The sequence below is a fragment of the Polaribacter marinivivus genome (genome assembly GCF_042651285.1).
GTDB classification, from domain to species: domain Bacteria; phylum Bacteroidota; class Bacteroidia; order Flavobacteriales; family Flavobacteriaceae; genus Polaribacter; species Polaribacter marinivivus.
Window position 1 is genome coordinate 1,552,259 of record NZ_JBHSCY010000001.1, and the last position, 57,671, is coordinate 1,609,929.

Here is a 57,671-nt window from a genome sequence, read left to right on the forward strand (position 1 = left end):
TTGCCCAGATTACTGTTATTTACATGCTAACTTATTTTGCCTTTTCAATTATAAAAGAAGGTAATGCATCTCAGATTAATTGGGACTATTTTATGCTATTTGCTGCTAATGGATTGCTTTCATTTTTATCGATTATTTTAATTTACATTTATGAAAAAGTTTTTGGGTTAGTTTCTGATGTAACATTATTAGAATTATCAAATACAAATACACCTTTATTAAGAGAACTTAATGAGAAAGCCCCAGGAACATTTCAGCATTCTATGCAAGTTGCAAATTTAGCAGAGGCTGCAGCTAATGAAATAGGAGCTAATTCTATGTTGGTAAGAACAGGAGCATTGTATCATGATATAGGTAAAATGGCTAATCCAATGTATTTTATAGAGAATCAAACCACTGGAGTTAATCCTCATAATGATTTGTCACCTTCAGATAGTGCAAAAATTATAATAGATCATGTAATTCTTGGTGTAGAAATAGCTAAAAAGAATAATTTACCAGATAGGATTATAGATTTTATTAGAACACATCATGGAACAAGTACCACTTATTATTTTTTAAGAAAAGAACAAGAGTTAAATCCAGATACAAAAGTAAAAGTAGAAAAATTTCAATATAAAGGTCCTATACCATTTTCAAAAGAAACGGCTATTTTAATGATGTGTGATGCTGCTGAAGCTGCTTCTAAAAGTTTAAAAAATCCAACAGCTCAAAGTATTAACGATTTAATAGACAAGATAGTAAGTAAGCAAGTTTCCGATAATCAATTTGTAAACTCAGATATTACTTTTAGAGAAATAAATATTATTAGAAAAGTGATTAAGAAAAAATTGATGAATATTTATCATTTAAGAGTAGAATATCCTGAATAAAAAATAAAAAAACCTTGCTAAATTGTAATTGTAATCTTACATTTGCACTCGCAATTTTTATTTCATCAATTATTTGTTGAAATTTAAGGAGAGGTGGCAGAGTGGTAATGCAGCAGATTGCTAATCTGTCGACCTTTTTGGTCGCCAGGGTTCGAGTCCCTGTCTCTCCGCAAATTGCTTTCGGGGTGTAGCGTAGCCCGGTTATCGCGCCGCGTTTGGGACGCGGAGGTCGCAGGTTCGAATCCTGCCACCCCGACATTTTAGAGTTACTGGTCGCGTAGCTCAGCTGGATAGAGCATCTGCCTTCTAAGCAGACGGTCACAGGTTCGAATCCTGTCGCGATCACATAAAGCCTTACTTTTTTAGTAAGGCTTTTTTGTTTTTTGTATCTAATAAATATTTGTATTTAACTTAGGATTAGTATTTTAAAAAATTATTTGTTTTTTTCAACAAATTCATCAGAAGCAAAATAAATTTCTTTATGAGTCCATCTTTTTTGAAGGTTTTTCAAAGAATATTTAAAATATTTAAAATCTTTTCTATCAATATTTGTCCAACCTATTTCTGCATAAGCAGCTATTCTTGGAAAGGTTTGATAATGCATATTACCATTAGTAGGAATCCATTCTCCCCACATTTGGCATCCTAAACCAATAATTTTATTATGGTATTTTTTATCTAAGTCTTTTGGGATAGGATTAAAAGAATAGGCTTTTGATAAAGGTAAATTTTTGTACTTATAATCTAAATACGTGTAGGAGTGGAGTGAGTTTACAATTTCATATCCATTACTAGCAGCTGTTGTTGCAAGGTTAACATCACCTTTCCAAAAATGAATAATTGTTTCTTTAGCTAATTTTTGAGAGGTTTCTGTGTCTTTCTTATCTTGATAATGATGTAAATTATGTCCCATAATTTCATTCCAGCCCATCATTCTTCTTCCCTTGCTTTGTAAATATTTAGAAATACTATTGGTAAAGTAAACTTGTAAATCTGCTGGGGTTTTTAATTTTTTTTCATTCATATATTTTAGAACTGAAGTAGATGCTTTCCAATGGTTATATTTTACTTCATCTCCACCAATATGAATTACTTTTGAAGGAAATAATGCCATAACTTCATCTAAAACATCAGTTAAAAATTGATACACTCTAGGGTTTGTTACATCGTAGACATCTTTTCCAACACCAAATTTAATAGGAACTTCGATTTCTTTTTTTGAGGTACCTAACCAAGAATAAGAAGCTATTGCAGCTGTAGAATGTCCTGGCATTTCAATTTCTGGAACTATTGAAATATGTCTATCAGCAGCATATTTTATAATTTCTTTAATTTGCTCTTGGGTATAAAAGCCTTCATGTGGTTCTGCTGATTGTATAGGGCTTTCCCATTGTAAAGGTCCTATTTGAGTACTTTTTCTTTTAGATCCAATTTCTGTAAGCTTTGGATATTTTTTTATTTCTATTCTCCATCCTTGATCGTCTACCAAATGCCAGTGAAATACATTCATTTTTAGATAAGCCATTTCATCTAAAAGCATTTTTACTTGTTCCATTCCTTTAAAATAACGAGCTTCATCTAGCATAAAAGCTCTCCATTTAAAACTTGGTTTATCTTCAATTTTTAAATTTTTGACTTCAATATATTTTTCATATTTAGAATAGTAAGCATTAAAGGAACAAAGTTGTTTTAAAGTTTGTAAACCATAAAACCATCCTTTTTTAGAATTTGCACAAATAATAATATTATTATCTGATATCGTTAAATCATAAGCTTCATCTGTAAAACTCTCATCAATTTGAAAAACTAAAAAATTATTTTTAAGATTTTGATATTCTGTTAGTTTAGTAGTTATATTAAATTCTTTAGAAAAGTAATTTTGTAAATCTTTTACAATTTTTTTACTTGAATCATTAAATACAATTTGTGTTTCATTATTAATTTTAAAAACCCCACTTTTTATAATTAGTTTTTGTGGACGAGGAGTTATATGTATTTCTTGTGAAGTTATATTAGTAATGTTTAAAACTGTTAAAAAGCATAGTAAAAAAAGAGACTTTATGGTCATGATTGTTTTTTATTTGTTTAGTTTTAAAATAGAAATATTATAAGAAATACCAAAATTCAAAAAGAAACTACTTAAACTTCCTCCTTTAGCTTTTGCATAACCTCCAGAGGTTCTTAGATTTAATTTATTGTTTAATTTATAATTGATACCAGCACTTGGTTTTATAATTAAACCTTCACCAGTACTAATTCCTCCACCACCAGCTGCACCTGCTAAAGCTTGAAAAAACAATGTTGATTTTTCATTAAACAATGGATTTGTTTTAATACCTAGCCCTACAATACCTTCTGCATAAGCACCTGCGTCTCCAAAATTAGCAAATGATGTTTGTCCAGCAATAAATACGTTTTTGTTTAAATCGAAATTTACTTGTAATGATATTTGATGCATATCTTCTTTTGTTTTAGTATCTCTATCTGCATCAAAATAAATGTCGTGTTTTGTTATTATTTCTAGACCTTTAAACTTACCTGAGGTAAAATTGTTATTAATTGATTTTGTACCATTTCTTTCTACATAATATTTTATACCAAATCCATAAGATTGGGTAAATACATCAGCATTTGGAGACATCACAAAACCTGTGTTAATAGCAAAAAATATATCATCAAATATTTTTTGCTCTATAGAAATATCAGGATAAATTAAAAACCCACCTTTAGTATCAATTCCACCTCCACCACCTGCACCAAGACCAAATTTAGCTAATAAATTTGTTCTATTTTTATTGAAAGAGTGTAAATAGCCTGCGCCTAAAAAAACATCCATATAGCCTGCTTTTATTCCATCAAAAGCACCATCTACTTTTACAAATCCAAACCAATTATTAGAAAAATAACTAGCTAATTCAAAACCTACAAGTCTTATTGTTTCTCCATTGTATTGAGCACCTCCAGATTGTTGAGTTCTACCTTTTATTTTTAAATTATTTTGATGAAACATTAAAGAAGTTCTTTTTGAAAAGATATCCCAACCAGAATTATTTAATGATTTAAAATCATAATTTTGTTCACGATTTTTATAATCTGAATAATCGAAATTTAAAGGAATTTCTAAAGCAATGTTAAATTGATTTCCTTTAATTTCTCCACCATCAAAAAAGTTAACATAGCTCCACCCAGTATTTATAGAGAAATTATCAAATTCATATCCTAGATTAAAATGAGGTAGTATAAATGCACCACCTCCATCTGGAGCAGCTCTTCCACCTCCACCACCAAAATGAAATCCAGTATCTACATAAAAATTATCTCCAAAAAATTTTTTTACACCTGTATTTACACCTAATGTAAAAAAACCACCTCTATCACCAGATACAGCTCCATAAATTCCTAGCCCTCCATACAACCAATCATTAACCATTAAGTTGTAATGAATACCTGTAAATCCCATATTTTTTTCATTAGGAACATTTGTAATAGGCATATCAATAGATAGGAAATCTAATTTTGCAAAACCTTTTTGAGTTTTCCTTTCTAAATTTTTTTTTTGTGAAAAAGAAAATTGATAAATAAATGATAGTAAGAGAATTAATACTATTCTTTTCATGCTTGTTTTTTTTGTTTTTTAACAGTAACAATGATTGTTTTTGAAGTTGGAGTATTACTTAAATCTGCAGTACTTTTTATAGGAACTAAAGCATTTGCTTCAGGAAAATAAGTTGCTGTACATTGTTTTGGAATATCGTAAGGTATTACTAAAAAACCATTTACAATTCTTACTTCATCTTTAAAATGACTTGTTATGTTAACTAAGTCTAATTTTTTCAGACCTTCTTTTTGCATATCATCTTTATTCATAAAGATTACTCTACGTTCATTTAAAACACCTCTGTATCTATCATTTAATCCATAAATAGTAGTGTTGTATTGATCGTGAGTTCTAATGGTCATCATTAGATACTGATTTTCATCTAATTTAATACCTGAAGGTTTATTGATAGAAAAATTGGCTTTACCAGTTAGTGTATTATCAAAATTATTTTCTCTTGCGTTATTTGGTAAATAGAAGCCTCCTTTTTCTCTAACCCTTGTGTTATAATTTTCAAAACCAGGAATTGTTGCTTCAATTTTATCTCTAATTAAATCATAATTAGAAGCTAACTCTACCCAATTTACTGAAGATTTTTTTAAGGTAATTTTTGCTAAACCTGCAACAATAGCAACTTCGCTCAATAAATATTCTCCACAAGGTTTTAAATGTCCTTTTGATGAATGTACAACTCCCATTGAATTTTCTACAGAAACAAATTGTTCTCCAGAAATTTGAAAATCTTTTTCAGATCTTCCTAAGCAAGGTAAAATCAATGCTTTTTTACCATGTATTAAATGACTTCTATTAAGTTTAGTAGAAACATGAACAGTTAAATCACAATTTTTTAAAGCTTTTGCTGTGTATTCTGTATCTGGAGTTGCAGAAATAAAATTACCTCCCAAACCAAAAAATACCTTAGCTTTTTTATGATACATGGCTTCAATAGCATTTACAACATCATATCCATGTTTTCTTGGAGATTTAAATTTAAATTCTTCTTCTAAAGCATCTAAGAACTCATGTTTTGGTTTTTCCCAAATACCCATTGTTCTATCTCCTTGAACATTAGAATGACCACGAACAGGGCAAGTACCTGCTCCTTTTTTGCCTATGCTCCCTTTTAATAATAATATGTTTACAAGTTCTCTAATATTATCTACAGCATTTTTATGCTGAGTTAAACCCATAGCCCAACATATTATTATCTTTTCATTATTTACAATTAAATCGACTGCTTTTTCAATTACAGCTAATTCTAAACCAGTTTGTGGTAACAAGTATTCTATTGTGTAAGTATCTAAATCTTCAAGAAATCTATCTAAACCTTTTGTTTTTTCTTGAATAAATTGATGATTAAAAACAGATCCAGGATTTTCTTCTTCTCTTTGCTTCATCAATTTTAAAATAATTTTTAATAAAGCTACATCACCATTTATTTTGACTTGTAAAAATAAATCTGTTAAATCTTGTCCTTTACCAAACCATTTTAAGGGTTTTTGAGGATCTATATAATTTATTAAACCCACTTCTGGTAATGGATTTATAGTAATTATTTTTCCACCATTTTTTTTCGTTTCTCCTAAAGCTGTAAGCATTCTAGGATGATTTGTTCCTGGGTTTTGACCAATAACCATAACTAAATCAGCATGGTTAAAATCGTCTAACGTTACAGAACCTTTACCAATACCTAAAGTTTCTGTTAAGGCAACACCACTAGATTCATGACACATATTAGAACAATCAGGTAAATTATTTGTACCAAATTGTCTTACAAAAAGTTGATATAAATATGCAGCTTCATTGCTAGTTCTTCCAGAAGTATAAAATATTGCTTCATCTGGTGAGTCTAATGAGTTTAACTCATCAGCAATGATTGAAAATGCTTCTTGCCAAGAAATTTCTTTATAATGATTTGCACCTTCAGGTAAATAAACAGGATTTGTAATTCTACCTTTTTTGCCAATTTCATAATCTGATAGTTTCGATAATTTTTCTACTGAGTATGTTGAGAAAAAAAGAGGGGTTACTAGATTTTTTGTTGCTTCTTCTGCTATTGCTTTTGCTCCATTTTCGCAATATTCTGCTAAAAAAGCTCTTTTTTCATCTGGATCTGGCCATGCACAACCAGGGCAATCAAACCCATCTTTTTGATTCATTTTTTTTAAAAGACTAATCCCTTTTAAAACACCAGTTTCTTTTGTAACATGGTTCAAAGCAGTTTTAATTGCTTTAACACCAACAGCAGATTTAGGAATTTCTGTTAATTCAATTCCAGTTAATTTTTCAGGGGGTTGTGCATCAGTTTTTTTAAACATATTGTATGTTTTTAAAATATTCTGGATTCGAGTATATGGTCATTTTATCATCTCTAGTAAAACCTACTAAACAGATTCCAAATTCTTTAGCAAAATCTACAGCTAATGAAGAACAAGCAGAAACTGCTATGATAACAGGAATTTTTGCAATAAAAGCTTTTGTAACAATTTCATAAGACACTCTACCACTTACAACTAAATATTTAGCTTCTTGTAAAGAGTCAGTTGTTAACAAATCTCCTATTACTTTATCAACAGCATTATGCCTGCCAATATCTTCTTTTACAGTTAAAAGTTCTTTTTGATGATTAAAAATAGAAGCTGCATGTAAGCCACCAGTTTTTTCAAAAACTTTTTGATTTTTATGCATAGCTTCCATCATTTTTGAAACTTCTAATAAATTAAATTGCTGTTTATTATTTAAATATTTGCCTTCTACCTTTAAATGATTTAATTCTTTTTTTCCACAGATACCACAAGAAGAAACAGAAAGTAATGTTCTTTTATTTAAGTATCCTTTGCCTAAATCATTTTTAGAAATGGTAACATTAATTATAGCATTAATATTATTTTCTTTTTTTACAATATCGAAAGAAATAGGAGTGTTTTTTTTATAAATATCTTCAGCAAATAAAAGCCCAGTTATTAATTGGAAATCATTACCTGGTGTTCTCATTACAACAGTGTAAGACTCTTGGTTTATATTTATTTGAAGTGGAGCTTCTACAACTAAATTATCTTCTAAAAGATGATTTGTCTCTGCTATAACCTTTAAACCTTGATATTGTAAAGTTTGCATATTTAATAGAGCGTTTTTTACTCTTCTTACAAACTTAATTAAAAAAACTTGTAGTATAAAAAAAGTCTCGATGTAAAACCGAGACTTGTCTTTAGTATCTTATACCCCTAAAAATAAAATACATAAAGCTAGGTCAAATATAGTAATTTTTTTTAATAATTATAATATATGTTATAAAAATGATATTTTTTTATTAACATTTTTGACATATTATCACTTTTAAGTTTTTGTTTGCAGTAGTTGTAAAGAATAAATAATCTGTACCCCCATCATTAATATTTATTTCTTTTCTAATTTGGGCTACTGTTTTTGGAAAATTTCTAGTGGTAATATTTGCTTTAGATTTTGAGAATCGTTTTTTTAATTTCTTTTTATCATAAGATAAAATATCAACTATTTTAAATGCTCTTCCAGGAAAATCTATAAAGTTTTCTGAAGTGTAAAGATGAGAGTGCTCTTCTAGTTTATAAACATTAAATTTATTTGAAATTTGATGAAACCCACCAGATTTTAATATAGCTGAATTTGGTTCATATAAATAGGAGAGTGGTTCTGAAAAATTTGAACTTTCTTTACTTTGATATTCAAAACTGAATTCATCAGTTTTAGATTTACCAATGTTTACTGCTATGATATTTGTACTTTCTGCATAATTTTTTTCTAATAAAAACAACAATTCTTTTACTTCATTATGCACAGCAACAATGTGTACAGATTTTACATTTTTTAATTCATTAATGGTATTTGTAATATCTAAAATTGGAGAAACTTTTATTAATATTTGATTTGCTTTAGTAAAAAAGAAATCAATTTTTGGAGGAATATATGGTAAACAATCTTTTAATAAAAAAACTTTTCCTTTTACATCACTTCTTCTTGATGGATCTACATATATACAATCAAAAGTATCATTAGTTTCTTTTAAAAAATCAAAACCGTTAATAGCATAGGTTTCAATATTTTTCGCATTTAGTTGTTGATAATTATGTTTTACAATTGTTGATAATTCTGAGTTTATCTCACAATGAATTACTTTTTTAAATTGTTTAGAAAAATAAAAACTATCTACACCAAAACCACCAGTAATATCTATTATTGATTTTCCTGTTACTAATTTAGATTTAAAAGCTGCAGTTATTTCTGATGAGGTTTGCTCTATAGAAATTTTATTTGGATAGTATATGTTTTTACTCGAGAACCAAGTAGGTAATTTTTTTTCTGATTTTTTTTTTGCTAGTATTTGATTCGCTAATTCCTTGCTCTCAATATCTTCGAAAGGACTGCCTTTTAAAATAATTTTAGTAATTTCTATCTTTAAATTTTTAGAAATAAATTCTTGTATTTCAGGCTTTAAAATAGCTAAATTCAAAAGATTAAATATTTTTAGTAAGAGATTTTACAATCTTATTATCAGATAAAAATTCTTTTAAAATTACTTTTAAAACGGTATAGCAAGGAACAGCTGTAATCATACCTGGAATTCCAAAAAGTAATCCTCCAATTATAATTACTAAAAATATTTCTAATGGATGAGATTTAGCAGTTTTAGAAAATATTAAAGGCTGACTCACAAAGTTGTCTAACAATTGAGCTAAAGAATAGAAAAATAAAATCCAAATAGATGTTGGTAATATTTGACTTTGAAAATCTAAACCAATATTACTTGTCATAGATAAAATAAACATAACACATGCTCCTATTAATGGACCTATGTAAGGTATAAGATTTAATAAGGCACATAAAAACGCTATTACAACAGGGTTAGAAATACCAAAGCTTAATAAAATAATAGTATAAATAAAAAATAGAATTGAGATTTGAAGAATTAACCCAATAAAATATCTAGATAATAAATCATTTATAGTTTCTAAAGATTTAGAAAATCTATTTTCGGTATTGCTAGGTATTATTGTTAATAAGCCATTCTTTAATAATCTACTATCTTTCATAAAGAAAAAAGTGATAAACAACACAGAAAATAAACCAATACTAAATGAACCAAGTGTTTCTAAAAGTGTATTTAGTAAGCTTGGTATTGTTTTAAATTGAGATGTAATGTCTAAATGTTTTAATTCGTCTATTAAATCTATTCCTTTGCTTGAAAAATAGATATAAATTTCATTAAAAATATCTTCTAAATCTTGTTCTAATTTGTCTATATGTAAAAGCGATAAACTTTTACCTTGTTCCATTATTAAAGGAATAAACAATGTTATGATACCTACTAATAAACCAAGCATAAGAATCATAGTAGTTATTACAGCAAAAACATTTGGCATTTTTAATCTTTTTCTTAGAAAAAGAATTAAAGGTCTACCAATTAGAGATAAAATTGCTGCGATTACTATATAAACAATTACAGATTGAATTTTATATAAAAAAAATAATAACAAAAGTACACCTAGCAAAATGCTAACCGCTCTTAAAATTCCGTTTGCAATTGCTTTTGAGTTCATTAATTATAAGCTTTTACTTCTCCCATACTCAATTGTCCTCCATTAGAAAAACTATGGTTTGTTGGCAGTAATGTGCCACTTTCTGTAGTTATCCAACCTTCCCAAGTTGCAGGTGTACCATTCATTCTGCCATTTTTTAAATACATTTTATAGCTTTTTGGTACATAAGTTGAATCTAAAATCCAAACATAAGCATCACCAGGAGTTGTGCCTCCACTTGTATAAGTTACTTTTAAAGCATCTTTACCTTCTACATCAACAATATTTCTTATAACTCCTTTATCATAAAGTTTATGAGGAGCAACAAGCCAAAAAGAATCGTTATTAAAAATGTCCCAAGCTCTTTTTACAATTTTTTCGTCTGTATCTTCTTGTTTTTCTCCTTCAAAATAAACTGTGCTTTTATCTATTTCTTGAGGATAAAGATTTACTCTAAAGTCTTCCCAAGAAACGTCTACAATATTTTCTTTTTTGTTCCACTTAAAACTTCTTCTTCCACCAAAACTCCATTCTATAAATTTTGTTTTTTGATAAGCTTCATGTTTTATAGCCGCTAAAATTTTATCTGCAAGTTTATTGGCTTCTTTATTGTAAGCTTTTACATCACCCATATCTAGCTCCAAACCAAACAAAGAAAGTTTATGTTTAGTTGGTAGTTTTAAACCAGCTTCTGTAGTTTTCCAATCAGACCAAGTTGCAGAAACACCTCCAATAGGTATAATACTTGTCCACATTTTATAAGCTACAGGAAAAAACTTATCATTTAAAATCCATAAATAAGAATCTCCAGGAGTTGAACCTCCAGAAGTGTATGTAACTAATAAAGCATCTTTGCCTTCGTATTTTACAATTGCTCTTTCTGTGCCTTTATCAAATATTTTATAAGGTGCTACTAACCAGAAAGAATCGTTATTAAAATTATCTATTGCTTTTTGAATTAATTTAGGTGATGAAGCTTTACTTTTTGAAGTATTTTTTAAGTTTAAAATGATTTTTTCTTCACCCAATACAACCTCTACTTTATTTTGTTGCTTATACCATTTATAATGATTTGTACCTCTAAAATCCCATTCAATTACTTCAGTATTTTCAAATACTTCATGGTTTAAGGCATTAAACATTTTAATGGCTAAAGCATCTGCTTCTTTTCCTTTGTTGCCTTCAGGTAATTTTTCGTTATTTAAAAAATAATAACCAACTCCAAATAGAAATACCAAGACCATTAATAAGCCTAATGCTTTTAAAAACTTCTTCATTTTAAACGATTAAATTCAAAAGCTAAAATATTAATTTTTAGAAGAAGAAACTATTGGTTTGCTTTATAATAATCTAAAATATGTTTTGGAACCTCCATTTTCTCTGGTTTACCTTTGTCTGCAATTGGGTATTCTGCAACTTGCTTTATAGGGATTACACCTGCCCAAACGTCTAAATTGTAATCTTCTGGTTCATCATTTACACCTTCTGCTCTAATTTTTGCTGAAGCTGTATCAATAGTAAATTCAACCACTAAAGTTCTATCTAATTCTTTTTGTAGCATAGGTCTTAAAGATTGCCAATGATTAGGCATCATTTGATTTACAATTAGCTTTAATATTTCTGTTTTATCAACATCATTTTTTATTTCTATAACAGTGCCAAAAAGTGTTGCAGATCTATAATTAACTGAATGATGTAACCCAGATCTTGCTAAAACTAATCCGTCTAAATGATTCACAGAAATAGATGTTTTATCACTTTGCAGAATGCCCTGTAACATTCTATTTCCTGTTGAGCCATGAATATACACTTTGTCTTCTTTTCTGGCATAAGCCATTGGAATAGATATTGGATAATTATCATAGATATACCCAACATTGCATAAAAACCCTGCATCTAAAATGTTATTAATGGTCTCTACATTGTAAGAAGCTCTATTTTGGCCTCTCTTTACTCTGTTTGTTTTTGATTGAGGGTAGGTTTTCATTCAATTAAATTTTTACACATGATATGGTTTTTATAGGATTTGCCAGCAACTACAAAGTCGTAAAACCCAATTTTTTTATATTGATTTGCTTGATAAAAAGAAATGGCATTGTAATTATAAATATAAGTTACCAACCATATACAATTGAATTTCATTTTTTTAACGTATTCTATAATTGTATCATGTAATTTTTTACCAAGTTTTTTACCAATAAAATCATTGAGAATATAAATTTTATCTAGTTTACAAACATTCTTTTCTTGAATACTATTTGTAGTTTTGTTGAGTTCTATTTTTGCAAATCCTACAGCTTGCTTTTTATAATAAATGATTAAAAACAGGATGTTTTTATCACTTAAATCTTGTTTTATTTTTTCTTCATTAAAAGCATTATTACAATAGTCTTCAACGTCTTTTTTATTTTTAATATATATACTGTGAGATTCTATAAATGTAGTTTTACCTAAATTTATAATGGTATGAACATGAGTTCTGTTAGCCTTAAGAATTTCAATCATGCCTATCTTTCTAAAGGGTTAATATTTTTGAATAATTTAGAAATTAAGTTATTTTTTACTAAATCTTTTGGTTCATAAATTCTTTTTTTAGATGCTGGATATTTCTTAATCATTTCTTTTGGTCTAATTGGTCTTTCTGTAAAATTTCCATTACAACTTGGGCAAACGTCATCAAATATTTCTAAAGCACAAGTTCTGCAGTATGTGCACTCAAAAGAACAGATCATTGCTTCAGTTGAGGTATTGGGTAAATCTTTATTACAGTGTTCGCAATTTGGTCTTAATTCTAACATTTGCATCATTTTAAATCAAAATTAGTATTTTTATGGACTATTGTAATCGTCCAGAATAAAAATAAATAATAGTCCAGTTTTTATGTTTCCATTTATATCTACCTTTAATATTGATAGGTCTCTACATCAAGCTTTGTATTTACAATTAGCAAATCAATTTATAGAGCTTATAAAAACAAGAAAATTATTACCTAATACAAAGTTACCAAGCAGCAGAAGTTTAGCAGCAGTTTTAAAAGTACATAGAAAAACAGTTGTAGCTTGTTATGAAGAGTTATTGTTACAAGGTTGGGTAGAAAGTATACCTAAAAAAGGAACATTTGTAAATGCAAATTTGCCAGAATTACAATTACAAGATTACAGAAATCAAAATCATTTTTTAAAAAAAGATTATGTAGGGTTTTCATTTTATAAAAATGATATTTTAGAAAGAAAAACCAATGCTTTACAACAAAATTTTATGTATTTAGATGATGGAGTTTCTGATGTAAGACTAACACCTATAAAAGATTTAGCAAGAATCTATAGAAGAATTTGCAATAGAAAATATATTTATAAAGGCATGTCTTATGGCACTACATTAGGTAATTTAAAACTTAGAAAAACATTAGTAAATTATTTAAATAATACTCGTGGTTTAAATGTAAATGTAGATCAACTATTAATTACTAGAGGTAGCCAAATGGGAATTCATTTATCTGCTAAATTATTATTAAAAGAAAATGATATCATTATAGTAGGTGACACAAATTATATTTCTGCTGATATAACTTTTTTAAATGAAAAAGCCAATTTAAAAAGAGTAACTGTAGATGAAAATGGATTACAAACTCACCAAATTGAAAATATTTGTAAAACAAATACTGTAAAAGCTGTATATGTAACTTCACATCATCATCACCCAACAACAGTTACCTTATCTGCAGAAAGAAGAATCCATTTATTAAATCTTGCTAAGACTTATAATTTCGCCATAATTGAAGATGATTACGATTTTGATTTTAATTACAATCATTCCCCAATTTTACCTTTAGCTAGCCATGATACAAATGGAAATGTTATTTATATTGGTTCTGTTTGTAAAACTGTGGCTCCTGTTTTTAGAATTGGTTACTTAATAGCTCCTAAATCTTTTGTTAATACAGCCGCAAACTTAAGAAGATATATAGATAGGCAAGGAGATGCATTATTAGAAATTACTTTTGAAGAGTTTATTAAATCTGGAGATTTAGATAGACATATTAAAAAGGTGATGAAGATTTATAAAGCAAGAAGAGATTTATTTTGTAGTCTTTTAAAAAAACATTTTCCTACTATTTTTTCTTTCGAAGTCCCTATTGGAGGAATGGCTGTTTGGCTTACACTCGATAAAAAGTATTCATGGAGTAGAATTGCAGAATTAGCAAAAAAACAAAAGTTAGAAATAGGTGAGTGGCAACGTTATGATTTAGCAAAGAATAAACATAACGCAATAAGAGTTGGTTTTGCTAAATTTAACGAAGAAGAAATTAAAGAACTTATTTTTAGATTAAAAAACACTATTAATCAATTAATAGTTAAATAAAAAATCCTGCTTTTGCAGGATTTTTTATTTAAAAGTTTATTTATCATTTTTATAACCTTTAGGTCTTTTAGAACGAATAGGGGCTTTAGGTTCTGGTTTTGGAAAAAATTCTTGTGTTTTAAGTAAACGCAAAGCCTCAGCTACTGCTTTTTCTAATTGTGGGTCTTTACCTTGTAAAACTTCTTTTGGTGTTTGATGCACTTCTATATCTGGAGCCACACCTTCACCTTCAACAGCCCATTTTCCATTAACATCATAGAAACCACCTCTTGGAGCAACCATTCTTCCACCATCTATAAATCTTGGAGTGTCCCAAGTACCAACTAATCCTCCCCAAGTTTTAGTACCTACTAAAGGGCCTAAATTCTTTTCTTTAAACATATAGGGTAATAAATCTCCACCTGAACCAGCTCTTTCATTAATAATCATCACTTTTGGCCCCCAAATACCAGCCATTGGTGTAGTCCAAGGTTTTTTACTTTCACTTTTACTATTAAAATAACCAATGACTTCTCTAGACATAATGTCTATCATATAATCTGCAGCAGAACCACCACCATTATTTCTTTCATCTATAACAACACCTTTTTTATCTTGTTGAGAAAAATAGTATCTATTAAAAGATGTAAAACCAGGATTACTTGTGTTTGGTACATATACATATGCTAATTTTCCATTAGATAATTCGTCTACTTTTCTACGATTACTTTCTACCCAATCTATACTTCGTAAACCTCTTTCACTAGAAGTAGGTGTTATTAGTATGGTTCTAGCTCCATTTTCTGATGGTTTATCATTAACTTTTATAAAAATCTCTCTACCAGCAGTTTGTTCTAATAATTGATACGGATTTATTTCCGAAGTTAATGTTACTCCATTAATTTCTAATAAGTAGTCTCCTTTATTTACATGAATTCCTGGTAAACCTAAAGGAGCAAAAATGTTAGGATTCCAACGTTCTCCTTTATATATTTTTGTGAAACGATAATACCCTTTATGTACCTCTAAATCTGCACCTAGTAGTCCAACACCAACTCTATTTAAATTAGGGAAATCACCTCCAGAAACATAAGAATGTCCAATAGCAACTTCTCCACTCATAATATCTACAACATAATTTAAATCTGTTCTATGCTTTACATCGTTTATCCAAGGAGAATACCACTCGTAAATATCATCCCAAGGAGCACCATGAACATTATCTACGTAAAGAAAGTCACGCATAAAACGCCATCCTTCTTTAAAAATTTGATGTGCTTCTGCTTTAGGGTCTACTTTAATTTTAAGATTTGTTTTTAATGTTACTTTTCCAGCTTTGGGTGCTTTTGTATTGTTTAAGCTCCAACTGCCTCCTTTAGAGATTAAAATAGATTTTCTATCATCTGATGCTGTCATAGATGAAACACCATTTGCAAATACATTTGCTTTTTCTTTAGTAACATCATAGCTGTGTAAGGTTAATCCTCTACTATTTGGAACAGATTCTGCAATAAAGACTTTGTTTTTTGGTCCTTTTAATAAACCAACATAATTTCTTGCAGGTAATTTTAAAGCTACAGCTCTATCAAACAAACCATTTTCATCAATTATAGTTTTATTTGATGCTTCTTTTTTGTGAGACTCTTTTTTATTTTTATCGGCTGTATTTTCTTTTGGTAAAGATTCTTCGTCTGTTTTAGGAAGATTTGGAGCTTTATCTTTAGAAGACAAAACCACTGTATATAAGGTTCTTGTTACACTTGGGTCGTAAGAACTCATGTCTAACCAACCTGTTTGTAAACCATAATCTGTACTTGCTAAAGTATAAATGTATTTTCCTGAAGCATCCCAAACAGGAGTTATAGCATCTGCTATATAATCTGTTATTTGAATAATTTTTTTAGTACTTATTTGATAGGCATAAACAGATTTATAACTATTATCATTTTGTTTTGCATAAGCTATCCAATCACTATCAGGAGAAAACTTAGGATTCATTGTTCTATTTGGATGAGCAAATGTATCTGCATCTACTTTTGTAATTTCTTTTGTCTCTAAATTAATCATCCAAATAACAAAATTAGTATCAGTATAGGCAATGTATTTACCATCTGAAGACCAATCTGGTTGAAAATAAAAAGTAGGATTTGGTAGTTTTATATATTGTTGATTATCTCCATTTTGATTTGCTAAAACCAATTCATACTCTCCATTTTTATCAGAAAACCAAGCAACTTGATCTCCTTTTGGAGACCAAATAGGAGAACGATCTGCAACTCCAGAAGAATTAGTTAAATTTCGCCAAGTTCCGTTTTCTTTTGGTACTGTAAAAATTTCTCCTCTATATTCAAAAATGGCTCTTTTGCCTTTAGGTGAAACATTAGGATTGGTTAAATTTCTACCAGAAACATTCATCCATCTTGTTCTAGAATAATTTAAATCGCCTTTTACATGAATAACAATTTGTTTGGTTTGTTTAGTTGCTGGATTTAACATGTGTAAAAAACCACCTTGCTCATAAACAATTCCATTTTTATTAGCATCTATGTTTTTTACATCAAACTTTTTGTGAAAAGTAATTTGCGTTTCTTTGTTTGTTTTTAAGTTATAAGACCAAATATTTGCAGTATAATCTCTTTCTGAAATATAATACACATCACCTTTATACCAAACAGGATTTACATGTCTTTCTCCATCTAATTGTGGAGTTTTAATTAATTCTTTAGTCTTTAAATTAACAATCCAAATAGGCATTGCTTGACCTCCTCTATAATTTCTCCATTCTGCATCCCAACTTGTAATAGGTGTATAGGCAATGTATTTATTATCATTAGAAATTTCACCAAAAGCAGCTCTTGGAATATCAAAAGCTTCTGGCATACCACCAGTTACAGAAACTGTATAAAATTTATTAGTTTGTGTAGGTTTACCTTCTCTATTAGAACGAAATAAGATTTTTCCATCTGGTGTCCAACCTTGTACAATATCTGTAGCTGAATGATAGGTTAGTCTTTTAGGTTCACCACCTTCAATACTTACCAAATACACATCTGTATTTCCATCATATTGAGCTGTAAATGCTATCCATTTTCCGTCTTTAGAAAAATGAGGGCTAGATTCGTAACCTTCATCACTAGTAAGTCTAACAGCATTACCACCTGTTAGTGGAGCTTTCCATAGATCTGCAGCATGTACAAAAACTACTTGATTATCTGATAAAGTTGGTTGTCTTAATAATCTTGTACCTTGAGAAAAACTGTTATAGGTTAAGATTAATGAAAATAATATGACTAATTTTTTCATGTAAAATAAGTTTGATTTATTCTTTAAAGGTAAAGAAAATCAACTTAAATGTAAAAGAAGATTTTACTTAGCAAATAATTGACTCATGTCTTTAAAAGCTTTAAACTCTAAAGCATTATTTTCTGGATCGTTAAAAAACATTGTGGCTTGTTCACCAACTTTCCCTTTAAAACGAATACAGGGTTCAATTATAAATTTTGTGTTTACAGCATTTAGTTTGTCTGCTAAAGTATGCCAATCTTCCCAAGTTAAAACAACGCCAAAATGTGGTACAGGAACATCATGACCATCTACAGGATTCGAAATTCTATCTGCTTTAAAATCTTCTTTTTGATGGATTACTAATTGATGACCAAAGAAATTAAAGTCTACCCAATGTGTATCACTTCTACCTTCTTCACATCCTAAAATATCTCTATAAAAGGTTCTACACTTTTCTAAGTTTTGAACTGGAATGGCTAAATGGAATGGCTGTATCATTGTTAGTTGTTAGTTGTTAGTTGTTAGTTGTTAGTTGTTAGTTGAAATTTATAAAAGAAATTATTAGTTAAATATATTTGTTCTTTAATTAAAATCCTACAGCAGTATCATCTCCTCTTGGGTCTGCACCACCTTCTAATTTTCCATCTGGTAATACTAAAATGGCATCAACTCTACCTATAATTAAAGAGTTTCTTTCTAAAATAGAATATCCTAAATGTTCTAATTCTTTTTTAGTAGCATCAGAAAAACTATGGGGTTCCATTCTAATTACATCTGGTAACCATTGATGATGAAAACGAGGCTGATTTACAGCTTCTTGCATGCCCATATTATAATCTACTACGTTTATAATATTTTGTAAGACTGATGTGATTATGGTAGAACCTCCAGGAGTACCAACTACCATAAATAATTTACCATCTTTTTCTACAATTGTGGGTGTCATAGAACTTAACATTCTTTTTTCTGGTACTATTGAATTGGCTTTAGAGCCAACTAAACCATAAACGTTTGGTGTGCCTGGTTTACTAGAAAAATCATCCATTTCATTATTTAAGAAAAAACCTGCACCTTTTACTAAAACCTTAGATCCATATCCTGTATTTAAAGTAGTGGTTACAGAAACTGCATTTCCAAATTGGTCTACAATAGAGTAGTGGGTAGTTTCATCACTTTCGTAACCTAAGATTTTACCATGTGAAATTTCTGATGATGGTGTAGCTTTATCCCAAGAAAAAGTTTCCATTCTTTTGTTGATGTAACTTGTAGCAGTTAAACTGTCAATAGGTACATTAATAAAATCAATATCACCTAAATAATGTGCTCTATCTGCATAAGAACGTTTTTCTGCTTCTGTAAGTAATTGGATGTATTTCGTAGAATTATGTTCGATTTTAGAGATATCAAAAGGTTCTATAGATTTTAAAATCTGAGCTAAACAAATTCCACCACTGGCAGGTAAAGTCATAGAAGTAATTTGATAATCTTTATATGAAAACTCAATGGGTTTTCTCCAAATTGCTACATATTTCTCTAAATCTTCATGAGTTATTATACCACCTAATTCTGAAATATAATTCACTAAAAAATCAGCAGTTTTTCCTTTGTAAAAACCATCTTTACCAAAATCTCTTATACGTTCTAAAGTTTTAGCTAATTCGTTTTGAATTAAAAGATCACCAGCTTTCCATTCTTTATCAAAAATGGTTTTATAATTATTTACTTTTCTAAATCTATCAGTAGCATTATTTAAATCATCTGCTTGTTTTCGGGTTATAGTAAATCCGTTTTTAGCTAAATCTATTGCTGGTTGAATCAATTCTTTAAAAGGTAGGCTTCCAAACTTTTTATACACCTCAAAAACACCTGCAACAGAACCAGGTATACCAACTGCATGAGCACCTAAAACACTTTTGTTTTTAATAACATTACCTAATGAGTCTAGATACATGTCTTTATAAGCAGTAATTGGTGCTTTTTCTCTAAAATCTAATGCTCCTTTTTTACCATTTTTATCTCTGTAAACCATAAAACCACCTCCACCAATATTACCAGCAACAGGATATACTACAGCCAAAGCAAAATGAGTTGCAATCATTGCATCATATGCATTACCGCCTTTTTGTAATATGTCTGATCCTACTTTTGAAGCTTCTTTTTTGGCTGAAACAACCATTGCTTTTTCAGTGATTAAGCCTTTTACTTTTGATTCTTTACAACCTATAAAAAGAATAGATGTGATTAGAATAATTATGAATTTTTTGAGCATTTTATTGATGAAGTAAATGGTTTAATTTTTCTTTTGCAAATAGTATTAAATCTTTAAAAAACAATGTAAAATCTTCTTCTAATTCTTTTTCTAAACTATTTAAATCTTCTAAGGCTAAATTCATTTGAGATTTCCCTTTTGTTCTATGGTTCATCCCATTTAAAACTTTTTGAATTCCTTCTTTAAATTGATAATTATATAAAATATTATAGTCTATCATGTATTTAATAAAGTTTTGAGATTTTACAGGTAATTCACTAGATTTTTTTTCAAATAATTGATTTATAGCATTTGCATAGATACTTAATGGAATAGCAGAGTAATTTGCCCAGTTTTTAGCTAAAAAATAATCGTAAAAAATATCAATAATAACACCATCATAATGTCTGTAACGTTCATGAAGTCTTCGTTTACTTTTTCTTACAATTTCATGAGTGTCTGTAAAGGTGTCAATTTCTCTATGAAGTATTATGCCTAGCTGAATTTCTTTTGGATAGTGCCCAAAATGATTTCCTCTTACATGATCTGCAATAAAATTACCAATCATAATATTGGTGTTATTTTGAGATAGATACAAATGTGCAAGAAAATTCATTGGCTAAAAGTAATAAAAAAGAAGCCAAGAATATTTTATTTTACTGTAAAAAAGTGTTCTTCAAAAATGGGTTGTCCGCTTTTTGTATACCCTTGAATTTCTACTTTAAATTTTCCAACGATATCAGAAGAATAAAAGAATATTTCTTTAGTACTCTTATTAATTTTTGGCAACCAAAGTAGTTGAGTTCTAAAGTCAGGAATATTTTTATTTTTTAAAACTTCATAATTTGGGTGATAATAATTTTTTTCTTGCTCTGGTTTTAGAAGTGAAAACTTTTGAGATTTTTTTGATTTGTTTTGGTAATTTTTATCAAATGTTTTGATATCTATAATTCCTTGATAAAGCTTATTTCCAAAAAAGTATTTTTCTTGAATTACTTTTATGGTTTTAATCTTTAAGGCATCAAAGCTAATAAAATCTGAATGATTATTTATTATAAAACCGTCAACAATAAGTAGCGTTTCTAAATTTTTTTCTGATACTAAATCTACATCTCTTAATCGAAAGCGTTGTTCGTTATTTTCATTTACAATCCAAACATCTTTTAAAATTTCTACAGCAACTTCTTTAATTGTTTTAAACCTTTTAAAATCATCTAAAACATAAGTGGTGGTATTAGAATTGTCGTAAAAAACAGGCTTATTTTTATTTTCTTTAGAATAGCTAGACTGTTTTACAGAGTTATATGCATTTTCTATTTGTATGTATTTGCTTTGTTCTTTTATGTAAATTCTTAATGCTTCAGTTAGTTCTAATTTATCAAAATTAGAGAAAGTTATATGTAAACCTTTATCTTCATTTAAAGAAATGGTATATTGGTTATTATCTAAAACCTCTACAACAACTTCATTAGCAGAGTAAGGTTTGTCAATAGAAAAGTAGAAAATACCATTTTTATTTGTTGTGACTATTTTTGTTAAAGAGTTTTCACCACCAAAAGATATAGCAATATTTTTGTTACCAACTTCTAAATTATTTGAAGAACTAATTTTACCCTGAATTAACTCCCCTCTAAATTCAGGAATATAAAATGTTTTAGAGATTTTATTGTTTTTTATTGAATTAGCCTCTAAAAAGCTAGTTTTTGGTGTTGTTGGTAGTTCTATTTCATTTGTCTTTTTTACTGAAATAGAAATGTTTTCAATGTTTTCTGTATTAAAAAATAGTTTTATTTTTTCTCTTTTAGAATATGTGTTTTTATCTGTTTTTGGCTTTAAAAATTGAGTGTTTTTAAAGGTGTAAGCTTTTTTAGTATTTATAGAATCTAAAGTTTTTACGTGTTCTAATTTATCAGCAAATGGATTTACAACATAAATATTTTCTTCAAAAAAGCGTTGCTCATTTCTCATCCATTGAGTGTATGAAATCAATTTATATGTGCCTGTTTTTATAGATGATGATAAAAATAAATCACTAAAACCTATTCCTTTTTTCAAGTTAATTTTTTGTTTAGAAATACTTTTTTGATCACTGTTTATTAACTCTACATAAGCAATTTTACTTAATAAAGAAGGTGTGTTTTTTTTAGCATCTAAACAATAAATAGTATAATAAAGAGATTCGCCTGTTAAAAATAAATTTCCATTAACATGTAAAAATAGATGTTCTTGAGGTAGTTTTTCTTTTTGATATTCAATGGTATTCTGACTAATAATAGTTGATGAATACAATAAAATAATACAGATATAAAATATTTTTTTACTCATAATAACTATTAATCTATCCAAAATGAGGGTTTTATGTTAGAGCCTAAAACTGTACAATCTCCACATATTTTAGGAACTAATAAATACCTGCCTTCTAAGTGGCTTTGTCCAGTATCGTTTTCTTTATAATAAGTGTGGGTATTGTCTTTTATTAAATCAATTAAAGGAGATTCACCTGAAAAAGGATCTGATAAAATTGGAGCTACAAAATCACAAGTAGATGGAAAATATGAAGTTTGATTTGGAAAAACATCTTCATAATTAAAAAACAATCTTTTTTCAGCTACAGAAACTACATCAAAAAAACCAATTACTTTTTCATTTACATCTGTATCTGAAGTAATATTACCATTTATAAAACCAGGTTGTACTTGTGCAAAAACATTATCTGAACCAGAAAGTTTTTTTAAAGTTTCGTAATAATTATAAGATGCTGCAGTAAGTACATGTTGTTTTACTAAAATGCTATATCTTTTAGAGATTATAAAATCTGAATTTAATATAAAACGAATAGGAAAGTTAACTCTATCTTCTGAAAGTGATTTTGTTTCGGTAATTAATATTTGGTTTGAAAAAAGTGTTTTATAGCAATTTTCATTGTCTACAGTTCTTTGTACAACTTCAACCTCATAAGGCCTTGTATCTGAAACAACTCTTAATTCACTATCAGACCAAAAAGGCGGAGATATTTTATAGGTTTCTTCAAAAGTATATCTATAATAATTAGAATTATTATTAGGATTAAAACTATGTACTATAATTGAAACTCCTTGATCTCCTTTTGTAGAAGTTTCTACTTTAGTGGTTAATTCTTCAATAGTTGAGTTTACTGTAAGTTGTTGTTTAGATGTATATACTTTACCTTTGTTTGTTGCAATTTTTAAAGTATATTCTAGATTTGGGATTGCTTTAAAATTTAAGTCAGATACATAAGTTCCTGGTAAGGTTTCAGAAAAAGAATACGTATTGTTTTGATTATCAGATACTATAATTTGTGCACCTGTTTCTGCATTAAAATCAGTTTTATCTATTTCAAAAGTTCTAGAAAGCTTTACAGTATGTTTTTTTAATTCATTTGTAATGGTAGCTTCTACTACTAAAAAGTTATCATAGCTAATAGTTTCTATAGCAATAGGTTCTACACAACCCAAAAAGGTAACTAAAAACAGAAATTTTATAAGATGTTTTTTTAGTAATTTCATCATTTTTAGAATTTAAAATTATAAGTAATTGTTGGTATAGGAGTAGAAAATATAGAGCTTTGATAAGCTTTTACAGTTCCGTTTTCAGTTGCAAAAAATACAGCAAAAGGATTATTTCTCCCCAAAATATTATACACTGAGATATTCCAGAAACTATGAGCAAATTTCTTAATTTTATGATTGCCTTCTATGTTTAACCCAATATCTAATCTAAAGTAATCTGGTATTCTAAATTGGTTTCTATCACTATATAAAACATACTCATTACCTTGATAAATATATTTACCTGTTGGGTAGGTAATGGGTCTTCCTGTTTGATAAGTAAAGTTACTAGACAAACTAAATCTTTTAGTTAATTTATAATTAGCGATTAAATTAAAATCGTGAGGTTTGTCAAAATTAGTAGGAAAAAACTCGCCATTATTTACACGTTCTTCATCAAAAGGACTATCTAATTTTATAAAAGATCTAGAGTAGCTATAACCTATCCAACCATTTAATCTACCAACATTTTTCTTAGCTAAAAACTCAATACCATAAGATTTTCCAGGTCCTTGTAAAACTTGAGTTTCTATTCTTTCATTCAATAAAAACTCGGCTCCAACTTTATAGTCTAAAACATTTTTATAATCTTTATAATAAGATTCAATACTTAACTCATATTCGTTAACATTAATATTTTTAAATATTCCTAATGAAACTTGTATCCCTTCTTGAGGTTTAATATTTACGTCAGATAGTTTCCATGCATCTGTAGGAGATGCAGTTGTATTGTTGCTTAATCTGTGAATAAATTGAAAGGATCTGTTTAAACTAGCTTTTAAAGACAACTCAGGATTTAAAAAATATCTACCCGAAAAACGATATTCTAATCCTTGATATGTCTGGTACACTTCATTATTTTTAAACTGTTCAGAATTTATAAGATTAGCATCTGTTGTTGGAGAATTATCTGCATAATAGCGTTGCGTAGATTCTCCTAGACCTAAATAAACAGAGTAGCGTAAACCTAAGTTAAATGATAATTTTTTGTTCACTGTAAAATTATCAGAGATAAAAACAGCGCTTTCTAATCCTTTTTCATCTTCTATTGTAATTGGTGTTATAATAGAGTTATTGTCTGATGGTGAAAGTCTTCCTGGAGAAACATTATATAATTTTGAAGAAATGCCATAATCAAAACTATGTTTTTTTGAATGAGAATAATGCATTTTTAGTTTTGCACCAATTTCATTTATAGTGTATTTTAAATCAAAATTGTTATTTCCAATACTATTGTAATTAATATTAAAAGCATAATTACTAGATGATAGTATTAAGTTTCCATGATTTTTATCATTAAACTTATGAGACCAATTTATAGAAGCTAATGTATTACCATATGTGTTTGTAGTGTCTGATGCAATTCTAAAATCATCATTGCTATGATAAGCCGTAATTTTTAACCTGTTTTTTTCATTAAATTGATGATTGTATTTTGCAATAACATCAAAAAAAGATGCACTACTATTATTTAAAGATTTATCGTTTAAAGATTTTAAGACCCAGTTAGAATATGTACTTCTAAAACCAACCAATAATCCAGATTTCTTTTTTACAATAGGTATTTCTAGGCTTACATTACTAGTAACTACACCTATTGAAGCTTCTCCTTTAAATTTTTCGGTATCTGCATCTTTTGTTTCGATATCAAAAACCGAAGAAATTCTACCACCAAATTCTGCAGGTATATTTCCTTTATAAACTTTTAAATCGCTGGTGGTAAAAGGATTTATTGCAGAAAATAAACCTAAAAAATGTGCAGGATTATACATAACACTTTCGTCTAGTAAAAATAAATTTTGGTCTACTTTACCACCTCTAACATTTACGCCTTCTGCACCTTCACCTGCAGACTTAATACCAGGTAAAGTGGTAGCAACTTTTAAAATATCTCTTTCACCTAAAACTTGAGGAATATTTTTTATTTCTTCAATGTTTATTTGTGTTATACCAGAAATTACTTCTTTTACATTACTTTCTTTTTTGGTTTTAATAACCAATTCATCTAACATTTCAGATTCTTCATTTAAAGTAATATTTATAGATCCATCACCAAACACAATTAAGTTTTTAGAACTTGGTGTAAAACCCAATAAAAGTGTTTCTATAGTGTTTTTTCCATAAGGTAATTCTAAAGAAAACACGCCTTTAGAATCTGTTGTAGATGATATTTTTTTATTTCTTTCTAAAACAACAACGCCTTCAATAGGATTTTTAGTTTGTTTATTTTTTACAATACCCTTTATGGTATAGCTTTTCTTTTTATTACCTACTGTTTGTTTACCAATAATTATAGTTTCATTATTTTCATCAACTACATTTTCTATATAAATAGGTCTTTCTAAATCTTCTTCAACAATTAGTTCATTTTTTTCTTCATAAAGTGTTTTATGAATTAAATTTCCTTTCGTTAAAATAATTTTTTTATCATCAATAATTGTAAAGTTTAAAGATGTTTTTCTTAGAATATCTTTTAAAATAAATTCGATGTTTTTGTTTTTAAATTCTTTGGTAAGCTTATCATCTTCTAACCAAGAATCTATATAGAAAAATTGAAAGGAAGTTTTGTTTTCTAATAAAGTAAAAACCTCTTTTAAAGTATTTTCTGTAAAAGAAATAGATATTAAATCTTCTTTATTTTGCGATTGAATTTGTAATGTAAAAACACACAAAACTAATAAGATACACTTTTTCATATCTTGTTTTTTATGTGTTTAGAAATTACATTTCCTAATAACTTATAAAATGAATCTGTATTAGTTCTATATAATTTCTTGTTTATTTTATAGGTATTGCTAATTAACTTTTTTAGTTCAGGAAAATGATTGATGACATCTTTTTTATTTTCAACTTCATAATAATTGACGTCAATTTTAAGATAGTAAGTGTTTTTGTCTAAAAATTTATAGTACACAAAAGACTCATTTAATTTTTTGCGTTTATTTTTTTTATTTTTTTTTAAAAAAATAAATTGTTCGCTTTTGTAAATGAGTTCTAAGAAACCAAGTGTTTCTGAGTTTATAAAATCTTTTTCATACAATTTAAAATTGCTAACTAAAGCATTCTCTAATGCAATTTGATTTTTGTTTTTTACAATTAAAAGATCTTCAGAGGTATTGTATTTTAAGTAGACATTGTAGAAGGTTTTATTTTGATAAGTAACATTACCTTTTACAAAATCATTTTTTACAAAATATTGATGATTGTTATCAAGCGTTCTATATTTTTCTGAGTAATATTTACCATAACTTAAAGCTGTGTTTTCAAGTCCTATAATTTCATCATATAAATTATAGGCAGCTTTGGTTTCATTAGAAACTTGCGAATATATTGACATTGAAAAAAACAATGTAATAGCAAAATGTATTTTCATTAAAGTGGTTAACTGATTAGAGTAAAAGTAAAAAAAAGATTGAATTGGCCTTGATAAAAATTCTTTTATTTTTAAATAGCCGAAATAAAAAAACCACAACTAAAAAGTTGTGGTTTTTACTATTTATATTGGTTATATAAAATTAATTATTCAACATAACTGGCATTACTAACATCGTTACTTTCTCTCCTTCATCTGTGCCATCAATTGGAGTTAAAATACCTGCTCTGTTTGGTAAACTCATTTCAATTAAAACTTCGTTAGAGTTTAAGTTGTTTAACATTTCACTTAAAAAACGTGAGTTAAAGCCAATTTGCATATCATCTCCTTGATAATCGCAACTTAAACGTTCATCAGCTTTATTTGCAAAATCTAAATCTTCAGCAGAAATATTTAATTCTGTTCCTGCCATTTTTAAACGAATTTGGTGTGTAGTTTTACTAGAGAAAATAGAAACACGTCTTACAGAGTTTAAAAAAGAAGCTCTGTCTACTGTTAATTTGTTTGGATTTTCTTTAGGAATTACAGCTTCGTAATTTGGATATTTACCATCAATTAATCTACATACTAAAACTATATTGTCAAAAGTAAACTTAGCATTAGCATCATTGTATTCAATAGTTACTTCACTTTCAGAACCACCTAAAATACCTTTTAATAAATTTAAAGGTTTTTTGGGCATAATAAATTCTGCTGTTTGGTCTGCAGTAACATCTGTTCTAGAGTATTTTACTAATTTATGTGCATCAGTAGCAACAAAAGTTAAGCTTTGAGAACTAAACTGAAAAAATACACCACTCATTACTGGGCGCAAATCATCATTACCTGCAGCAAAAATTGTTTTAGAAATTGCAGTACCTAAAATATGAGCTGGTACTACTGTTTTACTCGGACTTGGTAAACTTACAGCTTTTGGAAATTCATCACCTCCAAAATAAGCCATGTCGTATTTACCTTGGTCAGAACTTATTTCTATTGTGCTATCACCTTCTGTTTTAAACGTTAAAGGCTGGTCAGGAAAAGTTTTTAAAGTATCTAATAATAAACGTGCAGAAACTGCTATAGATCCAGAACTATCACTCTCTACATCTACTACAGAACTCATAGTAGTTTCTAAATCTGATGCAGAAACTTTTAATTGATTTTCAGATAGTTCAAACAAAAAGTTGTCTAAAATAGGTAGTGTGTTGTTGTTGTTTATTACGCCACCTAAAACTTGTAACTGTTTTAGCAATTGCGAACTAGATACAATAAATTTCATTGATTTTTATTTCTATAAATTAGTATTACAAATATAGGTTTAATAAGTGATTTTTAAAATTAATTTATTAACAGGTTATGAGCATTTTGTTGATGAAACAGAAACGTTATAATTATGTTAAAGCCACTATTTCGACTTTAAAAAAGTTACTTTTGTTACTACTTATTAAACCAATCAAATGAAAAAAATATATTTTTTTACCCTTTCATTTTTATTGATTTCTATATCAAGTTTGGCTCAAAAGCCTCAAAAGTTAGCCTCTAATCAGATTTACGAAAAAGTACAAAAACTAAATTTTTTAGGTACAGCTTTATATATAGCAGCTCATCCAGATGACGAGAATACAAGGCTTATAGCATATTTAGCAAATAATACAAAAGCAAGAACAGGTTATTTGTCTTTAACGAGAGGAGATGGAGGGCAAAATTTAATTGGCCCAGAAATAAGAGAATTATTAGGTGTTATAAGAACACAAGAATTATTAGCTGCAAGACGTGTAGATGGTGGAGAACAAATGTTTACTAGAGCAAATGATTTTGGGTATTCTAAACATCCAGATGAAACATTAAAAATTTGGGATAAACAAAAAGTATTAAGTGATGTTGTTTGGGCAATTAGAACTTTTAAGCCAGACGTTATTATAAATCGATTTAATCATAGAACTCCTGGTTCTACTCATGGTCATCATACAAGTTCTGCTATGTTAAGTGTAGAAGCTTTTGATAAAGTAGGAGACTCAACACAATTTAAAAGTCAATTAGCTTTCACCAAAACATGGCAACCAAAGCGTTTATTTTTTAATACTTCTTCTTGGTTTTTTAGAGATAGAGCTCAGTTTCTAGAAGCTTCTAAAAACTTTACAAAGTTAGACGTGGGTGTGTATTATCCTTTAAAAGGATTATCTAATAACGAGTTAGCTTCCATAGCAAGTAGTCAACATTTATGTCAAGGTTTTGGTAGATTATCTACAAGAGGTTCTCAAGACGAATACCTAGAGTTTTTAAAAGGTGATGCATTAAAAGATAAAAACGATATTTTTTCTGGAATTAATACTACTTGGAATCGTATTGAGGGTGGAGGAAAAATTGGAGACATTTTATATGATGTAGAAGAGAATTTCGATTTTGTAAATCCTTCTAAACATTTACCACAACTATTAGATGCTTATCAATTAATTAATGAATTAGATGATGATTATTGGAAAGCCATCAAAAAGAAGCAAATTTTAGAAATTATTGAAGCTTGTTCAGGTCTATATTTAGAGGTTTCTGCAGAAAGTTCATTTGCCATACCAAATTCTAAAATTAATGTGAATATTGAGGTTTTAAATAGAAATGTAACTCCAGTAAAATTAATTTCTATCACATCAAAAATTAATAATAAAAAGGTATTTAAAGGGTTAGACTTAGAGCCTAATAAAAGAGTTAATTTTAAAGAAAGTATACAGTTAGAAACAAATCAATTTTCTGACCCATATTGGTTAAAAGAAGAATGGTCTTTAGGAATGTATAAAGTCGATAATCAAAAACTAATTGGTAAGCCAGAAACTGAAAAACAAACTAAAGTAGATTTTGATTTAATCATAAATAATGTACCTGTAACCATTACTAAAAATATGGTTAGAAGATATGCAGAACGTGATAAAGGAGAAATTTATGAGCCTTTCGAAATTTTACCAAAAGTAACTACAAGATTAAAAAATAAAGTACTTATTTTTTCTGATAGTGTTGCTAAAAAAGTAGAGGTACAAGTTAGGGCAGGAGCTAATTATATTAATGGAGAAGTCCGTTTAAAAGCACCTAAAGGTTGGCAAGTATCACCTGAATTTATTCCTTTTAATATTGCACAAAGAAAAGATATTCAAAAAGTTATTTTTACTGTAACTCCTCCAAAAAATGAATCTGAAGGCACTTTAGAAGTTGTAGCTTCTGTTGGTGCAAAACAATACACAAAAGAATTAGTAGAAATTAATTACAATCATATTCCAAAACAGTCTGTTTTACTTAAATCTAAAGCCAAAATTGTTCGTTTAAATATTCAAAAAATTGGTAATTATATTGGCTATATTAAAGGTGCTGGAGATGTTGTGCCAGAAAGTTTAAGACAAATAGGATATACAGTTGTAGCTATAAATCCTTCAGAGATTAACGAAAGTAATTTAAAAAAATACGATGCTATTGTTGTGGGTATTCGTGCTTATAATGTGGTAAAAGAACTAAAATTTAAGCAGAAGTTTTTATTAGATTATGTAAAAGAAGGGGGTAATATGATTGTGCAGTACAATACCAATAGAAATGTAGATATACAAGCACCTTACACCTTAAAATTATCTAGAGATAGAGTTACAGATGAAAATGCAGAAATAACAGTTTTAGATCCAGATAATTCTTTGTTAAACTTTCCGAATAAAATAACAGAGACAGATTATAAAGGTTGGGTTCAAGAAAGAGGTTTGTATTTTCCAAATATTTGGAGTGAGCAATACACCCCTGTTTTTGCTATGAATGATAAAGGCGAAACTCCAAAGATGGGTAGTTTACTAATAGCTAAATATGGAAAAGGAAATTACATCTACACAGGCTTAAGTTTCTTTAGAGAATTACCTGCAGGTGTTTCAGGGGCTTATAAATTATTTGCGAACATGCTTTCTGTGGGTAAAGAAAAAATTGAAGTAAAACCAGAAATTAACAAATAATGAAACCAGAAAAATATACTTGGAAAAAAGAATATACCATTGTTTTGGTGGCTAATGTTATTTACTTAATTGTCTTTTACTTAATTACCAATCATTTTACGAATTAATCTATGGAAATAGCCAGTAAATTACACGAAATAGATTGGATAATATTATCGATAACTTTATTGTTTATCGTGGTTTATGGTACTTATGTAACACGTAAAAATTCTAATGTTACAGATTATATAAAAGGTGGTAATGATACAAAATGGTGGACCATTGGTTTGTCTGTTATGGCTACTCAAGCTAGTGCAATTACGTTCTTATCAACTCCAGGTCAAGCTTTTCATAGTGGTATGGGTTTTGTGCAATTCTATTTTGGATTGCCTATTGCAATGGTTATTATTTGTGTAGTTTTTATACCTATTTACCACAAGTTAAAAGTGTATACAGCCTACGAATTTCTAGAAGGTAGGTTTGATGCTAAAACCAGAACATTAACAGCTATTTTATTTTTAATTCAAAGAGGATTAGCAGCAGGTATAACCATTTTTGCACCAGCTATTATTTTAAGTGCAGTATTAGGTTGGGATTTATTATCACTAAATATCATCATTGGTTTTTTAGTAATTATTTATACAGTTTCTGGGGGTACAAAAGCCGTAAATGTTACTCAAAAACAACAAATGATTGTTATTTTTTTAGGAATGCTAATTGCATTTTTTATGATTTTGAGCCAGTTGCCAGAAGATATTACATTCTCTAAAGCCTTAACTATTGCTGGTGCTAGTGATAAGATGCAAGTGTTAGATTTTTCTTTCGATTTAAATAACAGATATACAGTTTGGACAGGTTTTATAGGGGGTACTTTTTTAATGCTATCTTATTTTGGTACAGATCAAAGTCAAGTGCAGCGTTATTTGTCTGGTAAATCTGTTAGAGAAAGTCAATTAGGTTTAATTTTTAATGGCTTGTTAAAAGTACCTATGCAATTCTTTATTTTGTTAGTAGGGGTTATGGTTTTTGTGTTTTATCAATTTAATACATCACCTTTAAATTTTAATCCAAAAGTAAAAGATGAAGTTGCAAACTCTATATATGCAGAACAATATAAAAGTCTAGAAACAGAACATATTGAGATAGAAAATAAGAAAAAGAAATTATTGGCAGATGGTTTTCAAGATAATGAAAAAACACAAATACAAGCCTTAAACAAACGCGATTTAGAACTTAAAGAATCTGCAAGAGTAATTATTGATAAGATTGATGAAACAGCGATAGAAAAGTTAGAGTCTAATGATAAAGATTACGTGTTTATTCACTTTATTCTTAACAATTTACCTAGAGGTTTAATTGGTTTATTGTTGGCGGTTATATTATCTGCAGCAATGTCTTCTACAGCCTCAGAACTAAATGCATTAGCAAGTACAACTGCTATGGATTTGTACAAACGAAATATAAAAGAAGAAAAGTCAGATGCACATTACGTAAAAGCTTCTAAGTGGTTTACTTTAGCTTGGGGTATTTTAGCCATTTTGGTAGCCTGTATTGCCAATTTGTTTGATAATTTAATTCAGTTGGTAAATATTATAGGTTCTATTTTTTATGGTAATGTGTTAGGTATTTTTCTACTAGCATTTTTCATAAAATATGTAAAAGGTAATGCAGTATTTATTGCTGCAATTATAACTCAGACCATAATTATTATTACCTGGTATTTAGATGTATTGCCTTATTTATGGTTAAATTTATTAGGTTGTATTTTAGTAATGAGTATTGCTGTTTTACTACAATCTTTTACAAGAAAGCAAACATTAACAAATGGCTAAAATTATAAAATGGGGAATTTTAGGATTAGGTAAAATTGCTCATAAATTTGCTTCAGATTTAGCAAAAGTTCAAGATGCAGAGTTGTATGCAGTAGCTTCTAGAAATGCTTTAAAATCTAAAGAATTTAAAGCACAATATAAAGCTACTAAAGCCTATAGTTCTTATGAAGATTTAGCAAAAGATACTTCAGTAGATGCTGTGTATATAGCTACACCTCATGCTTTTCATAAGCCACATACAATACTGTGTTTGCAGCATAAAAAAGCAGTGTTGTGCGAAAAACCTTTTGCCATGAATCTACAAGAAGTAGAAGAGATGATTGCTTGTGCTAAAGAAAATAAAGTGTTGTTAATGGAAGCTTTATGGACCTATTTTTTACCACATTATCAATTTGTTATAGCGTTAGTAAAGTCAAACAAATATGGCAAGCTAAAACAATTAAAAGCAGATTTTGGTTTTTACACAGCCTACAATACTGAAAGTAGATTATTTAAAAAAGAAGTAGGTGGAGGTTCTTTATTAGATATTGGTATTTACCCCATTTTTGCTGCATTATCTACTTTAGGAAAACCAGAAAGTATAAATGCTAATGCCACATTTTTTGAAAACGGGGCAGATTCAAGTTGTGATATCTCTTTTAATTATAAAAATGTAAAAGCAGAACTACATAGTACATTATTAGCAGAAACACCAACTGAAGCTATTTTTACGTTTGAAAAAGCTTTGGTAATAATTCATACACGTTTTCATGAACCCACTACAGTGAGTATAGTTACAGCTAATACTACAGAAACCAAAGACTTTAATTATAAAACCATTGGCTATAGTTATGAAATAGAGCATTTTAACCAATTGCTAAGAAATCATAAAATAGAAAGTAATTTAATGACTTTTGATTTCTCTAAAACCTTAATACAAACTCTAGATAATGTTAGAGAAAAAATTGGGTTAACATATAGCTGATTATATGATTGTTTTTTTTTGTTAGTTGTGTTGCTGTAACTAATTAAGTATATAGTTTTTCTTTCTTTATTCTTTCATCAACTCTTCAAGGCCCATAATATACATTGCATATATATCTTCATTACTCAAAACCTCAGATTTCGTAATATTAAAAACACCATAATATCTTTTTATTGACCGAAGATTTGAAAAGTCTTTTATTTCTATCTTTTTTTTCCAAACCTTATTTTTGTTTTCATCAAACACTGTGGCGTGTATTTTAAGATTTGGTTTAGTGTTAATTTTAGTTTTAGTTTTGTTTTTTCCAAAGAATACAGAAGTGCTACCTCCATTGGAAATCTTTACATAATACCTAATGTATCTGTTATTTTCAGTACAACTAACTTTTGCTCCTTTAAAGGTATTTGAGGGCAATCCCTCAAGACGTCCACCAATGCCTCCTGAGTCATAAATCTTCCCTTTTTTGTTTCTATAAAAACACATTTTTACTGGCATTTGTAATTTTTCGGTAAAAGCCTCTTCTGTTTTAATTTTAATAGAATTTATAAGTTCTTCAGGGAATATTTTACTTACAGAAAAACCAGATAACCAATTCTTTTTATTTCGGTCTACCTTTAAAAAATCAGTAAGTTCAGAATCCACATCAAAAATGAAAGAGTAAACAGCACCACTTTGTGCACTAGCCACAATTGCATAAAAGAATAATGTAATAATTAATAAAGGCTTTAAAATTGTGTTTTTCATTTTATTTAATGTAAATACCTCTATAGCTATAACATCTACTTTATGTCATATTGAAGTTTTATAGTTTTTTAACAGTTACGAATTTTACTTTACGTACTGTACTTGTAGCAATATACTTTATTTAAAAGAAAAAAGGATTGAATCTACACTAAAATCGCGATTGCTTTAAAAATTCAAACTTTTAAACGGATAGCACATACTAAAAGAGGAAATACTCAGAAATGAATAATTAAGAACCAACTTTTAAAAGTTAATTTCATAGTTTAAAGTAATCTTTCAGACTTCAAAGTTTGCTTAAGTCTGTTATGTTTTTGCCAAAATTGCATTTCTATTTTCTTAATAGTTTCTTCGTATTTTGGATGACTTTCTAATTGCCTCATTAAAGGATCTTCCTTCAAAAATAAAACCACCCAATATTGAAAATCATCTTGTAAACTAAAATTTTCATAGGCTTCAATAGCCTTATCATAGTTCTTTTCATATATGTAAAGCATTCCTAAACTAGCCTCTTTATAAATAGATGTGTCTTTTTCTAAGTAGTTTTTAAATTTTTCAAGATATAACTCCGCTTTTTCAGAAAATCCCATTTTATAAAAAGTATAGGCAATTTTAATATTTTCTCCAGGATATAAATCAATTTTATTGGTAACAAGAATATTTATATACTTTTCATAATAGACTAATGCATTTTCATAATCTTCTTGAAAATAATACAATTTTGCAAGTTCTTGTGTTACATCAGCACGTAAAGTATCCTTTTTCCATTCTATTAGCATCTTATTCGTTAATACTTTTAGATTTTTATTATTAGCGTAATCTATAAAGTTTTTTAAATAGGAAGCAAAAGGATTGTTAGGATTATATTGTAAACATTCTTCAATATATTCAGATGCTTTTTTTGCAAAACCATTTTGCACTAAGGCATTACTTAAGTTTAAATAGACATAACTTTGAGATATAGAATCATTAGTATCAATATTTAATTGCATTCCTTTTAATGCATAAGTAAGATACTTATTTGTATTGGGTATAACTCTGGCATATATGTCAGATAGTATTAATACTACAGAGGAAGCATTAGGGTTATATTCTAAAGCTTTCTCTAAGTAAGGTATAGATAGTTTAAACTCTCTAATATTTATATAATATAAAGCTTTCGCAATTAAAGGTAATTCAGAAGTAGCATCATATAATAAAGCATTGTCTGCGTATTCATTTAATTTATCTAAATATTTTTTTTCAATTTTATTTTCATCTAAATAGTAGTAACATATAGCAACTTGAGCATAAGCATCTGCGTACTTTGAATCATTTTCTATTGCTTTTTCAAAATTTAAAATAGCTTTTTGTAATCCTATTTCTGTTTTTTCATTTTGATTTTCTAGTCCTTTCAAATAAAAATCATAAGCAGTAATATTTTCTGTAGGTTTTTTATCAATTAATGCTAATTCTTTTGGTGTTACATTAGCTTTTATTGCAAAAGCAATCTTTTTTGCAATAGTATTTTGTAGTTCAAAAACATTATCAAGTTGGTATTTGTATTGTTCAGACCAAATGGGGTAATCTTTCTTAGCATTTATTAATTGAATGCTAATAAGCACTTCATTTCCTATCTTTTGTCCACTACCTTCAATCAAATAATTTACTTGTAATTCCTCTGCAATTTCTATGACAGTTTTAGGATTATTTTTATATTTTTCTGTAGAAGTTCTACTAATTACTCTTAAGTCTTTAATTTTTTGAAGATTGTTAAGAGAAGCTTCCATAACCCCATTAATAAAATATAAATTGGAATTGTCTTCACTTAAATTTTTAAAAGGTAAGACTGCAACTGACTTTTCTTTATTGACTTTTATTTTTGGTGATGTTATGTGATCTTTAAAAAAATAAATAATCACAATAACAGATAAAATGGTAATTGCTATAATATATTTATTAATGTTTGTAGCTTTAATAGCTACTTCCTTTGTTTCTTCTTCTGTTTTTTGAAGGACTTGGTATTCTTCTATTTTTTTGGTTTTTGTTTCACTTGGTGGATAACCATAATATTCACGATAGCATTTTGTAAAATATGAAGGATTGCTAAAGCCAACTTCAAATGCAATTTCTGACGCAGTAAGTTCAGTTTCTTTTAATAACTCTGCTGCTTTTTGTAGACGTATTTCTCGTATAAACTGACTTGCAGATAAATTAGTTTGCTTTTTTATTTTCCTTAACAAACTAGAACGACTCGTGTGCATTTCATCTGCTAACTCAGAAACACCAAATTGCTCATTAGAAATATTATCTAAAACTTTAGCTTTTGCTTCTGCTAAAAAAGAATTTGAAGTATAATTTAAGGACATTTTTGGTTAATTGTAACGAATATAAGTAAAATAAAAAAAACGAATTTTATTTAAATAAAATTTTTGATAAAATTACAAAACGCGTCATAATTTATAGTCTTGCTTCATAATTTATAGTCCTGCTTAAAACTTCATAACACTTGATTCATAACTGTTTAACGCTGCTTCACGGTTCATTGCATCTTTGTATCAACAAATCAAAACAATAATAATTTAATTTTTGAATCATGAAAAAATCAATTAAAAATCAATTAAAATCTTTAGCTATTATATGTGTAATAGCAATTTCGTTTTCATCTTGTATGCAGAAAAGTAATACTAAAAATGAAATAGCCAGTTCAGAAAAGAGCGTTGCTAAACCAAAACAAGATATACATGAAGCCATCATAAAAAATAATTTTAAAGTTGTAAAACAACATATTAATGAAGGGTCTGATATCAATAAAAAAGAAACTATGAGTGGATCTACACCTCTAATAACTGCAGTAACTTTTAACAGACCTAAGATAGTTGCTGAATTATTAAAAGCTAAAGTTAATTTATCAATCAAAAATAATGATGGCTCTACTGCTTTACATACTGCTGCTTTTTTTGGGAGAATAGAAATGGTTAAAATGTTGTTAGATGCTGGTGCAGACAAATTCATAAAAAACAATTTTGGTGCAACTCCTAGAGAAACTGTTTTAGGAGATTTTACTCAAATGAAACCTGTGTATGAAATGCTAATAATGCAATTACAACCTATGGGATTCACTCTAGATATTGCACAAGTTGAAAAAGCAAGACCTGTTGTGGCTATGATGTTGCAATAATTTAGAATTATTAAGTATTCAAAGAGTATTACCAACTGCGCCTATTAAGTAAATCATTTAAACAAAAAACACATATTATGAAAATTGAAAGACGTTATGATATTGATTGGCTTAGAGTTATAGCCATAGCACTGTTATTAATTTATCATATTGCTATAGTATTTCAACCTTGGGCAATGCTTATAGGTTTTATAAGAAGTGATGAAACATCAACAGCAATTTGGCAACCAATGACGATGTTAAATGTATGGAGAATACCTATTCTTTTCTATGTTTCTGGTATGGGTGTTTATTTTGCTTTAAGAAAACGTAATAACATAGAACTACTTAAAGAACGTATTAAAAGAATACTACTTCCATTTTTATTTGGTTTTGTAGCCATAACACCTTTACACATGTTTGTGTTTCAAGATTATTATAATCTAGGTTTAAGTTATTATCCACATATGGGGCATCTTTGGTTTTTAGGAAATATTTTTATCTATGTACTTATTGGACTTCCAGTTTTTTACGGAATAAAGAAAGGTAAGTTTTCAACAATAATATCTTTTTTAGAGCGACTATTTAAAAATCCATTTGGTTTATTATCAGTTAATGTTTTTTTTATTGCAGAGGTAGTACTATTTCAACCAAAACCTTTTGCGTTGTATGCGCAAACTTGGCATGGTTTTGCAATTGGTTTGTTGGCATTCTTTTTTGGATTCCTTTTTATGAATACAGGTAAAGTATTTTGGAATACAGTTAAACAATGGAAATGGTTTTATTTAGGATTAGCAATAATATTGTATACCATAAGGCTTGTTGTTTTTGCTACAGAAGGGCCTTTATTCTTAACAGTAATAGAAAGTAATAGTTGGATATTTTCAATATTTGGTTTTTGCTATCAATATCTAAATAAACCAAGTAATATTTTATCGTATTTAAGTAAAGCAGCATATCCAGTATATATTATACATATGGTTGTGCTTTATTTAGCTGCAAAATTTATATTGCCATTTCACTTACCAGCACTTTTAGCATTCTTGATAATAACTCTGATCACCTTTATGGGGTGCTATGTACTATATGAATTTGTTATAAGAAGAATTACTTTTTTAAGACCCTTATTTGGTGTAAACAATAAAATTTCTATGCAAAAAAGTAATACTAAAAAAGTTGTTGTAAACAAAACGTCACAGTTAACATCTTAGAAATTATGAATAAAAAAACAATAAAAATTATGTTAAGAACTCTATTAATATCTGGCGCTATTATTTCATTATTTTTTGTTCCTTGGATTTTGGTAAAAGCTTGGATTTTACCTTTACCTAATTCAGTACAAGAGCAATTAGACCAAGCAGTAAATCATGGATTTGAAGGTGTTGTTGTATATATAGATCAAGCAGGTAAAAATCCAAAAAAGTATGCTTCTGGTTGGCATAACAAAGAAGCAAAAATACCTGCAAAGCCAGATGCGCTTTATAAGATTGCTAGTATAAGTAAACTATATGACGCAGTTGCTGTAACCAAATTGGTAAGTAAAGGAAAACTTTCATTAGACAAAACACTTGCTGATTATTTACCTGAACTTGTTGGTAAGATAGAAAATGCAGAAAAAATCACTTTGCGTTTAATGATTCAACATAGAAGTGGAATTCCAAACTTTACAGATACACCAAACTTTTGGGCATCACCAACAGAAACATACGAAGAAAGTTTAGCATTAATAAAAGGCATGCCTGCCAATTTTAAACCGGGTAAAAAATATGAGTACTGTAATACCAATTATCTGTTGATAAATAAGATTATGGATGATGTTTTAGGGTATCCAAATTTTCAATTCATTCAAGAAGAAATTTTAAATCCTTTACACCTTAAAAACACATATAGTTCAGTAAATGAAGTAAACCTAGAAAATGTAATGAGTGGTTATCATGTGGGCTATGCTCATGATTTAAAAACAAACGATAACGGAATGCATGCTACTGCAGAAGACGTAGGTAAATTCATTAGGGCTTTAAATGATGGAACAGTATTTAAAAATAATGAGCAAGAAATATACGCTTCCATTTACAAATTTGAACATGATGGGTGGGTGCCTGGTTATCAAAGCTTTGCAAAATATTATAAAAACATAGATACTGTAGTCATTTATTTTTATAGTACAACCGATCCTAAATTACTCAATTGGAATTTATCACAAATTTTAAATAGAAGAATGTATAGAATTATTAAAAAATCTAAAAATGAAGAATAAAGAATTAAGTTCAAAATGGCAGAGTCCCAAAAAGAAAACAAACCCATTTTGGAGTATTTTTTGGTTAACCTTTCTTGTAGTTTCTCTTTGGTATGCTTGGTACTCATTTTATGCACCTACAAATAAGATAACTTGGAAATATAACATCGAATCTGCTCAAAAGCTAACTAATAATACTAATAAAAGTATAATGATATTTTTTACAGGTCAATGGTGCTCACCTTGCAGAATTATGAAACGTGAAGTCTTTGCTGATGATGAAGTAATGAATGCTATTAACGCTAAAGTAGTTTCAGTTGAAATAGATATTGATGATCCAAAAAATAAAGAAATCGTAAAGCAATATAATGTTGTAACTACACCAACAACAATTTTCATTAATCCTCAAGGTAAAGTAATAGACCTTCTAGTGGGCAAAACTGATAAAGTAAACTTTTTACAAATGCTTAAAAAAATAAGTTTTCAAAATAAGGTCAATACAACAAAGCTTTCTGAAGCTGTTCGTATAAAAAAGAGTCAATTGGAAAAAGAAATTATTGGCAAGGTCAAATTTATTGATGAACCAGAAAACTATAGCACAATTTCGAATAGCATGATAAGTTATAATATTCCAGGATTATCTCTAGCTGTTATCAATAAGGGTAAAATAGAATGGTCACAAACATATACCAATCCCAGATTTCCAAACCAAAAGCTGAATAATACGACCATTTTTCAAGCGGCATCACTTTCTAAGCCTGTAACATTTCTTGCGGCATTACGCATGCATACAGCTGGTACTATAGATTTGGATAAGAACATTGAAAAATATGTAAAAAGTTTTTCTCTACCTCAAGGAAAACAAACTAAAGAGAACCCTATAACCTTTAGAAATATTTTTGCACATACTTCAGGTATTATTGCTGGTGGTTATCAAGGATATGCTAAAGATATTAAAGTTCCAACAGATGTAGAGATTTTAAAAGGGAGTTCAGGTGTAAATTCTCAACCAATCGAAGTGCTGTCAAAACCAAACGAATTATTAGCTTATTCTGGTGGTGGCTACACATTAGCTGAAGTAGCTCTTCAAGACATACAAAATGATACGTTTTCTAATCTGATGAAGACTTGGATTCTTGATCCTGCTGGCATGAAGCATTCTGAATTTACACAACCGTTAATTGTTAAAGATTCAAGTAAGGTTGCAAAAGGGCATACACAGTCAGGTAAAATTTTAGATGGCGGTTGGAGAAATCATCCAGAACAAGCTGCTGCTGGTTTATGGAGCACATCCAATGATTTGGCACTTTTTCTTATTGAAATTTATAAGGCATATCAGGGGGAGCAATCTATTTTTTCTACTGAAGCCATTACATCTATACTAAATCAAGAACGAGATGGACATATCTATGGATTTATTGTTGATAGATCTAATAATGGTTTAGCACTTACTCATTATGGAGGCAATGCAGGCTATAGAACAGGTATGACCATAGATCTTACCACTGGAAATGGATTGGTGTATTTAATAAACTCAGATAATGGAGGGGCATTAGGTAACGAATTGTTGTTGTCGACCTCAAAACTATATGGATGGAATCATTTTACTCGTATTAAAGCTAGAAAACAAACGATTGCAACAACATTACTACAATCTCTAGTAGGAAAGTATCTGTGGAATAATGAAGTAGAGCTGTCTGTAACTTTTTCAAATAAGAAGAATCAAATTTCATTGCATTTCCCTAATGGTGATGCCTATAATCTTGTGCCTGTAATAGGTGATAAACTGGATTTCATTCACCCAAATACTGGCATAAAAGTTTCTTTTGCAAAAGAAGAAGGCCAACATTTTTTCACATTATACAGACAAAAAGCTATTAAACAATAAATCTAAACACATGAAAAATCAAATTCTAATACTACTTGCACTGCTACTTCTTGGTGCTTGTAATACGCAAACAAAATCTACAATAACCCAACAACCTACTAAGGCTGATTATAGTCTGGGTGAAAAATGGGTATGGAAATTTAAGGGAGTAACTACGCAAGGAGAGGTTCGTTCAGATGGAACAGATACAAGGCAAGTAGTAAGCTTTAAACAAGGTTTAGGAATGACTATTGGTAAGGACACCATACCTATTTCCGAAATTACTAAACCTGAAGTAAGTGAAACACCCAAGTATAGCTGGCCCCTCAAAGTTGGAAAGACATGGAAGTATGAAAACAATTGGACAAGTCAAGATGGTACGACTGGAAGCCAAAGTCAGGATGCCATAGTTTTATCATACAAAGAAGAAACTGTAGAGGCAGGAACATTTATGGCTTATACCATTAAATATACTGGTAAAACTACAAATTCCAGAGGTTATAATGCAAATGAAACCGAGGTTTGGTTATATGCACCAGCTGTAAAGACATTTATAAAGCTTACACAAGATCAAGGTGATTTTCACTATGTGGAAGAATTAATCGAATATTCAAAGTAATGCAATTAATTATCAAAGATTTACAAATTAAAACAGTTAAAAATAAATATTTAGTAATCAATTAAAATGAAAACAATCAAAAAACAAATTTTAGTAAAAATAGCTTGTGTTGTCATTACATTCCTATCTAGTGTAACATATGCACAAAATTCAAATCAAGAATCAACAATACAAAGAGAGGGGTTTATCTTCGAATTTATGGTTGGTGGTGGACTTATAAGTTTAGAAGATAGTGCAGGGATTCAAACGTTTGATGAATCACAAGGAACCTATGTTTTTCCGGATTTAAAATTGGGTTACATGCTGAATGAAAATCTCGCTATTACGCTTTCAACTCCTGGAAATATCTATGAATTTCAAGATAACGATAGACATTTTGGTGGGTTGATTCCATCTGTACAATATTGGGTAAGAGACAATTGGTGGATTCATGGGGGTTTTGGTTTGGCAATAGATGCTCCAGCATTGTATGATATAAAAGATAGTGTTAATGATGATTGGAACTTCGGTTGTGCTGTTATGGCAAGTACAGGTTATGAATTTTATAAAAAGAAAAACTTTGCATTAAATGTTCAGTCTAAACTAGTACTAGGACGTGTTAATTTAGGTAGTGATGCACATAGAGATGCAGTGATTTTTAATGTTGGGTTAGGCTTTAGTTGGTTATAAACATTAAATTAAACAATCCATGACTCAAAATACAGAACATAAAAAATTAATTAAAACGGCTAGAATAACTGGAGTGTGGTATTTACTGATGGCTATTACAGGAATTCTAGGGTTTATGGTCTATCATTCTCAAATATTTGTTTCAGGTAATCCTGAACAAACGCTAGCAAATTTAGTGGAACTAGAATCTAAAGCAAGAATAAGGTTGTTATTAGAGTTTGCTATAGTAATATCACAAGCACTTACTGCAGTTTGGTTTTTCAAATTATTTAAAGATAATTATGAATGGGAAGCTTGGACTCTAGGTATCTGGGGAATTGTAAATGCCTTAGTTATTTTAATAAGTGCAATTTCAATCGCCTCAGCAATAGGTATAGCTAATTCTGATTTAGGTGCAATGGAAGACAAAGTTTTACTAATTCAGATGCTGCATCATATAATTTCAAATGCTTGGGGAATTGGAGGTTTATTTTTTGGATTATGGCTTTTTCCTATGGGATATATAGTTATCAAATCTGAAAGGATGCCTATTTGGTTAGGAAGAGTAATTGTTTTAGGTGGTATAGGTTATGTTATTTCTACGTTTATACGTTATTCTGGAATTGAATTTAGTTTTAATAAATATTTAATGCTACCTGCAACCATAGGTGAATTTTGGATGATTGGTTACCTGCTAATTTTTGGAATGAGATCTAATGATATAATCAATAAAAAGAATTTAAAATAAATTAGTAAGAAACTAAATATGGAAAAAAGAAAAATAATTGCATCGTTACTGTTAAGTATTGGAGTTTTATTAAGTATAGCTTTTTTACTTCAAATTCATTTTCCACAAGGTTTTGAAGTTTATTTTGAAAGAGCATATTATAGTCAATTTGGTCCTTTAGTGATAAGTATTGAGCTACTAACAGCTAGTTATTATCTATTCATTGAGCATAAAAACACAAATTTAGCTTTAGCTATCTTCGGATTTACAGGTTTGTTAGATCCAATTTTAACAAAACTTGGATATTTGAATAGTAGTATGCCATTGTATGGTACAATTATTATTGCAGCATGTGCTTTATTATGTTTATGGTTAGCATTTTCAAATACATTTAAGTTAAGCCCAATGACTCTTTTAAAAACCATAATAAGTGTAATTATTGGTTTTATCACAGAAATTTTCTTCAACCTATAAAAAAAACTCAAATCAAAAATTAAAACAAAATGAATGGACCAGACAAAAACATAAAATTTCCCTTAGACAATTACGATAGACTTTGTTTTTTAAAAAACATTGTGAAGCATCCAAATATTAGTATAGGAGACTATACCTATTATGATGATTTTGAAAATGTAGAGAATTTTATAAAAAATGTAAAATATCATTTTGATTTTGTAGGCGACAAGTTAATTATAGGGAAGTTCTGTATGATTGCATCTGGTGCAAAATTTATTATGAATGGTGGTAATCATCTAACAGAAGCCATATCTGCATATCCTTTTTCCGTTTTTGGTAATGGTTGGGAAAAAGCCATGGAAGGTAAATCATTTCCTAACAAAGGAAATATAGTAATTGGAAATGATGTTTGGATTGGTCATAACGCAACAATTATGGCTGGTGTAACCATTGGAGATGGAGCTATAATTGCTACAAATGCAACAGTTACAAAAGATGTAGCACCTTATGCTATTGTAGGGGGTAATCCTGCTAAAGAAATTAGAAAAAGATTTGATACAGCAACCATAACCAAATTAATACAACTGAAATGGTGGAATTGGGATATAGAAAAAATCACCAAAAATATTCAGAACTTAACCAACAATAAAATTGAAAAAATAATAGAATAATAAATTTTATGCTTACTGAAAATAAACACAATATGTTTTTTAAATCGGAAAAAGGAAAAGAAAAAATTCTAAACCTATATAATCTAAAATTAAATGAGTTGAATATTAAATATTCCGAAATATTAGTAGACACAAAGTATGGAGTAACAAATGTAATTATAACTGGTAATAGTAATAATCCACCATTAATTTTAATTCACGGTACAGGAGGTTGTGCACCTTTAATTTTAGAATCTTTTCCAAATTTAGCTTCTAAATATTGTGTCTTTGCAGTAGATGTTGTAGCTCAACCAAATAAAAGTGAAGCGCATCGATTAGATATGAAATCTTTAGATTATGGAAAATGGTTAATAGAAATTATAACTAAATTAAATCTAAAAGAAGTAACTTTAGTTGGGTTCTCTTTTGGTGGTTTAATAAGCTTGAAAGCCCTAGAATTCAATGAAAAGTTTATCAAACAAGCGTTTTTAGTTGCACCAGTGTATGTTGTTAATGGTAATCCATTAGTAGGTTTATTTAAAATGTTTTTTCCTCTAAAAAAATTTATAAAAACCAAGAAACAAAAATATATTAGAAAAGTAATGAATGCTCTTTTTACGAATTATGATGATTTTGCCTTAAAATTTATGAGTACCACTTTTCAAAATTGCAATATGGATTTTTCTCCATTACCAATTATTTCAAAAGATAAAGCAAAAAAGATTACAACACCTTTATCAATAATTGCAGCTGAAAAAGATATTATGTTTCCTGGCAAAAAAATGATTAAAAGAGCAAAAAGTATTTTTCCATCATTAGAAGAAGTAGTTTTATTAGAAGACTCAAAGCATGTTCCAAATACAAATCATTTTAAAAAAATAGAGCATCTAATTTAGCTTCCTAAAATAAAATCGAGATAATTTCAAAGAAATTTTATTTATAATTAACTAGCAAAGCAGTAATTTTTAGTCATTGTTATGTGTTGGTTATTTAATGCTTAGTTTGTCAAAATATTCATTCATTTTATCCCAAACTGCATAGTATTCTAATTCTCGAGCTCTCTCGTCATTTCCCATATCACAGTTAATTACAATGTATCTTCCCGTCTTTTTTTCTTTGTCAAAATACATCCAAGTTCCAACTCCTGCATCTCCACCTGAATGTCCTATATAACCGAATGCACTATGTCCAATAAATATGGCTGGACTATAATCTCCATTATAAGGATGTCCAGCGTTTCGTGTTTCAAAGTTTTGCTCCTTTAATTGTTCTGTAAAAAGTTCTTTGTAGCTTTCTTTTGAAAGTAAAGTGCCTTCTCCTGTAAACCCGTTAATTAATTCAACGAGGTATTTAGCCATATCGCTACTTGATGAAATTAACATTCCATCAGGATAAGTAATAGCTGTATAAAAAGGTAGAAGTGTATTGTCATTTCTATATAATTTTGAATGCTTTTTTATATCCACATCTTCTAATGACCACCCAGATGAGTTCATATTTAATGGCTTTAATATATGTTCTTCCGTAAATGAATCAAATGATTGTCCAGTTGCTTTTTCTATAATAAATGCACATAATGTAGCCCCTATATTTGTATAGTTATAACGTTCTCCTGGTTTGAAATTGATGTAATTATCATCTTGGTAATATGCGCCATTTGTTTCCAAATATCCATTCAAATATTTTTCCATTGGGATATTAAGTTCAGAGGAATTTAGCCTTTGTTCTGGATAATTTGTGCTTATATTAGTTAAGTCTTGGTCTTTTATAAGAATCCAAGCTAAATTCATGTATTGATCTGTGTCATTAATACTAGAGGTATGTGTTGCTAATTGTCTTATGGTAATAACGTCGTTAGGATATTTTGGATTTATTACTTTAAATGGTAAATAGTCTTTAATAGGGTCGTCTAAATTTAATTTACCCATTTCTTTAGCTTTCATTAAAGCAATACCTATTAGGGTTTTAGAAACCGAAGCAATATGTTGTATAGTATTTTCTGTATACTTTTCTTTTGTTTCAAGATTAGCCAATCCAAAGCCTTTTTCATAGACTACACCATTTTGATTTACCATGGCCACAGCAAAACCAATTATTTGTCCGTTTTTTTGAATAGAATCCAATTCTTCTGTTAAAGAATCCAATAAAATTTGGTTTTCACTTATTGGGTTATCAGTGTTTTTTTTATTTTTATTACACGATGAAAAAGAAATTACAATGATTACTATTAAAGCTAATTTTCTCATTTGCTCTTATGGTTATTTCTAAAGATTAAATAATTGGGTTATTCTTATATTTTTATTTCTCATGCGCATAAAGAGTCTTTAATAACCATCTGTTAGAGGATTAAAGATAGTGTTTATAAGTTAAGAACTGTGGTTAGTAATTCTCATTAGATTAGGACATAGTCGAATACGTCGTAATTGTGCTGATATATTTTTGTGTTTCGTGTTGTATTCAATTTCTCTTTTAGTTTTTAATTCTCCAAGGAGGATTAAGTCGATTTTCTCCACCATAAAATAAAATTAATTGATTTCCGTCAATGTCTTTTAATCTGGCTTCTCGCCACAACCACGTTTGATCGGTTGGTTCTTGGTCAAATTTAATTCCTTTACTTTTTATGCTGTCAACTTGCTCGTCAAGATTTTCACATTCAAAATAGATATAGATTCCATCTCCTTTGGGTAATTTATCTGTTTGATGAATTGAAAAAGTTGAGTTTCCATTTGGGCACTCAAATCGTGCATAATAGGGTAGTGCTTTTACAATTAATTTAAGTCCCAATTTTTCATAAAAGGGGATTGATTTGGTCAAATCTAATGAAGGAACTGTTATTTGGTTTAGATTCATATTATCTTGTTCAATTTACTTTACACGATGTGTTTTTATATGGTAAGTTACAGGTTGACTTGAGTTTAATTTCCGAAAGAAAATCAGACGCAGCAAAATTGCTATGATCCTTGATTAAGCGCAACAAAAACAATTTTTTTAGATACGTTTTTGAAGTCAGTTTTTATTCTTTTTCTATCAAGAAATTTGCCCAATTCAGAGTGTTAAAATTTTCATTCCGATAGTTGGTTAATTCAGATTTATTAAACATCAATTCTACTTCATGTTCGGTACGTTCAAAATTCACAATCCAAGGCGAACAAATTCTATCTGTCAATTCAATCGATTCAGAAATCGAGTTATTTTGGTCAGCTATTTTTCCAACGATTTCAATTCGGTATGAGTTTTTCAGTTTCTCATATTTTGAGATTTCAAATCCATTTTCACAATGCAGAGTTTCGCATATCAAATTCGCAAACTTTTTCCCTTTTTCAAGAGATTTTTGATTTTCAGTAATTAAAGTTAATCGAAAGTTCTTCATTTTCTCAATTTGTCTACGACGGTTTTGTATATGGTTAGTTGTGTGTTTCAGCAACTAATTTAGTAAACAAAAACGAACGCGAGAAAAATCCTTTGGAATTTTCCAAGTAGGCACTAGCCAAAGCAAATAATTTTACAACGTGTTGTGCCCAGTTATTTTTTCATTTCGATTAAGGTTTGAATGATTTTGTTTGAAAGGAATTCCATATTCTTTAAATGTAGATTTACGTTATAATTTAGGGTAGCTTCATTTTCAAAAACAGCAGTAGCCAAAGGTAGATTAATCAATTTCATATAAGATACGTCATCACTATTCTTGATATAATGATCTTTAAATCCTATAAATATACCACCTGAACCTGCTAATTTTTTTAATTCCCAAATAGGGCCATTAAAATAAGATTCTCTACTATCGTTTTGTAGATTTTGAAAATTAGATAATTCTTCATGAAATGCATTAAAATCTTTGAATAGTTTTTTATTTTTAAGCAGTGTCAAATTCCCATTCGATTTGGCTTCATCATAGGATACTATGGACGGAAAGAAATAAACAGGTCTAAAGAATCCATCAGCCAAGACTTTGAGTGAATCAACTGAAATTGTCAGATTTGGCAAATAGGCATTATTTAGGAATGCTTTCATTTTGAACGATAAAGTGTCACTCTCCTTTATAGCAGGTTGTAACTGCTCGATGTTCCCTTCAAAATCATTTATAAGATTTATTATTAGTTCTTGCTTCTTACTTTCAAGCTTTCTGGATTCATTCCAATTATTAATTTGAAGCGCAATTAAAATCCCAATAACCACAAGAACAATTTCACCAATTGCATATTTAAAATACTTTCCAGTTTTGTTTTTTTCCATAAGGTCGTATCGTATTTTTCTAAAAAACTTTATCATAAATCTAATTTAAGCATTTAGATTGTCCGCAAGCGGCTATCTCAACCAAATGTCCACAGGACATTCGATTTTGCTTTGCAAAATTGTGTTTCAATAATCTAAAGAATTTAATCATGGGTTAGTGTTGGTTATAATGAAGCATAACGGTTTTTTACAAGGTTAGTTGCGTGGTTAAGTAGTAAATTTATTAAATAATTACAGACAAATAAAATCCGCGAGGACTTTCGTAAGTAGGCTCCAACTAACAATGAATTATACACGGTGTTAGCCACTGGCTTTTTTTGTTCAGTTCAAATGTCTTTTAAAACTACAAAATAAGAAGTTCTGCATTGTGTCAAAAGGTGTTAAATGGTCTTCTGTTACACACTTAATTTTGTCAAAACCATCTTTCAATTCCGCTGTTAATTCCTCTTCATTATATTGTTTTATTTCGAGTCCACTACATTTTTTAGGTCCATTTTGTGAAAAGGTTCCGATTGTCAAGAATCCGCTCACAGATTTTCTTGCGGTCTTCATATATTTTTTTATTTGATCAGGCGTAGTGAGAAAATGAAATGTTGCTCTGTCGTGCCAAACATCATAAGTCATATTTGGTTCAAATTCAGTAATGTCACTTACAATCCAATTTACTTTGTTCGCTTTTTCTCCAAGTCGGTTTTTTGCTTTTTCAAGTGATTTAGAAGAAATGTCAAGAACACTAACATTTTCAAATCCTTCATCAAGCAGGTAATCCACAAGTTTACTATCGCCACCGCCAATATCTATTATTTTCGCAGTTTTTTTTAGTCCGAATGAATGTATGAATTCAAGCGAGATTTTTGGTGTTTCTTGTGTCCAACTTACTTGGTCTGGATTTTTAGTTTCATAAACTGTTTCCCAATGTTTTTTTCTGTCTAATTTCATTGTTAAGTTCGTTTTTTCTGCTTGTGGCTAACGTGTTTGTACAAGGTTAGTTGCGTGTTTCAACAACTAATTTAGTAAACAAAAACGAACGCAAGAAAATTCCGAAGGAATTTTCCAAATAAGCAATGACCAAAGCAATTAATTATACACGGTGTTGTAAAACGTTTTTATTCTTCATCAATTTTAGCAATTCTTTCGTTAATAAAATCAAAAAAACCAACTTCTCCAGAGATTTCCCAAGTTTCGTGGTCCCAGTCTACAGTTGTCCCACTATTTTTTTTAATGAAACATTGTCCGTTTCCACCACCATCGGGATAGAATAGCAGCAAATCTTCAAAAACATATCCTTCGGGTTCTTCATTAATTTCGTCACTAACCTCTTTCATGTATTTTGCAAGCACATAGATTGACTCGTTATCTAACACGCCTATTGCATCTCCATAGTTTATTTCTGCAAATCCGTTATGTATTTTATAGAAAGACTTTAAATCCTTAGGTATATCCCAATTATAAGATAGTAAGTTCTTGTTGGGTTTCGGATTTAAAATAGGTATACCTCCAGAATATACAGTGAAATAATCACGACCATCTTTGAGTTTTATTCTAAGTAAATAATGTAAAACCCAAGTATTCTCTTTCTTCTCAGCATATATAAAGTTACATCTGTTTTTAAGTGTTGTAATTAGATTTGGAATTTTTTTAGCAATAGGACTAAAATTTGATTCAATAAACTCTTTTATTGATTTTTGATTAAGATCTGTCCAAGGACAATCCTCAGGGAATTCTCCAAGTTGATAATAATTAGCACTGTTTTTTGATTCAAATAAAAATTTCACTCCATCAAAACCATGTTTTTTTATGATTTCATTTTTTAAATTTGAGATTCTTATAAACTCAAGTTCATAGTTTGCTTTTTTATTTTGTTTTAGTTCATTTCTATATTTTTCTTGAAGGTCAGATGTCAGGGTCTTCGTCTGACCATTTACACCAAAAAATGATAGTATTCCCATTAATAAGATTAGATGTTTCAATGTTATAAAAGTCTTTTAATATTTATCAGGTATTTCACCTTTTTTCAGTATTTCAAATACATGATTTGGACTATTTTGTAACCAGTAATGGAATTTCAATTTTTTCGCAATTCCATTAAAAATTTCTCCCGCTGTAATGGTGTCAGCTATCAACAAACGGTTTTTTCTCCATTGTTGGGCAGTCACACCAACACAAATTCTTTCATCATTGCTCCCAACAAAAATAATCCATGTTGCTTTTCCACCATAGATTGAGGGTAAAGGACACGCTTTTTCTGCTTTTTTAATGAGGCTCTTAACAGAAATATCTTCGTCAATCTGAATAGTGGTAATGTGTGAATCAACGTCGTCACCTGCAGCTACACTATCTCTATCTATTTCTAAAATCATAAGTAATGTTTTACAACGTGTTTGTATAAGATTAGTTGCGTGTTTTAAGCACTAAAGCTAGCAAATAAATCACAGATAGAAAGTCCGCGAGGACTTTCGTAAATTGGCTAAAACCAGCAATTAATTTTATACGGTGTTATGCGTAGTTATTTTTCCGTCTGCTTTTGAATCCAATCCATAAGTTCATCTTTATTTATTGAATCCCAAGTTGATTGAGTATTCCTTTTTTCTGATGAATTATTTTCAGGTTGCAATATAATCAATTCGGTATTTTCATTTCCTGCCAGTTTCAACTCAGCTAAAAAGCCAACAATATCTGTCGAATTATTCTCATATAAGGTTCTTAGTTGTTTTGTTAGCTTATATTCTATTGCTGGTTCTATATATGCTCGAACTACATAGTCCTTGTAAATCTTAATATTTTCATTCTTTTCGTCAGAGTAACTATACGATGAGAAGTTGTGATATTTTTCGGGATTAGTTTTTGGTGTTCCTCCCAAATTCGTTTCCAATAGATAGTTTATAAATTTTGGTTCCCAAAGGTCAATTCGGTTAATTCTTATATCACGTTGATGTTGATACCATTTTCTTGTAAAATCCATCGTGAAATTACAAACGACAATGCCTTTAATTTTAAGTTGAAATGCTAAGTCACTCTCTTTCATAAATTTAATATAACGCATAGCTCTATGTCCAACTAAACTTGCTCCTAAAAAGAAAATGTTGTCATTCGGTAAATTATATTCATCAAATACTTCTTTAATTAACTTATGCGTAGAAATCATAGATGATTCAGAAAAGTAAAAATCAAGAGGGATTTCGGTTGAAACTGACAATACAGCAAAGTCTTTTTCCGATGCTTGAGTATACATCTGTTTTGAACTCCTGTTCTTTTTGTCATATTTTGAATCTTCGAGGAAAATGAGCACACCTTTTATTTCCTTATTTTCAGGAAGCATTAGAGTATAGCCTTTTTGAATAAAAGAAAAAAAGTCATTTTCTCCTATTCCAACTCTTATGCTATCATTTTTCACTGGTTCGTAATATTCAACCATCTTTTGTGAAAAAGATTTCGTACTAAAAACAATCAGGAAGAACAAAAATAATACCTTAAAAGTTGTTTTCATTATCGGTTGTTTTTAATTACGCACAACGGTTTTCGTATAAGATTAGTTGCGTTTTTGTGCCCGAGGATTTTTCGAAGGAAAATCAGAAGTAGCAAAAATGCAACTAACTTTGATTAAGCACATAAAATAGCAATTAATTTTATATAGTGTTGGCAAATCGTTTTATGCGTTATCAATGGCAGCTTAGAGTTTTTTTAATTATATTTTTCTTTTCAAAGCCGATTAAAACAATACCTGTAGCCTCCTTAAGCTCCCAATCTGAGTCTGGTGACGCAACAATTTTGTAGTAACCAGGTTTTTTAATTTTAAATTTAACGTTAGCGCCTCCACTTCTTTCTCCAATTGGGGTGTAATAGCTTTCAATTAGCTCCCATTCATTTTTTAAATTTAATTCATTTTTAAAACTTATCTGAATATCTGGACTAGGACAGTTTGCTCTAACTTCTAATATTCTATATTTTACCTCATACTCGTTGTCTAAGAAATACTCAATTTTTTCCAAAGATTCGTTTAATATGATTATATTATCCCTAAGTAACGAATAATTTGTTCTTATTTTCTCTTTACTTCCTTCTAAGGAAGAAGAGTCTTTACTGCATAAAGCGTTGGAATTTTTTACAATCTCTTGTGATTGATAATAGCTCTTCGACAAATAATGGACAAAATCTTTATACAAGGAAATTTTTTCTTTTTGTTTTGGATCATTGAAATCAAAAGTGTTCATCACTTTATTCAAATCGTTTCCACAATTATTAATGTGGGTTAAGATTTTTTCTGAATATTTTCTCATTTTACAAAATTCTCCTTTACCCATTGATTCTACGTGCTCTCTAAGAGAATCCATTAAATTCTCATTCGAAATGTTTTTAAAATCATCAAATCCATTTTGAGAATAAGTGAATTGAGTTAACCCAAGTAATAGAATAAAGATCATTAGTTTTTTCATCTTTTCATTTTTTATTTAAATGTTTGCCAACGTGTTCGTGTATGGTTAGTTGCGTGCAAGTACGCTATAATTCTTTGTTAAGCAATATAGTGAATTGTGAGAAAAATCCCTGCGCTTAGCCAACAATAGTAATTAACTATACACGTTGTTGGCAATAGTTATTTCGCTTGACTGTTTATCCAATTTAATAAATATTCTTTGAACTTTAAATCTACATTATAGATCTCATTTGTCATTTCATCTGTTCCTTTTTTGGTCATAAAGTGATTTAGTCCCTTCATTACTTTAAATTCAATGTTTGAATTCCCAATTTCATCTAATTTAGTTTTGCTTTGATTTGGGTCTACTAAAATGTCCTCTTTTCCAATAATCACTAAAGTCGGAAAATCAATATTTTTTAAAGTTTTTGTGTTATCTATTCGAGCCTCTTCTAATTTATGAGGCATAAGATAATTGCTAAATGACTTTTTATTTATTCCGTATTTTTTTGATTCTTTTTTAGCTATTTTCCATATTTCCCAAGCTGTTTTATTTGGATTTTTGTCTATCAAATCAAAAACGTAATCTAAAGTTTTTATTCTTTCGTTAGTAGTTTCTCCAATTATTAGCTTGTCATAGTTTTTAATTCCGTTATTTATTTGGTATTTGAGTAAATCTCTTGGCTTTCCAACTGGTGCAGACCATTGAATTAAAAAGTCTGGTTTTATTTGTTTTTCTATTGTTTGAAGTGAAACAATTCCGCCTAAACTATGTCCTAAAAAACCAATTTCTTTGTTTTCTAAAGTTTGTGATTTTTTAAGTTCGCTAAATATTGCAAGAAAATCATTAGTATAAACTTTAGCTTGGTCATTGTATTCTCCAGTTGATTTTCCGACCCCTCTTTTATCAAATCTAAAAACTCCTATATTATTTTCGAGTAAAAACTCTGTCAAGTAATTGTGAGCTTTTTGAGATATAGTGCCAGTTCCAGAAATGATTATAAGGATTTTTTCAAAGTCAGATTGTGGTGTCAATAATGTTCCGAAAATTGTGATTTTGTCATCGATAGTTTTACTTATTTCTTCGATGTTGTAATTTTGAATATTCTCTATTTCTTTTTCGTTATCTAACTTTTTTTGGCAAAATGTTAATTGTGAAATGAATAGTAGTATAATTATCGGAATGTTCTTCATAATTATTGCCAACGTATTTGTGTATGGTTTCGTTGTGTTGGCTAGGTCTAAATTAATAAAAGAAAACTGACCAGAGGGAAATTCCGCAGGAATTTTCCGAGTACACACAGAACGAACAATGAATTATACACGTTGTTGGCTAACGTTTTAATTTTCTATATTCTCAATTCTTATGTCTTCTAATTCTTCTAGTTTTAATTCAGGTGTAACTTTTTCAACTTCTGCTTTCTCTTTAACTGTTCTTAAGTCAGGACATTTTTTAGATTCAGCTCTTTTATGAAATTCCGTTAGAGTTTTCTTCTTCCATAATTTTAAATTAGTAGAATCAATTTCTTCATAATCAAATTCCGCTTTATTCAATTCATACTTATTAAAACCCCAAGTACTCATTAGAACAATTTTATTTGATGAATGTTCTATTGTTACTAATGTGTCATTATCCGTTAGTATTTTTGTTCCGTTTTTTAATTGATATGAGATTAAATTTTCATCTAATACCTTATTTCCAAAAATGATAATTTCATCTGGTCTTTTTGTAGTAAGTATTAGCATGTATTGTTCAGTTATTTTATGTTCGACATAACTTCCATCTTTATGGCACTTACTCCAAGTTCCTAATGCAAGATGTTTTCCAAAATATTCAGAATCAGTTTTTGTTCCCATAATAGAAACTCCAAATAGAATCATTGCAACAAACCCAATTATTGCAATTGAAATAATAATCAATAATATGTTTAGTGATTTTCTCAAATGTTTGCCAACGTTGTTGTATATGGTATGTTGCGTGGTTTAAGCACTAAATTTAGCAAATAAAAACCGAATAGAAAATCCGCGAGGATTTTCGTAAGTAGCCTAGAACCAGCAATAAATTATATACGGTGTTGTAAAACGTATTATTTTAAAATTCTTCAAGTAATTTCGCACCAATTCCTTTCAATTGTTTTTTTGTGATTTTTAATGAATAGATATATTCATCTTTATCTATTTTTTCGCCATTTTCTAAATTAATTATAATTTTTAGATTCCATACTTTACCATATTTATATTCTGAAAAAATAGCATTAACATTTTTAACTTCATTTAGTTTCCATTTTTTTAAATATGTTCTTTTTTGCTCTTCAATTATTTTTTCTAATATAAAATCTTTTAGTTCATTAATTTTATATTTTTCCAATAAACTATAGATTCTGTCTTTTTCTATTTTTTCCTTTTCTGCTTTTAGTTGCTTTTCTTCTTCTATTTTTGCAAATATTGGAGAGTTCATTTCTACTTTATAAGTTCCGTATATTTCTTCTTCTTCTCCGTTTTCTAAAACTCCATAAACATCAACGTAACCATATGTTTCAAACATACTTTTCTTTCTTGTTGGTTTAATATTAATTGTCTTGTAAGACTTTCCGTTTTTGTATTCCTTTTCTATTTTGGATTTAAGTATAGATAAATAGGTTTCACCCATTTTTTCTTTTTTAGCAATTTCAACTATTTTCGCGACCTTTTCATTTATTAGTTTTTCTTTTTCCGTTTCTTTAATTCTTAAGTTTTCAATAAGAGTAATCTTATCATTAATTTCTTTTTCTGGTATTATAAAATTTATTGCTTTTGTGCTACCTGTTAAAGAAAAAACAATATCATTACTTCCGTATTTGTCAGAAGTTCTAATAGAAAGTTTAGATGCTTTTTTCAATTTTTCAAGAAATTCATATTTACTAATCTTAAATGAAGAATTTGGATCATTAAATGTGTCAAAAAATATTATTTTTCCATCTGATGAAAATGTAAATGAATATGAAGAATAAATAACATTAGGTTCATTATCGAAAACAAATTTAATCCCTGCATTAGTACCTTCTTGAAAATAACCTGCTCCAGAAATATAAAAGTTTAAGTTTTCATTTTTATCAAATTTGTTTATTGTTAACATTGGTTTGTTGTAAGGAAAATTATTTCCTTTTCCAATAACATATGAAGTTTTGTATTTTCCATCAAAATCAGATTTTCCTGATTCAAATTTCCAATTTTGAGCGTTTACATTTATAATTAATAATAAGGTGATTGATGTTAATAGTTTTTTCATTTTCAATAGTTTTTTTTAATTTTTATATGATTCTCTCATATGTTTTACAACGGTTCGGCTATGCGTAGTGCGGGATTTCAAGACACATATCTTTCAATTTAGCACTTAGTTTATTTAATGTAATTACTTTCATATCAGCACTTTACCCCGCATTACGTATAGCCATTGTTGGGGTGTCGTTTTTCTTTTTAAAATGGTAAATCATCGTCTTCGTCATTATTTTCAGTGTCAGGTTCAGGCAGTCCGTACCAACCCGATAGCTGTAAATAACACCTCTCTTCATCTTCATTTGGTGACCACCACCTTGCCAATGAAACTCGAACTAAAGTACCTGCTGGAATATTATCAACCGGGTTTTGGTATCCAACATAAGATATATTTCTCCACCTGATTGGATAACTGTATCTCACTTTTTCATTATAGTCTTTTCGATTAAGGTCTCTGTCTGGAATCCAAAAACCAACACTATTTTTTGGTATTTCACCGCTTTCAGAAATGTAGCCACTTCCTCCACTTGTCCATTCCAAATTTCCGTCAAATAGAACTTCTGTGCTACCTCTCCAAATTTTTACTTTCAATTTATCCGTTAAGTATTCAACCATTTTTTCAATTGAAGAAAAAGTGAATTTATGTTCCATTGTGTGAACCAATATATCTTCAACGTGCGGTGGTGTTTTTTCTGTTCTCTCCGAAAAAGTTATTGTATAAACATCTCCAACTTCAAGGTCAGTGTCAGAATCTTGATTATATCCATCAGAGTCAAGAAGTCTTACAAAACGACCATTAGCAAGAACACCGCCTACACAAGCCGCACTTGACATATGTGTTTTTGAAACTATTATTACGTCCATTATAAATGAGTGATTTTGTAGCCAAGTTTTTCAAGCTTGTCAGTTACTATTGACCTGTGGCACGCTTCAGGTTTTTCTTCTACACAGAAAAGTACTACTCGGTTTGCACCAACTTCATCTAGCTTATCAATAAAAGTGTCAAAATCGAAATTGCTTAAAATTCTGTCCTTGTATGCGATTGTAAATATTTTGCCGAGTTTATTTCTGTCTCTTTTTAATTCTCCTTGTTGAGCATCTGCTTCTTTTTGAAGTTCTC

Annotated in this window: 50 protein-coding genes and 3 tRNA genes (2 of these 53 running past the window's edge); 18 read left to right on the forward strand and 35 right to left on the reverse strand. The window is 29.0% G+C overall.

The features are described 5' to 3' along the window. The 4 genes from ACFOWD_RS07305 to ACFOWD_RS07320 all read left to right on the forward strand — a co-directional run. Positions 1-872, forward strand: the final stretch of a protein-coding gene (locus tag ACFOWD_RS07305; RefSeq protein ID WP_377409330.1) for an HD family phosphohydrolase. It extends 1,192 nt beyond the left edge of the window; 872 of the gene's 2,064 nt are visible here — the last part of the coding sequence; the start codon falls outside the window, past its left edge; the stop codon is at positions 870-872. Between the two features lie 87 nt (positions 873-959). Further along, a tRNA-Ser gene (locus ACFOWD_RS07310) sits at positions 960-1,042 on the forward strand. An 11-nt stretch (positions 1,043-1,053) separates the two neighbouring features. Then, positions 1,054-1,128, forward strand: a tRNA-Pro gene (locus tag ACFOWD_RS07315). A 15-nt stretch (positions 1,129-1,143) separates the two neighbouring features. Continuing rightward, positions 1,144-1,217, forward strand: a tRNA-Arg gene (locus tag ACFOWD_RS07320). An 88-nt stretch (positions 1,218-1,305) separates the two neighbouring features. On the opposite strand, the gene ACFOWD_RS07325 is transcribed toward ACFOWD_RS07320, so the two are convergent. The 10 genes from ACFOWD_RS07325 to ACFOWD_RS07370 form a co-directional block, all read right to left on the reverse strand. After that, positions 1,306-2,940, reverse strand: coding sequence for a beta-N-acetylhexosaminidase (locus ACFOWD_RS07325; protein ID WP_377409332.1), 1,635 nt, complete (start codon positions 2,938-2,940; stop codon positions 1,306-1,308). Between the two features lie 9 nt (positions 2,941-2,949). After that, positions 2,950-4,488 carry a hypothetical protein gene (locus tag ACFOWD_RS07330; protein WP_377409334.1) on the reverse strand — a complete coding sequence of 513 codons (1,539 nt, stop codon included), beginning with the start codon at positions 4,486-4,488 and terminating at the stop codon, positions 2,950-2,952. Further along, the gene (locus tag ACFOWD_RS07335; protein ID WP_377409336.1) at positions 4,485-6,788 is read right to left on the reverse strand and encodes an FdhF/YdeP family oxidoreductase; all 2,304 of its coding nucleotides are present in this window, start codon (positions 6,786-6,788) and stop codon (positions 4,485-4,487) included. Before ACFOWD_RS07335 ends, ACFOWD_RS07330 begins: the two co-directional genes overlap by 4 nt. Beyond that, positions 6,781-7,587 carry a formate dehydrogenase accessory sulfurtransferase FdhD gene (gene fdhD / locus ACFOWD_RS07340; protein ID WP_377409338.1) on the reverse strand — a complete coding sequence of 269 codons (807 nt, stop codon included), beginning with the start codon at positions 7,585-7,587 and terminating at the stop codon, positions 6,781-6,783. The genes ACFOWD_RS07335 and fdhD overlap by 8 nt, the downstream gene beginning before the upstream one ends. Before the next feature lie 193 nt (positions 7,588-7,780). Next, the gene (locus ACFOWD_RS07345; RefSeq protein ID WP_377409340.1) at positions 7,781-8,956 is read right to left on the reverse strand and encodes a class I SAM-dependent methyltransferase; all 1,176 of its coding nucleotides are present in this window, start codon (positions 8,954-8,956) and stop codon (positions 7,781-7,783) included. 4 nt (positions 8,957-8,960) lie between these two features. Further along, positions 8,961-10,043, reverse strand: a complete 1,083-nt coding sequence (locus ACFOWD_RS07350; protein ID WP_377409342.1) for an AI-2E family transporter — start codon at positions 10,041-10,043, stop codon at positions 8,961-8,963. Further along, entirely contained in the window at positions 10,043-11,299 is a 1,257-nt protein-coding gene (locus ACFOWD_RS07355) for a hypothetical protein (protein ID WP_377409344.1), read from the reverse strand. Before ACFOWD_RS07355 ends, ACFOWD_RS07350 begins: the two co-directional genes overlap by 1 nt. A gap of 50 nt (positions 11,300-11,349) precedes the next feature. Continuing rightward, positions 11,350-12,009 carry a pyridoxamine 5'-phosphate oxidase family protein gene (locus ACFOWD_RS07360; RefSeq protein ID WP_377409346.1) on the reverse strand — a complete coding sequence of 220 codons (660 nt, stop codon included), beginning with the start codon at positions 12,007-12,009 and terminating at the stop codon, positions 11,350-11,352. After that, a complete protein-coding gene (locus ACFOWD_RS07365; protein ID WP_377409348.1) occupies positions 12,006-12,527 on the reverse strand; it encodes a GNAT family N-acetyltransferase in 522 nt (173 codons plus the stop codon). Before ACFOWD_RS07365 ends, ACFOWD_RS07360 begins: the two co-directional genes overlap by 4 nt. Positions 12,528-12,529: 2 nt before the next feature. After that, positions 12,530-12,820, reverse strand: coding sequence for a DUF1272 domain-containing protein (locus tag ACFOWD_RS07370; protein ID WP_377409350.1), 291 nt, complete (start codon positions 12,818-12,820; stop codon positions 12,530-12,532). An 82-nt stretch (positions 12,821-12,902) separates the two neighbouring features. Here ACFOWD_RS07370 and pdxR point away from each other — a divergent pair, with 82 nt between their 5' ends. Continuing rightward, positions 12,903-14,384 (forward strand): MocR-like pyridoxine biosynthesis transcription factor PdxR, encoded by a 1,482-nt coding sequence (gene pdxR, locus ACFOWD_RS07375; protein WP_377409352.1) that lies wholly within the window; start codon positions 12,903-12,905, stop codon positions 14,382-14,384. Positions 14,385-14,420: 36 nt separating this feature from the next. Here the strand turns inward: pdxR and ACFOWD_RS07380 are convergent, their stop codons facing one another. The 9 genes from ACFOWD_RS07380 to dnaN form a co-directional block, all read right to left on the reverse strand. Then, the gene (locus tag ACFOWD_RS07380; protein WP_377409354.1) at positions 14,421-17,666 is read right to left on the reverse strand and encodes a S41 family peptidase; all 3,246 of its coding nucleotides are present in this window, start codon (positions 17,664-17,666) and stop codon (positions 14,421-14,423) included. A 63-nt stretch (positions 17,667-17,729) separates the two neighbouring features. After that, entirely contained in the window at positions 17,730-18,146 is a 417-nt protein-coding gene (locus tag ACFOWD_RS07385) for a VOC family protein (RefSeq protein WP_377409356.1), read from the reverse strand. A gap of 88 nt (positions 18,147-18,234) precedes the next feature. Continuing rightward, entirely contained in the window at positions 18,235-19,917 is a 1,683-nt protein-coding gene (gene ggt, locus ACFOWD_RS07390) for a gamma-glutamyltransferase (RefSeq protein ID WP_377409358.1), read from the reverse strand. 1 nt (position 19,918) lies between these two features. Further along, positions 19,919-20,512 (reverse strand): acyl carrier protein phosphodiesterase, encoded by a 594-nt coding sequence (locus tag ACFOWD_RS07395; RefSeq protein ID WP_377409360.1) that lies wholly within the window; start codon positions 20,510-20,512, stop codon positions 19,919-19,921. A 35-nt stretch (positions 20,513-20,547) separates the two neighbouring features. After that, positions 20,548-22,242, reverse strand: coding sequence for a hypothetical protein (locus ACFOWD_RS07400; protein ID WP_377409362.1), 1,695 nt, complete (start codon positions 22,240-22,242; stop codon positions 20,548-20,550). Further along, positions 22,230-23,426, reverse strand: a complete 1,197-nt coding sequence (locus tag ACFOWD_RS07405; RefSeq protein ID WP_377409364.1) for a DUF4249 domain-containing protein — start codon at positions 23,424-23,426, stop codon at positions 22,230-22,232. The genes ACFOWD_RS07400 and ACFOWD_RS07405 overlap by 13 nt, the downstream gene beginning before the upstream one ends. 2 nt (positions 23,427-23,428) lie before the next feature. Then, positions 23,429-26,161 (reverse strand): carboxypeptidase-like regulatory domain-containing protein, encoded by a 2,733-nt coding sequence (locus ACFOWD_RS07410; RefSeq protein ID WP_377409366.1) that lies wholly within the window; start codon positions 26,159-26,161, stop codon positions 23,429-23,431. Beyond that, on the reverse strand, positions 26,158-26,802 hold the full coding sequence (locus ACFOWD_RS07415; protein ID WP_377409368.1) for a hypothetical protein: 645 nt from the start codon (positions 26,800-26,802) through the stop codon (positions 26,158-26,160). The genes ACFOWD_RS07410 and ACFOWD_RS07415 overlap by 4 nt, the downstream gene beginning before the upstream one ends. A gap of 178 nt (positions 26,803-26,980) precedes the next feature. Continuing rightward, entirely contained in the window at positions 26,981-28,099 is a 1,119-nt protein-coding gene (gene dnaN, locus ACFOWD_RS07420) for a DNA polymerase III subunit beta (RefSeq protein ID WP_288956234.1), read from the reverse strand. A gap of 178 nt (positions 28,100-28,277) precedes the next feature. On the opposite strand from dnaN, the gene ACFOWD_RS07425 reads away from it, so the two are divergent. The 3 genes from ACFOWD_RS07425 to ACFOWD_RS07435 all read left to right on the forward strand — a co-directional run bounded on the left by ACFOWD_RS07425 (position 28,278) and on the right by ACFOWD_RS07435 (position 33,569). Then, positions 28,278-30,794: a PIG-L family deacetylase gene (locus ACFOWD_RS07425; RefSeq protein ID WP_377409370.1), complete on the forward strand. Its 2,517-nt coding sequence runs from the start codon at positions 28,278-28,280 to the stop codon at positions 30,792-30,794. Positions 30,795-30,904: 110 nt separating this feature from the next. Further along, positions 30,905-32,605, forward strand: a complete 1,701-nt coding sequence (locus ACFOWD_RS07430) for a sodium:solute symporter (RefSeq protein ID WP_377409372.1) — start codon at positions 30,905-30,907, stop codon at positions 32,603-32,605. After that, a complete protein-coding gene (locus ACFOWD_RS07435; protein ID WP_377409374.1) occupies positions 32,598-33,569 on the forward strand; it encodes a Gfo/Idh/MocA family protein in 972 nt (323 codons plus the stop codon). The genes ACFOWD_RS07430 and ACFOWD_RS07435 overlap by 8 nt, the downstream gene beginning before the upstream one ends. 66 nt (positions 33,570-33,635) lie before the next feature. Here the strand turns inward: ACFOWD_RS07435 and ACFOWD_RS07440 are convergent, their stop codons facing one another. Further along, positions 33,636-34,313 (reverse strand): hypothetical protein, encoded by a 678-nt coding sequence (locus ACFOWD_RS07440; protein WP_377409376.1) that lies wholly within the window; start codon positions 34,311-34,313, stop codon positions 33,636-33,638. A gap of 263 nt (positions 34,314-34,576) precedes the next feature. Next, positions 34,577-36,658 carry a helix-turn-helix domain-containing protein gene (locus tag ACFOWD_RS07445; protein WP_377409378.1) on the reverse strand — a complete coding sequence of 694 codons (2,082 nt, stop codon included), beginning with the start codon at positions 36,656-36,658 and terminating at the stop codon, positions 34,577-34,579. A 227-nt stretch (positions 36,659-36,885) separates the two neighbouring features. Between ACFOWD_RS07445 and ACFOWD_RS07450 the strand changes: the two genes are divergently transcribed. The 10 genes from ACFOWD_RS07450 (at position 36,886) to ACFOWD_RS07495 (ending at position 45,548) form a co-directional block, all read left to right on the forward strand. Further along, positions 36,886-37,470 carry an ankyrin repeat domain-containing protein gene (locus ACFOWD_RS07450; RefSeq protein WP_377409380.1) on the forward strand — a complete coding sequence of 195 codons (585 nt, stop codon included), beginning with the start codon at positions 36,886-36,888 and terminating at the stop codon, positions 37,468-37,470. 77 nt (positions 37,471-37,547) lie between these two features. Then, positions 37,548-38,660 (forward strand): acyltransferase family protein, encoded by a 1,113-nt coding sequence (locus ACFOWD_RS07455; protein ID WP_377409382.1) that lies wholly within the window; start codon positions 37,548-37,550, stop codon positions 38,658-38,660. Between the two features lie 5 nt (positions 38,661-38,665). Further along, the gene (locus ACFOWD_RS07460; RefSeq protein WP_377409384.1) at positions 38,666-39,706 is read left to right on the forward strand and encodes a serine hydrolase domain-containing protein; all 1,041 of its coding nucleotides are present in this window, start codon (positions 38,666-38,668) and stop codon (positions 39,704-39,706) included. Beyond that, on the forward strand, positions 39,696-41,573 hold the full coding sequence (locus ACFOWD_RS07465) for a serine hydrolase (RefSeq protein ID WP_377409386.1): 1,878 nt from the start codon (positions 39,696-39,698) through the stop codon (positions 41,571-41,573). The genes ACFOWD_RS07460 and ACFOWD_RS07465 overlap by 11 nt, the downstream gene beginning before the upstream one ends. A 10-nt stretch (positions 41,574-41,583) precedes the next feature. Beyond that, positions 41,584-42,171, forward strand: a complete 588-nt coding sequence (locus tag ACFOWD_RS07470) for a hypothetical protein (RefSeq protein ID WP_377409388.1) — start codon at positions 41,584-41,586, stop codon at positions 42,169-42,171. Between the two features lie 66 nt (positions 42,172-42,237). Further along, positions 42,238-42,840 carry a hypothetical protein gene (locus tag ACFOWD_RS07475; RefSeq protein WP_377409390.1) on the forward strand — a complete coding sequence of 201 codons (603 nt, stop codon included), beginning with the start codon at positions 42,238-42,240 and terminating at the stop codon, positions 42,838-42,840. Positions 42,841-42,859: 19 nt separating this feature from the next. After that, a complete protein-coding gene (locus tag ACFOWD_RS07480; RefSeq protein ID WP_377409393.1) occupies positions 42,860-43,567 on the forward strand; it encodes a DUF4386 domain-containing protein in 708 nt (235 codons plus the stop codon). 18 nt (positions 43,568-43,585) lie between these two features. Beyond that, positions 43,586-44,020 (forward strand): hypothetical protein, encoded by a 435-nt coding sequence (locus tag ACFOWD_RS07485; RefSeq protein ID WP_377409395.1) that lies wholly within the window; start codon positions 43,586-43,588, stop codon positions 44,018-44,020. Positions 44,021-44,049: 29 nt separating this feature from the next. Continuing rightward, a complete protein-coding gene (locus tag ACFOWD_RS07490) occupies positions 44,050-44,673 on the forward strand; it encodes a CatB-related O-acetyltransferase (protein ID WP_377409397.1) in 624 nt (207 codons plus the stop codon). 32 nt (positions 44,674-44,705) lie between these two features. Continuing rightward, entirely contained in the window at positions 44,706-45,548 is an 843-nt protein-coding gene (locus tag ACFOWD_RS07495; protein ID WP_377409399.1) for an alpha/beta fold hydrolase, read from the forward strand. A gap of 90 nt (positions 45,549-45,638) precedes the next feature. On the opposite strand, the gene ACFOWD_RS07500 is transcribed toward ACFOWD_RS07495, so the two are convergent. The 14 genes from ACFOWD_RS07500 to ACFOWD_RS07565 form a co-directional block, all read right to left on the reverse strand. After that, positions 45,639-46,898 carry a serine hydrolase domain-containing protein gene (locus ACFOWD_RS07500; RefSeq protein ID WP_377409401.1) on the reverse strand — a complete coding sequence of 420 codons (1,260 nt, stop codon included), beginning with the start codon at positions 46,896-46,898 and terminating at the stop codon, positions 45,639-45,641. Between the two features lie 223 nt (positions 46,899-47,121). Further along, positions 47,122-47,502: a VOC family protein gene (locus ACFOWD_RS07505; RefSeq protein WP_377409403.1), complete on the reverse strand. Its 381-nt coding sequence runs from the start codon at positions 47,500-47,502 to the stop codon at positions 47,122-47,124. A gap of 163 nt (positions 47,503-47,665) precedes the next feature. Next, the gene (locus ACFOWD_RS07510) at positions 47,666-48,022 is read right to left on the reverse strand and encodes a hypothetical protein (protein WP_377409405.1); all 357 of its coding nucleotides are present in this window, start codon (positions 48,020-48,022) and stop codon (positions 47,666-47,668) included. A 152-nt stretch (positions 48,023-48,174) separates the two neighbouring features. Beyond that, positions 48,175-48,885 (reverse strand): DUF6090 family protein, encoded by a 711-nt coding sequence (locus ACFOWD_RS07515; RefSeq protein WP_377409407.1) that lies wholly within the window; start codon positions 48,883-48,885, stop codon positions 48,175-48,177. Positions 48,886-49,206: 321 nt separating this feature from the next. Continuing rightward, a complete protein-coding gene (locus ACFOWD_RS07520; RefSeq protein ID WP_377409409.1) occupies positions 49,207-49,824 on the reverse strand; it encodes a class I SAM-dependent methyltransferase in 618 nt (205 codons plus the stop codon). A gap of 167 nt (positions 49,825-49,991) precedes the next feature. Continuing rightward, positions 49,992-50,834 carry an SMI1/KNR4 family protein gene (locus ACFOWD_RS07525; RefSeq protein ID WP_377409412.1) on the reverse strand — a complete coding sequence of 281 codons (843 nt, stop codon included), beginning with the start codon at positions 50,832-50,834 and terminating at the stop codon, positions 49,992-49,994. Positions 50,835-50,870: 36 nt separating this feature from the next. Continuing rightward, entirely contained in the window at positions 50,871-51,245 is a 375-nt protein-coding gene (locus ACFOWD_RS07530; protein WP_377409414.1) for a hypothetical protein, read from the reverse strand. Between the two features lie 146 nt (positions 51,246-51,391). Continuing rightward, a complete protein-coding gene (locus ACFOWD_RS07535) occupies positions 51,392-52,372 on the reverse strand; it encodes a hypothetical protein (protein WP_377409416.1) in 981 nt (326 codons plus the stop codon). 172 nt (positions 52,373-52,544) lie between these two features. Next, a complete protein-coding gene (locus ACFOWD_RS07540; protein WP_298995178.1) occupies positions 52,545-53,318 on the reverse strand; it encodes a hypothetical protein in 774 nt (257 codons plus the stop codon). Between the two features lie 158 nt (positions 53,319-53,476). Next, positions 53,477-54,490 carry an alpha/beta hydrolase gene (locus ACFOWD_RS07545; protein ID WP_377409418.1) on the reverse strand — a complete coding sequence of 338 codons (1,014 nt, stop codon included), beginning with the start codon at positions 54,488-54,490 and terminating at the stop codon, positions 53,477-53,479. A gap of 147 nt (positions 54,491-54,637) precedes the next feature. Then, entirely contained in the window at positions 54,638-55,240 is a 603-nt protein-coding gene (locus tag ACFOWD_RS07550; protein WP_377409420.1) for a hypothetical protein, read from the reverse strand. 148 nt (positions 55,241-55,388) lie between these two features. Further along, positions 55,389-56,564 (reverse strand): hypothetical protein, encoded by a 1,176-nt coding sequence (locus ACFOWD_RS07555; protein WP_299778762.1) that lies wholly within the window; start codon positions 56,562-56,564, stop codon positions 55,389-55,391. Positions 56,565-56,752: 188 nt separating this feature from the next. Further along, positions 56,753-57,415, reverse strand: a complete 663-nt coding sequence (locus ACFOWD_RS07560; RefSeq protein ID WP_377409422.1) for a dual OB domain-containing protein — start codon at positions 57,413-57,415, stop codon at positions 56,753-56,755. Then, a protein-coding gene (locus ACFOWD_RS07565) for a DUF488 domain-containing protein (protein WP_377409424.1) crosses the window boundary here: on the reverse strand, positions 57,415-57,671 show its 3' portion. It continues 220 nt past the right edge of the window; only the last 257 of its 477 coding nucleotides appear in the window; the start codon falls outside the window, past its right edge; the stop codon is at positions 57,415-57,417. The genes ACFOWD_RS07560 and ACFOWD_RS07565 overlap by 1 nt, the downstream gene beginning before the upstream one ends.

Bases quoted from the DNA above. Each gene is read 5' to 3' on its own strand.
- ACFOWD_RS07325 (WP_377409332.1), bottom strand. From the start codon at position 2,940: ATGACCATAAAGTCTCTTTTTTTACTATGCTTTTTAACAGTTTTAAAC.
- ACFOWD_RS07330 (WP_377409334.1), bottom strand. From the start codon at position 4,488: ATGAAAAGAATAGTATTAATTCTCTTACTATCATTTATTTATCAATTT.
- ACFOWD_RS07335 (WP_377409336.1), bottom strand. From the start codon at position 6,788: ATGTTTAAAAAAACTGATGCACAACCCCCTGAAAAATTAACTGGAATT.
- fdhD (WP_377409338.1), bottom strand. From the start codon at position 7,587: ATGCAAACTTTACAATATCAAGGTTTAAAGGTTATAGCAGAGACAAAT.
- ACFOWD_RS07350 (WP_377409342.1), bottom strand. From the start codon at position 10,043: ATGAACTCAAAAGCAATTGCAAACGGAATTTTAAGAGCGGTTAGCATT.
- ACFOWD_RS07355 (WP_377409344.1), bottom strand. From the start codon at position 11,299: ATGAAGAAGTTTTTAAAAGCATTAGGCTTATTAATGGTCTTGGTATTT.
- ACFOWD_RS07360 (WP_377409346.1), bottom strand. From the start codon at position 12,009: ATGAAAACCTACCCTCAATCAAAAACAAACAGAGTAAAGAGAGGCCAA.
- ACFOWD_RS07365 (WP_377409348.1), bottom strand. From the start codon at position 12,527: ATGATTGAAATTCTTAAGGCTAACAGAACTCATGTTCATACCATTATA.
- ACFOWD_RS07370 (WP_377409350.1), bottom strand. From the start codon at position 12,820: ATGTTAGAATTAAGACCAAATTGCGAACACTGTAATAAAGATTTACCC.
- pdxR (WP_377409352.1), top strand. From the start codon at position 12,903: ATGTTTCCATTTATATCTACCTTTAATATTGATAGGTCTCTACATCAA.
- ACFOWD_RS07380 (WP_377409354.1), bottom strand. From the start codon at position 17,666: ATGAAAAAATTAGTCATATTATTTTCATTAATCTTAACCTATAACAGT.
- ACFOWD_RS07385 (WP_377409356.1), bottom strand. From the start codon at position 18,146: ATGATACAGCCATTCCATTTAGCCATTCCAGTTCAAAACTTAGAAAAG.
- ggt (WP_377409358.1), bottom strand. From the start codon at position 19,917: ATGCTCAAAAAATTCATAATTATTCTAATCACATCTATTCTTTTTATA.
- ACFOWD_RS07395 (WP_377409360.1), bottom strand. From the start codon at position 20,512: ATGAATTTTCTTGCACATTTGTATCTATCTCAAAATAACACCAATATT.
- ACFOWD_RS07405 (WP_377409364.1), bottom strand. From the start codon at position 23,426: ATGATGAAATTACTAAAAAAACATCTTATAAAATTTCTGTTTTTAGTT.
- ACFOWD_RS07410 (WP_377409366.1), bottom strand. From the start codon at position 26,161: ATGAAAAAGTGTATCTTATTAGTTTTGTGTGTTTTTACATTACAAATT.
- ACFOWD_RS07415 (WP_377409368.1), bottom strand. From the start codon at position 26,802: ATGTCAATATATTCGCAAGTTTCTAATGAAACCAAAGCTGCCTATAAT.
- dnaN (WP_288956234.1), bottom strand. From the start codon at position 28,099: ATGAAATTTATTGTATCTAGTTCGCAATTGCTAAAACAGTTACAAGTT.
- ACFOWD_RS07425 (WP_377409370.1), top strand. From the start codon at position 28,278: ATGAAAAAAATATATTTTTTTACCCTTTCATTTTTATTGATTTCTATA.
- ACFOWD_RS07430 (WP_377409372.1), top strand. From the start codon at position 30,905: ATGGAAATAGCCAGTAAATTACACGAAATAGATTGGATAATATTATCG.
- ACFOWD_RS07435 (WP_377409374.1), top strand. From the start codon at position 32,598: ATGGCTAAAATTATAAAATGGGGAATTTTAGGATTAGGTAAAATTGCT.
- ACFOWD_RS07440 (WP_377409376.1), bottom strand. From the start codon at position 34,313: ATGAAAAACACAATTTTAAAGCCTTTATTAATTATTACATTATTCTTT.
- ACFOWD_RS07445 (WP_377409378.1), bottom strand. From the start codon at position 36,658: ATGTCCTTAAATTATACTTCAAATTCTTTTTTAGCAGAAGCAAAAGCT.
- ACFOWD_RS07450 (WP_377409380.1), top strand. From the start codon at position 36,886: ATGAAAAAATCAATTAAAAATCAATTAAAATCTTTAGCTATTATATGT.
- ACFOWD_RS07455 (WP_377409382.1), top strand. From the start codon at position 37,548: ATGAAAATTGAAAGACGTTATGATATTGATTGGCTTAGAGTTATAGCC.
- ACFOWD_RS07460 (WP_377409384.1), top strand. From the start codon at position 38,666: ATGAATAAAAAAACAATAAAAATTATGTTAAGAACTCTATTAATATCT.
- ACFOWD_RS07465 (WP_377409386.1), top strand. From the start codon at position 39,696: ATGAAGAATAAAGAATTAAGTTCAAAATGGCAGAGTCCCAAAAAGAAA.
- ACFOWD_RS07470 (WP_377409388.1), top strand. From the start codon at position 41,584: ATGAAAAATCAAATTCTAATACTACTTGCACTGCTACTTCTTGGTGCT.
- ACFOWD_RS07475 (WP_377409390.1), top strand. From the start codon at position 42,238: ATGAAAACAATCAAAAAACAAATTTTAGTAAAAATAGCTTGTGTTGTC.
- ACFOWD_RS07480 (WP_377409393.1), top strand. From the start codon at position 42,860: ATGACTCAAAATACAGAACATAAAAAATTAATTAAAACGGCTAGAATA.
- ACFOWD_RS07485 (WP_377409395.1), top strand. From the start codon at position 43,586: ATGGAAAAAAGAAAAATAATTGCATCGTTACTGTTAAGTATTGGAGTT.
- ACFOWD_RS07490 (WP_377409397.1), top strand. From the start codon at position 44,050: ATGAATGGACCAGACAAAAACATAAAATTTCCCTTAGACAATTACGAT.
- ACFOWD_RS07495 (WP_377409399.1), top strand. From the start codon at position 44,706: ATGTTTTTTAAATCGGAAAAAGGAAAAGAAAAAATTCTAAACCTATAT.
- ACFOWD_RS07500 (WP_377409401.1), bottom strand. From the start codon at position 46,898: ATGAGAAAATTAGCTTTAATAGTAATCATTGTAATTTCTTTTTCATCG.
- ACFOWD_RS07505 (WP_377409403.1), bottom strand. From the start codon at position 47,502: ATGAATCTAAACCAAATAACAGTTCCTTCATTAGATTTGACCAAATCA.
- ACFOWD_RS07510 (WP_377409405.1), bottom strand. From the start codon at position 48,022: ATGAAGAACTTTCGATTAACTTTAATTACTGAAAATCAAAAATCTCTT.
- ACFOWD_RS07515 (WP_377409407.1), bottom strand. From the start codon at position 48,885: ATGGAAAAAAACAAAACTGGAAAGTATTTTAAATATGCAATTGGTGAA.
- ACFOWD_RS07520 (WP_377409409.1), bottom strand. From the start codon at position 49,824: ATGAAATTAGACAGAAAAAAACATTGGGAAACAGTTTATGAAACTAAA.
- ACFOWD_RS07525 (WP_377409412.1), bottom strand. From the start codon at position 50,834: ATGGGAATACTATCATTTTTTGGTGTAAATGGTCAGACGAAGACCCTG.
- ACFOWD_RS07530 (WP_377409414.1), bottom strand. From the start codon at position 51,245: ATGATTTTAGAAATAGATAGAGATAGTGTAGCTGCAGGTGACGACGTT.
- ACFOWD_RS07535 (WP_377409416.1), bottom strand. From the start codon at position 52,372: ATGAAAACAACTTTTAAGGTATTATTTTTGTTCTTCCTGATTGTTTTT.
- ACFOWD_RS07540 (WP_298995178.1), bottom strand. From the start codon at position 53,318: ATGAAAAAACTAATGATCTTTATTCTATTACTTGGGTTAACTCAATTC.
- ACFOWD_RS07545 (WP_377409418.1), bottom strand. From the start codon at position 54,490: ATGAAGAACATTCCGATAATTATACTACTATTCATTTCACAATTAACA.
- ACFOWD_RS07555 (WP_299778762.1), bottom strand. From the start codon at position 56,564: ATGAAAAAACTATTAACATCAATCACCTTATTATTAATTATAAATGTA.
- ACFOWD_RS07560 (WP_377409422.1), bottom strand. From the start codon at position 57,415: ATGGACGTAATAATAGTTTCAAAAACACATATGTCAAGTGCGGCTTGT.